Genomic DNA, 55,693 nt, shown 5'->3' with positions numbered 1-55,693 from the left:
CGCTTCGGCAACGACCTCGCCAGCGGCATGTACCGCGTCGCGGGCGACTGGATGCGCGGCACCGGCGTGCCCGCTCCCGCCCGGGAGGCCCGCGAGGGCGTCGAGGAGGTGGGCGAGCGCCGCTTCCGCCTCCTGCGCCTCGCGGGCCACACGGCCGAGGATCTCTGCCTGTTCGAGGAACGGTCCGGGCTGCTGTTTGCCGGCGACCTCGTCTTCCTCGACCGCGCGCCGACGACGCCCGACGCCGACCTGCCGCGCTGGCGAGCCGCGCTCGACACGCTCGCCGGGGTCGGCCACGGCCGCCTCGTCCCGGGTCACGGGCCCACCGAGGCCGGGCGGCGCGGCATCGACCAGACGCTCGCCTGGCTCGACATGATCGACGGGCGGATCGCGTCGGGCTTCGAGCGGGGCCTCGACGTGACCGAGACGATGGCCCTGCCGCTGCCGGGCTGGACGGAGGGCGTCGCGGTCGCGCGATACGAGTACGCCCGCTCGGTGATGCACCTGCTGCCGCGGATCGAGGGCGCGCGCCTGCCGCTGCTCGACGCCTGACGGATCCGCGGTCCGGCCTCAGCCCCTGCCCACGCTCGTGCCGAAGCTCAGCAGAAGCTCCTGCAGATCGGTCTCGTTGACGAGGCCGGCCGCCTCGGCCGGCGCGTACCAGCGCCGCCGCCGCTGCTTCTTCTCCGGCCAGCGCCTCCGCTCGTCGGACACCTGCAACGGGTAGACCGTGACCGCGCAAGCCACCGTGCTGCCGTCGCCGAGCCTCTTGTCGTAGCGGTACTGGCCGACCGCCTTCTTGGCAATCTGCCCCTTCAGGCCCGCCTCCTCGTACGCCTCGCGCTCCGCCGCCCGATGGTCCTTGCGGCCCGCCATCGGCCAGCCCTTCGGGATCACCCAGCGCTTCGTCTCCCGCGACGTGACCAGGAGAATCTCGGGCTTACCCTTCGCCCCGAGCCGGAACGGCAGGGCGGCAACCTGGGAGCGCGGGGAGCGGCGCTTCTTCTTCAGTTCGGCCTCCTCGGCGGTGCGCATCGTGTTTCGGCATCCCTCGACTGCAACCAATGGCGATGCATTCACCTTGGTTAGGAGGCCGAAGGCTCCCCGTCTCGGCACGAGGTGTGGACAACGCGCGGCGCGCCCTGGAGTGCCCGCGTCGTCCGGTGCGTAACGAAGACCGTCCCGCAACAGCGTCTGGCTCCCGGATGGCCCTTGAGATCGAGCGCAGGTTCCTCGCCACCCCGGCCGTGCTGGAGCATTGCCGGTTCGGGCTGAACATCCTTCAGGGATATCTCCACACGGATTCCGAGAACACCGTCCGCGTGCGCCGGGCGGGGGGCCGGACGTTCTTCACGTGGAAGGGCCGGCGGCGCGGTGCCAGCCGCGAGGAGGTGGAGCAGGAGGTCCCGACCGAGACCGGCGAGGCGATGTTCCTGGGGCTCAGACCCGATGCCTGCCTGAGCAAGGTCCGCTACCGCATCGAGCATGCCGGTCTGGGGTGGGACGTCGACGTGTTCGAGGGCTCCCTGTCGGGCCTGATCCTGGCCGAGGTCGAACTGACCTACGAAGCCCAGCCCGTGATCCTGCCGCCCTGGGTCGCCCGCGAGGTCACGCTCGACGAGCGCTACCGGAATTCGCGCCTCGCACGGGCCCGTCTGCCGATCGAGCGCGCGGCCTGAACCCGCAGCGACCGGACACCCGCGAGCCTGCCATCCTCGGCCGCGATCACGGGGTCCGGGCGATCAGGTCCTTGATGCGGGAGGCGAGCGCCTCCATCACGAAGGGCTTGGTCAGCACCGCCATGCCGGGCTCGAGATGGCCGTTGCCCACGACGGCGTTCTCCGCGTAGCCCGTGATGAACAGGACCTTCAGATCGGGCCGGCTGACGCGGCCGGCATCGGCCATCTGCCGCCCGTTCATGCCGCCGGGCAGGCCGACATCGGTGACCAGCAGATCGATGCGCACGTCCGATTGCAGGACCCTCAGGCCGGCGACGGCGTCGGCCGCCTCGATGGCCGTGTAGCCGAGATCCTCCAGCACCTCCGTGACCAGCATCCTCACGGTCGGCTCGTCGTCGACGATCAGCACCGTCTCGCCCTGCTCGGCGCGGGGCGCGCCGGCAAGGTCCGGCACGGCGTCCGCCCCTTCCGCCTCGCCGTAATGGCGCGGCAGGTAGAGGCACATGGTCGTGCCCTCGCCGACCTCCGAGTAGATGCGCACCTGCCCGCCGGACTGGCGGGCGAACCCGTAGATCATGCTCAGCCCGAGCCCCGTGCCGGCGCCGATCGGCTTCGTGGTGAAGAACGGGTCGAAGGCGCGGGCGATCACGTCGGGCGTCATGCCGGTGCCGGTGTCGGTCACGCAGAGCGACAGATACTGCCCGGGGGCGAGGTCGCGCTCGCGCGCGGCCCGTTCGTCGAGCCACTTGTTGGCGGTCTCGATGGTGATGCGTCCGCCCTCCGGCATGGCGTCGCGGGCGTTGATGCAGAGGTTGAGGAGGGCGTTCTCCAGTTGGTTCGGGTCGACCAGGGCCGCCCAGAGCCCGGCGGCCCCCACCACCTCGATGGCGACGGCCGGCCCGACGGTGCGCCGGATCAGCTCCTCCATGCCCCCGACGAGGGCGTTCACGTCGGTGGGTTTCGGGTCGAGGGTCTGGCGGCGGGAGAAGGCGAGCAGCCGATGGGTCAGCGCGGCGGCCCGCCGCGACGCGCCCTGGGCGGCGTTGATGTAGCGGTCGATGTCCGTCAGCCTTCCCTGGCTGATCCGGGTCTGCATCAGCTCCAGCGAGCCGGAGATGCCGGCCAGCAGATTGTTGAAGTCGTGCGCCAGCCCGCCGGTGAGCTGGCCCACCGCCTCCATCTTCTGGGCTTGGCGCAGGGCCGCCTCGGTTCGGGCGAGCTGCTCCTCGTTGCGGAGGCGCTCGGTCACGTCCTGGGCGTACTGGAAGGCGCCGATCTGCCGCCCCTCGGTGTCCCGCAGGGTCGTGAACCGCAATTCGTAGCAGGTCCGGCGCCGATCCTGATTGCCGAAGGCCTCGACGAGGGTGAATTCCTCTCCCGACAGTGCGCGGCTCCAGGTTCGCCGAGCGGCGGCCTGATGCTCCGGCCAGGGAGCCAGCAAGGCGAGCAGGTCGTCGCCGATATGCGGCCGCACGCCGTAGATGCTCTCGAACTCGACGGCGTAGGCGCGGTTCACGGCGAGCACCCGGAACTCGTGGTCGAGCGCTCCGACGAGGGCGTCGGTGGTCTCGAACACATCGGCCCAGAGCTTGCGCTGGCGCAGGGCCTCGTCGACCCGCCGCTCGAGCGTCTCGGTCAGCGCGCGCAGGGCCCGCTGGGTCTGGAATCGCTCGGTCTCGTCGCGGGCGATCTTGATGAAGCCGCGCTGCCGCCCCTGGGCATCCGGAGGCAGGGGATGGGTCGAGCCGTTCATGAAGACGCGCTGACCCGCCTTCGTCAGGTGCCAGCGCTCGTCGTTGGCGTATCCCTTGGCCGCGGCGGTCGCGAGCTCGCGCCGGTCGGCCCCGTCGGCCCGGTCCTCGGGCGTGAAGATGATGGATCCCGCCCGGCCCACGGCCTCGTCCGCCCGCCAGCCGAGGATCGCCTCCGCTCCCGCCGACCAGCTCGTGATGGTGCCGCCCGGATCCGTGGTGAAGATCGCGTGGTCCTTGGCGCTCTCGATCACGAGGCGCAGCTGCTCCTCGCTCTCGCGCCGCGCCTTGTCGCCGAGCACGCGCGCCGTGGTCTCGTTCGTGACGATGAACAGGCCCGCCACCGCGCCCTGCGCGTCGAGCACGCGCGAGTAGGAGAAGCTCCACCACGTGTCGGCCGCGCCGCGATCCGTGCCGAGCTTCCACGGCAGATCCTCGAAGCGCCGGCTCCGCCCGGCGAACGCATCGAGGATGATCGGCTCGGCCTGGTCCCAGGCCTCGGCCCAGACCACGTCGAACCGTTCTCCCGTAGCCCAGGCGGCACGCGGGCCGAGAAGCGGAATGTAGGTGTCGTTGAAGAAGAAGTGCAGCTCCGGCCCCCAGGCGAGGATCATGCTCTCGGGCGAGTTGAGCACGAGGCTTAGCGCCACCTTCAGCTCGCCGGACCAGCACTCCGGGCTGCCGAGCGGATGATCCGACCAGTCGCGTGCGCGGATCAGGCGCGCGGCCTCGCCGCCCCCGTCCAGGAAGGAGGGCGGGGTGCTGCCATCGGCGGAGTTGGTCACCATGAGGGGCCGGCTACTCGGTGGTCGGCTGTGCTCCGCGCTCAGCCTCGGTGGTGCCGGACACAGGCCCCTTGCCCGCGACGTGAGCGACGAAGGCCTCCACCCACGCGTCGAAGCAGGCCATGGCCCCGGCTTCCTGTACCATATCGTCTGCCTGGTCGTCCGCATACGGGCGGCCCAGCCCGATCGATGCGTGGCGCCACAGCCGATCGGGCACCTCGATGCCGCTGTAGCGGCACTGCCAGACGAGGCCCTGGTAGGCGTTCCGCTCGTCGCCCCGATAGGGCTCCTGATCCGGGTCGAACCAGGCCTTGTGCCGCAGGACGCGCGGGCGGCGGTCGTCGTCGAGCTCGTTTCCGCCTTCGTTGCCGTAGCAGAAGAACGCAGCGGTGCGGCCTTCGAGGTGGTTCTTCGTCAACTCCTTCCAGAGCGGCGAGGTCTCCAGCGCCTGCGCCTTCAGGGTGCTCTTCTTGTCGATGAGATCGGGGCGGGGGTTGCCCCCGCTCATGCAGACGAGGCGGTCGAACATCGCCTTCAGGTTGGTGCTCGGCCCGTACCACCAGACGGGGCCGATGATCGCCCACGCATCGGCCCGCGCGAGGCGCTGGTAGAGCTTCTCGTTCCACATCAGGTCGGGCTGGTGGTCGCTGTCCGGTCCGTAGCAGTTGCAGGGCCAGACGCAGAGCGCCATCGAGGTGCCGACGCAGCCGTTGCAACCCTGGATTTTCGGCTTGCCGTGCTCGTTGCCGATGTCGACATGGTCGATCTGCCAGCCGGCGGGAAGGCGGCCGAGCATCCGGTGCATGAGCGCGCGCGCCTTCCCGTCGAGCCCCGGGCAGCCATCGAGCCTCCGGGCCGATCCGGCGATCAGCAGCACCTGCAGCGGCCGCTCCTCCAGCGGAAGAACCTCGGCCTCAGCGTTCAGGGCATTCAACGGAACAGTATTCCCGTCTCGAGCGACAGTGGAGAGCGAACGCTCGGGGTGAAGTTCAACAGGACTTCATCTGGAATGTTCCTCGCGCCGATCGAGGCAGCACGCTGCCGGAGGCGAGGAGGACGATCGAAGCGCGCGCCGGAGCGATGGTGGGCCGAGCCACAGGCTCGGCTGCGGCCTCCTGCGGCCGCGCTCATGCCGGGCGTTCCGCCCCTCGCTCCGACGCGGGGCGTCTCGACCAAGACGATCACCGGTGCGGGAGGGCAGGGAGGGCACTACGCAGTTTCCGCGCATCCCGGGGCAGAGGCGCGCGCCCTATTCATAAAACCTCCGATTGAATCAGCCGGACCGGTACGCGCGGTCTCGGAGCGGGCGGTCCGTGTGAACGACAACGACTCGATCGAGGCGCTGATAGCGCGCAACCGGCGGCTGGAGCAGGTCATCGCGCTGCTGACGGAGCACGTCGCCCCGCGTTCGGCGCGGCCTCCAGTCCTGACGATGCGCGTGCTTCGAGCGCTGGAGGCGGCTGCGCTCAGCGAGGGGGATCCGGCCTCCACCCGCGCGACGCTTCGGCGCGCCGCCGCGGCGCTGGCGGGCGAGGGGCGCACGGGCCGGTCCGGCGCCTCGCCGTCCCGACCCGCCTGACGGATCAGCCGCCCATCACGAGCGCCCAGTAGCGGCGATACCGGGTCGTCGGCGCGTCGGCGCGGGCGACGCCGATGCGCTTGATCTGCGGGATCAGCATGTTGCGATTGTGCTCGGGCGAAGCCTTCCAGCGCGCGAAGACCTCGTCGAACGTCTCGGAACCGGCGGACAGGTTCTCCGCGGCGTGGGCGCGTCCGAGGCCGGCCTGGGACATGCGCGAGGTGAAGGTACCGCCGAGATCGTGGCTGAGGCGGCCGGCCCGCGCATTCGCGGAGGCCTGATAGGAGGCCGCCGTCACGAGGCCCGCATCGACGGTGACCGGGCCGAGCCCGTGCTGGGCCCGGTAGCGGGAGATCGCGGCAGCCGCCGCCTGCTCGTCGAGGATCACGAGGCTCGTCGGCGCGTCCGCTCCGGGCAGGATCGCGGGTGAGCCGCAGCCGGCGAGCGACAGGAGGACGGCGGCGACGATCGCCGTGCGGGAGCGGACGAGAGAGGGGAGGGGCATCGGCTCGGCGGAGGCTCGTGTGAAGCTGCGCCCCGCCTTTCGGGCCCGATGCGGCGAAAGCTGGGCGTGTGGGCCGCCCGCGGCCCTCCGCCTGCCACCTGTTGCCGGGGAAGCACGGCGGCCGGCCTGCCCGGGAGCGCCGGCCGTCGCTTCGGGCGCTCAGCCTCGGGAAGCCTCTCGCGCAGGTAAAAGGGCCGCGCGCCGTCCCCGGGCGGAGCCGCTCCACATTTTCTGTCCCCGTGAGGCTTGCGTGAAAGATCGCGCGCAATCTAAAACCGTTCTACGATTCGGCTGCGCCGTGCGTCCGGCTCGAAGCGGGCCGGTTTCGAGGCCAATTCGGGGTTTCTTCCATGCTGCGGTCCCTCCTTCTCGGCGCGACGATCCTCGTCGGGTGCTCCCTGGCCGGGGAGGCTCCGGCGGAGGAGGCGGATCCCGGTGCGATCGTGAACGCCCTGGTGGCGGCTGGCGGCAACCAGCCCAAGGTGCGGGCGAGCGGGGCCAAGGGTGTCTGCGTCAAGGGCAGCTTCACGCCGGCCGCCGAGGCACAAACCCTCTCGAAGGCGCCGCACTTCGCCAGGACGGTCCCGGTGACGGCGCGGTTCTCGATGGGCGGCAGCAACCCCAAGGTGTCCGACAAGGCCAAGCCGGTCACCCGCGGATTCGCGATGCGCCTCGCCGATCCATCCGGCGATCTCGTGTTCGTGATCATCTCGGCGCCCGTCTTCTCGACGAGAACGCCGCAGCAACTCCTCGACTTCGCGACGGTGCGCGCGCCCGGACCCGATGGGAAGCCGGACGCCGAGAAGATCAAGGCCTTCGGGGCCGCCAATCCGGAGACGACGCGGCAGGCGGCCTGGCTCAACGCCCGGCCCGTTCCCGCGAGCTTCGCGGGCGTCGATTACTGGGGCGTGCATGCCTACACGCTGACCAACGCGAAGGGCGACGCGACGGTCGCGAAGCTGAAATGGGTCGCGGCGGCCGGCCAGCTCGGCCTGAGCGAGGACGAGCTCAAGGCGAAGCCCGACAGCTTCTACGCCGACGAGTTGAAGGAGCGCCTGTCGAAGGGGCCGGCGAGCTTCGACCTCGTCGCGGTGCTGGCGGAGTCGAACGACCCGACCAATGACCCGACCGCGATGTGGCCCGAGGAGAGCCGGAAGTCGGTGAAGCTCGGGACCGTGGCGATCACCGCGCTGGAGCCGGATGCGACCTGCGATGCGGCGACCTTCGATCCGGTCGCGGATCTGCCCGACGGCATCGCCGGGCCGGCGAACGATCCGATGTTCGCGATCCGCTCTCCGGCCTACGCGATCTCCCTGTCCCGCCGGACGAATTGAGGGCGGCGGGCGATCGATCGGGCGCGACGGAGACGGACCGTCCGCCACGGGACGGAGACCCCGCGCGGGTGCTCACTGCTCCGCATCGGCCCTGATCCGGCCGATTCGGGCACGGCCCTGAATCCGGACGTCGTTCGGCACCGCCCGTGCGGGCGGCGTGTCCGGCAGCGCACGCGAATTTGCCCGCCCTGAGGCAGGAAGCGTGCTGGCGATGAAGGGATTTGAGAAACGTGGCGCGGGCGACGGGGCTCGAACCCGCGACCTCCGGCGTGACAGGCCGGCACTCTAACCAACTGAGCTACGCCCGCGTGGCGTGGCCGCCTCAAGCGGCGACGGCCGGGGTTTAGGTGCGCGGCCGGGGGCTGTCAAGCAGCCGTCATCAGAATCGCGGGACGGCCGCGGGAGGCGGAGGATCCGGCGGCCGAAACCCGTCGCCCGCGCTGCTCGGCCCCTGCGCCGATCTGCCGTCTCGCGCCGCGTTTCCTGGTATACCATCTCTCGGAAGCAGGGCGTTGTGCGACGCGCAACGCTCTTGTTTCACCCGGACCGCTCGTCTAAGCCTCGCGCCGTGCGCTCTCTGGCATTGGAGGAATTCCACATGCCGGCATGAGGGGCGCCCCGCGGTCCCACACGAGCACGAGAGGCCTCGCATGACCGGCCTGTTGGCGGATTATCTTCCGCTCATCGTTTTCATCGGCGTGTCGCTGTTCATCGCGGTGGCGCTGCTCGTGGCGCCATTCCTCGTGGCCTACAACAGCCCGGACCCGGAAAAGCTCTCGGCCTACGAGTGCGGCTTCAACGCCTTCGACGACGCGCGCATGAAGTTCGACGTGCGCTTCTACCTCGTGGCCATCCTGTTCATCATCTTCGACCTCGAGGTGGCCTTCCTGTTCCCGTGGGCCATCACCTTCGGGGAACTCGGCTGGTACGGGTTCTGGTCGATGATGGTCTTCCTCGGTGTGCTGACGGTCGGCTTCGTCTACGAGTGGCGCAAGGGCGCCCTCGAGTGGGACTGAGACCGACCGCAGACCGCACCCGAGCCGCATCCCTTCCGAGGCATTCATGGCCCTCACCACCGACTTCTCCCGCGCTCCCACGATCGCGCCGCAGCCGAAGGGCATCATCGACCCCGCCACGGGCCGGCCGATCGGCGCGAACGATCCGACCTTCCTGTCGATCAACAGCGAGCTCGCCGACCGCGGCTTCCTCGTCACCTCGGCGGACGAGCTGATCAACTGGGCCCGCACCGGCTCGCTGATGTGGATGACCTTCGGGCTCGCCTGCTGCGCCGTCGAGATGATGCAGATGTCGATGCCGCGCTACGATTGCGAGCGCTTCGGCTTCGCGCCCCGCGGCTCGCCGCGCCAGTCCGACGTGATGATCGTGGCCGGCACCCTGACCAACAAGATGGCGCCCGCGCTCCGCAAGGTCTACGACCAGATGCCGGAGCCCCGCTACGTCATCTCGATGGGCTCCTGCGCCAATGGTGGCGGCTACTATCACTATTCCTACTCGGTGGTCCGCGGCTGCGACCGCGTCGTGCCGGTCGACATCTACGTGCCCGGCTGTCCGCCGACCGCGGAGGCGCTCCTCTACGGCGTCCTGCTGCTGCAGCGGAAGATCCGCCGCACCGGCACGATCGAGCGCTGAGGCACGGGCGCGATGACGAACGGAATCTCGATCCTTCCCCACACCCAGCCGGAGAGCGGTGACGCCGCGCTCCAGGCGCTGAGCGACCGCGTCGCGGCCGCACTCGGCCCCGCGATCGTCGAGCGTCGCATCGCCTTCGGCGAACTGACCCTGATCGTGCAGGCGAGCGACATCGTCTACGCGCTGACCTATCTGCGCGACGACCCGGCCTGCGCCTTCCGCTGCTTCATCGACATCTGCGGCGCCGATTACCCGGCCCGCGAGAAGCGCTTCGACGTCGTCTATCACCTGCTCTCGCTCCGGCATAACAGCCGCATCCGCGTGAAGGTCCAGACCGACGAGACGACGCCGGTCCCCTCCGTCATCGAGGTCTTCCCGGCCGCCAACTGGTACGAGCGCGAAACCTACGACCTCTACGGCATCCTGTTCTCGGGCCACCCGGACCTGCGCCGCCTGCTGACCGATTACGGCTTCGAAGGGCACCCCTTGCGCAAGGACTTCCCGCTGACCGGCTTCGTCGAGGTCCGCTACGATCAGGACGAGGCGCGCGTCGTCTACGAGCCCGTCAAGCTCACGCAGGAATTCCGCAACTTCGACTTCCTGTCGCCGTGGGAGGGCACGGATTACGTGCTTCCGGGCGACGAGAAGAAGTCGGTCTGAGGAGATCCGGATGACCGAGCACAACATCCGCAACTTCGCGATCAACTTCGGGCCGCAGCACCCGGCCGCGCACGGGGTGCTGCGCCTCGTGCTGGAACTCGACGGCGAGATCGTCGAGCGCGTCGACCCGCATATCGGGCTCCTCCACCGGGGCACCGAGAAGCTGATCGAGTACAAGACCTACCTGCAGGCGACACCCTATTTCGACCGGCTCGACTACGTCGCGCCGATGAACCAGGAGCACGCCTTCTGCCTCGCCATCGAGAAGCTCCTCGGTCTCGAGGTGCCGCGGCGGGCGAAGCTCATCCGGACGCTGTTCTGCGAGATCGGGCGGCTTCTCTCCCACCTCCTCAACGTCACGACGCAGGCGATGGATGTCGGCGCGCTGACGCCCCCGCTCTGGGGCTTCGAGGAGCGCGAGAAGCTGATGATCTTCTACGAGCGGGCCTCCGGCGCCCGGCTCCACGCCAATTACTTCCGGCCGGGCGGCGTGCACCAGGATCTGCCGCCGAAGCTCATCGACGACATCGAGGCCTTCTGCGAGACCTTCCCGCAGGTCGTGGACGACCTCGACAACCTCGTCATGGCGAACCGCATCTTCAAGCAGCGCAACGTCGACATCGGCATCGTGTCGGTCGACGAGGCGATGGAATGGGGCTTCTCCGGCGTGATGGTGCGCGGCTCCGGCATCCCGTGGGACCTGCGCAAGTCGCAGCCCTACGAGGCCTACGAGGAGATGGAGTTCGACATCCCCGTGGGGAAGAACGGCGACACCTACGATCGCCAGGTGATCCGCATGGAGGAGATGCGCGAATCCGTGCGCATCATGAAGCAGTGCATCGCCAAGCTGCGCGAGCCGGCGGGCCAGGGCCCGATCGCGGCGCTCGACGGCAAGGTGGCGCCGCCGCCGCGGCGCGAGATGAAGCGCTCGATGGAGGCGCTCATCCACCACTTCAAGCTCTACACGGAAGGCTTCCACGTGCCCGAGGGCGAGGTCTACGCGGCCGTCGAGGCGCCGAAGGGCGAGTTCGGCGTCTACCTGGTCTCGGACGGCACCAACAAGCCCTACCGCTGCAAGATCCGCGCGCCGGGCTTCGCCCACTTGCAGGCGATGGACTGGATGTGCCGCGGCCACATGCTGGCCGACGTCTCCTGCGTGCTCGGCACGCTCGACATCGTGTTCGGCGAAGTGGACCGCTGAAGGCTTCTTGAGACATGGCAAACCGCAGACTCGCCCCCGCCGCCGAGCAGCCCGAGAGCTTCGCGTTCACCCCTGACAATGCCGAGTGGGCGCAGGGGCAGATCGCGAAGTACCCGGAGGGCCGGCAGGCCTCCGCCGTGATCCCGCTCCTCTGGAAGGCGCAGGAGCAGAACGGCGGCTGGCTGCCCCGAGCCGCGATCGAGGCGGTCGCGGACCAGCTCGGCATGCCGCATATCCGCGTGCTCGAGGTCGCGACCTTCTACACGATGTTCGCGCTGGAGCCGGTGGGCCGCTACTGGATCCAGGTCTGCGGCACGGTGCCCTGCGATTCCTGCGGCTCGCGCGAGTTGAAGGCGATGCTGCACGAGCGCCTCGGCCCCCCCGGCCACGTGAGCCCGGACGGCACCTTCTCCTGGCTCGAGGTCGAGTGCCTCGGCGCCTGCTGCAACGCGCCGATGGCGCAGATCAACCACGATTACTTCGAGGACCTGACGCCGGAATCCCTCGGCAGGCTGATGGACGACCTCGCGGCCGGACGCCCCGTGAAGGTCGGCTCGCAGACCGGCCGCACCTCGTCCGAGCCGCAGGGCGCGGTGAACACGCTGCAGGACCCGAGCCTCTTCGACGGATCCCGCATCGGCGCGTGGCGCAAGCGCTTCGAGAACGGCGGCGAGGGTGAGGCGGCCAACGACGAGGCCGCGTCGAGCGAGCAGCGCGCCGCCAGCGACCCGAAGCCGGCCCGGCCAGATGCCGGCCGCGCCGTCGAGCGCCCCGTCACCGACGCGCCGGCCCAGCGTGTCGCCGAGGGCGAGACGCCCGTGAAGCCCGAGGACCGGGCCGATGCGGCCGACGGCGGCCGATCGACGGCCCAGCACGGCGAGGCGCGCCCGACGGTCCGCGACGAGCCCTCCGAGCGCGTCGCGGCGGATGAGCCGGCGGCGGCCGAGGCCGGCGCGCAATCAGCCCTGAAGCGGGACGAGCCCCCGCCCCAGCCCGCCGCTTCCGGCGCGAGCGAGGGCGAGATCGCGGCCGAGGCGGAGGAGAGCCGCATCGAGGCCAAGCTCGCCGAACTGCCGAAGGACGCGAGCCCCGAGCAGAAGGCGGACGCCGTCGGCACGCGGCCCACGGGCCTCGACGCTGCGCGGGCCGGCCAGCCCGACGCGTTGACGCGCATCAAGGGGATCGGCCCGGGCAACGAGCGCCGCCTCCACGCGCTCGGCATCTACCATTTCGACCAGATCGCCGCCTGGACCCGGGACGAAATCGCCTGGGTCGGCACCTACCTCGCCTTCCCCGGTCGGATCGACCGCGAGGATTGGGTGGGGCAGGCCAGGGCGCTGACCAAGTCGCTGAGCCGCTAGGGCAGGGGAACGTCGACATGCTCTCCGATCAGGATCGCATCTTCACCAACCTCTACGGCCTGCACTCGCCGGGCCTGGAGGCTGCCAAGCAGCGCGGCGCTTGGGACGGCACCAAGTTCCTGCTGGAGATGGGCCGCGACTGGATCATCGAGGAGATGAAGACCTCGGGGCTGCGCGGCCGCGGCGGCGCCGGCTTCCCGACGGGCCTCAAATGGTCCTTCATGCCCAAGAAGTCCGACGGGCGCCCGCACTACCTCGTCGTCAACGCCGACGAGTCGGAGCCGGGCACCTGCAAGGACCGGGAGATCATGCGGCACGACCCGCATCTCCTGATCGAGGGCTGCATGCTCGCCTCCTTCGCGATGAACGCGCATGCCTGCTACGTCTACATCCGCGGCGAGTACGTCGCGGAGAAGCACGCCCTGCAGCGTGCCGTCGACGAGGCCTACGAGGCCCGGCTCGTCGGCCAGGACAACGTGCACGGCTTCCCCTTCGACATCTACGTCCACCACGGCGCGGGCGCCTACATCTGCGGCGAGGAGACGGCCCTCATCGAGAGCCTCGAGGGCAAGAAGGGCATGCCGCGCCTGAAGCCCCCGTTCCCGGCCAATATGGGCCTCTACGGCTGCCCGACGACGGTCAACAACGTCGAGTCGATCGCGGTGGCCGGCACCATCCTGCGCCGCGGCGGCGCGTGGTTCGCGGGGCTCGGCGGCAAGAACAACACCGGCACCAAGCTGTTCTGCGTCTCCGGCCACGTGAACAAGCCCTGCAACGTCGAGGAGGAGCTCGGGATCACCTTCCGCGAGCTGATCGACAAGCATTGTGGCGGCATGCGCGGCGGCTGGGACAACCTGCTCTGCTCGATCCCCGGCGGCTCCTCGGTGCCGCTGGTGCCGGCCGAGCAGATCATCGACGCCAAGATGGACTTCGACACCTTGCGCAACCTCGGCTCGGGCCTCGGCACCGCGGCGGTGATCGTCCTCGACAAATCCACCGACATCGTCCAGGCGATCGCGCGCATCGCCTACTTCTACAAGCACGAGAGCTGCGGCCAGTGCACGCCCTGCCGCGAGGGCACGGGCTGGATGTGGCGCGTGATGCTGCGCATGGCCGAAGGCCGCGCGCAGAAGCGCGAGATCGACATGCTGTTCGACGTCACGAAGCAGATCGAGGGGCACACGATCTGCGCGCTGGGTGACGCGGCGGCCTGGCCGATCCAGGGCCTGATCCGCCACTACCGCCCCGAGATCGAGAAGCGGATCGACCGCTACAGCGCCAACCCGCATTCCGACCCCGTGCCCATGGCGGCGGAGTGAGCCCGCCCGCCGCGATGCAGTTCGAGACCGAGAAGCACGTATGACCAAGATCGTCGTCGACGGCACCGAGGTCGATGTCCCGGCCGAGTACACCCTGCTCCAGGCCTGCGAGGTCGCGGGTGCGGAGATCCCGCGCTTCTGCTTCCACGAGCGCCTGTCGATCGCCGGCAATTGCCGCATGTGCCTCGTGGAGCTGAAGGGCGCGCCGAAGCCCGTCGCCTCCTGCGCCTACGCGGTCAAGGATTGCCGGCCCGGCCCCAACGGCGAGCCGCCGGAGGTGCTGACGCGCTCCGGGCAGACCAAGAAGGCCCGCGAGGGGGTGATGGAGTTCCTCCTCATCAACCACCCGCTCGATTGCCCGATCTGCGACCAGGGCGGCCATTGCGACCTGCAGGACCAGGCGATGGCCTACGGCGTCGACTCGACCCGCTACGGCGAGAACAAGCGCGCCGTCGAGGAGAAGTACATCGGCCCGCTGGTGCGGACCGCCATGAACCGCTGCATCCACTGCACCCGCTGCGTGCGCTTCCTCGCGGAGGTGGCCGGCGTGCCGGATCTCGGCGCGATCGGCCGCGGCGAGGACATGGAGATCACGAGCTACCTCGAGCAGGCGATGCATTCGGAGCTGCAGGGGAACGTCGCCGACCTCTGCCCGGTGGGCGCGCTCGTGCACAAGCCGCAGAGCTACAACGTCCGCCCCTGGGAGCTGACGAAGACCGACTCGGTCGACGTGATGGACGCGGTGGGCTCGGCGATCCGCGTCGATTCCCGCGGCCGCGAGGTCATGCAGATCGAGCCGCGCGTCAACGAGGCGATCAACGAGGAGTGGATCTCGGACAAGACCCGCCACTCCGTCGACGGCCTGCGCCTGCAGCGCCTCGACCGTCCGTACCTGCGCGAGAACGGCCGGCTCCGCCCGGCCACCTGGAACGAGGCCTTCGGCGCCATCGCGGCCCGGATGAAGGGCGCGGACCCGAAGCGCGTCGGCGCGCTCGTCGGCGATCTCGCGGCCGTCGAGGAGACCTATGCGCTGAAGGGCCTGATGACGTCCCTCGGCGTCGCGAACCTCGATTGCCGGCAGGCCGGCGAGGCCCTCGATCCGGCCTGGGGCCGGGCCGCCTACACGTTCGGGCCGACGATCCCCGGTATCGAGGAGGCGGACGCGATCCTGCTCGTCGGCGCCAACCCGCGCCTCGAGGCGTCCCTGCTCAACGTCCGCATCCGCAAGCGCTGGCGCATGGGTCCCCTGCCGGTCGGCATGATCGGCGAGCCGGCGGACCTCACCTATCCCCACATCCATCTCGGCGCCGGGCCCGAGACGCTGGCCGATCTCGCCGCGGGCCGCCACAGCTTCGCAGAGACGCTGAAGGCGGCCGCCAAGCCCATCGTCCTCGTCGGCATGGGCGCGCTCGCGCGCCCGGACGGCGGCGCGATCCTCGCCGCCGCCGCTGCTCTCGCCAGGGATGTCGGCGCGGTGAGCCCGGGCTGGAACGGCTTCGGCGTGCTGCACACGGCGGCCGCCCGCGTCGGCGCGCTCGATCTCGGCTTCGTGCCGGGGGAGGGGGGCCTCGATCTCGCCGGTATGATCGCGCCGGGCGCCCTCGACGTGGTCTTCAATCTCGGCGCCGACGAGGTCGAGATCGGGCCGGGCGCCTTCGTGATCTACCAGGGCACCCATGGCGACCGCGGCGCCTCCCGCGCCGACGTGATCCTTCCGGGCGGGGCCTATACCGAGAAGAACGCGACCTACGTGAACCTCGAAGGCCGCGTGCAATGGGCGAACCGCTCGTCCTTCCCGCCGGGCGATGCCCGCGAGGATTGGGCGATCCTGCGCGCGCTCTCCGACGTGCTGGGCAAGCGCCTGCCGTACGATTCGCTCACCGCGCTCCGCCGCGCGCTCTACGCCGACCACCCGCATCTCGCGGCGGTCGACGCGGTCGAGCCCGCCGACGCGGCCGCGGCGCTCGAGACCCTGGCCGGCCTCGGCGGCACGCCCGCGCGCGAGCCGTTCCGCTCGCCGATCCTCGACTTCTACCTCACCAACCCGATCGCCCGCGCCTCGCGGGTGCTCGCCGAGTGCTCGAGCCTCGCCCGCGGGCGCGCGCTCGAGGCCGCGGAATAAGGCCGCCTGCGATGACCTTCTGGGAAGTGCTCGGCACCGTCCTCCTGATCGCGCTGAAGAGCTTCGTGCTGCTCGCGGCCCTGCTCGTCTTCATCGCCTACGCGCTGCTCGCCGACCGGAAGATCTGGGCGGCGGTGCAGCTGCGCCGCGGCCCGAACGTGGTCGGGCCCTGGGGCCTGCTGCAATCCTTCGCCGACCTGCTGAAGTTCGTTCTCAAGGAGCCCGTCATCCCGGCGGGCGCCAACAAGGCCATCTTCCTCCTGGCGCCCCTCGTCTTCGCGACTCTGGCGCTCGCCTCCTGGGCGGTGATCCCGCTGGCCGACGGCTGGGCCATCGCCGACATCAACGTCGGGATCACCTACATCTTCGCGATCTCGTCGCTGGGCGTCTACGGCGTCATCATGGGCGGCTGGGCCTCGAACTCGAAATACGCCTTCCTCGGCGCGCTCCGCTCGGCCGCGCAGATGATCTCCTACGAGGTCTCCCTCGGCTTCGTGATCATCTGCGTGCTGCTCTGTGCCGGCTCGCTCAACCTCTCGCGGATCGTGCTGGCGCAGGACACCGCGCTCGGGCTCTTCGGCTGGTACTGGCTCTGGCTGTTCCCGATGTTCGTGGTGTTCTTCATCTCGGCCCTCGCCGAGACGAACCGCCCCCCCTTCGACCTGCCTGAGGCCGAATCCGAGCTCGTGGCCGGCTACATGGTGGAGTATTCCTCCACGCCCTACCTGCTCTTCATGCTCGGCGAGTACGTGGCCATCATGACCATGTGCGCGCTCGGCACCGTGCTGTTCCTCGGCGGCTGGCTCTCGCCGATCCCGTTTGCGCCCTTCACCTGGGTGCCGGGCGTGATCTGGTTCGCGATCAAGGCGAGCTTCCTGTTCTTCATGATCGCCATGGTGAAGGCCATGGTGCCCCGCTACCGCTACGACCAGCTCATGCGGCTCGGCTGGAAGGTCTTCCTGCCCCTCTCGCTGATCTCGGTCGTCGTCGTCGCCTTCGTCCTCAAGCTCACCGGCCTCGCGCCGGGGGCCTGAGCCACACCCAATCGGAGATCGCGCCATGAAGCTCGATCAAGTCGCCAAGGGCCTCCTCCTGAAGGAGTTCGTGTCGGGGTTCGCCCTCGCCATGAAATACTTCTTCAAGCCCAAGGCCACGATCAACTACCCCTTCGAGATGGGCCATCGCGGCCCCCGCTTCCGGGGCGAGCACGCGCTGCGCCGCTACCCCAACGGCGAGGAGCGCTGCATCGCCTGCAAGCTCTGCGAGGCGATCTGCCCGGCCCAGGCCATCACCATCGAGGCGGGCCCTCGCCGGAACGACGGCACGCGCCGGACGACCCGCTACGACATCGACATGGTGAAGTGCATCTATTGCGGCATGTGCCAGGAGGCCTGCCCGGTGGATGCCATCGTCGAGGGGCCGAATTTCGAGTTCTCGGTCGAGACCCGCGAGGAGCTTCTCTACGACAAGGAGAAGCTCCTCCTGAACGGCGACCGCTGGGAGCGCGAGATCGCGCGCAACATCGCCCTCGACGCGCCCTACCGCTGAGGCAAACCGGAACCCGCGCTGTTGTGCCATACGGCAGCGGGGCCTATAGACGGGCCGCCCGCGCGACCTGATCGTTCACGAGGCAGAAGGGGCCGCGCCACGCGGCTGACTCCGACACTCCGATGACTGCAGCCGCCGCCTTCTTCTACCTGTTCGCGAGCGTCGCCATCGCCTCGGGCTTCATGGTGATCGCCTCCCGCAATCCCGTCGCCTCGGTGCTGTTCCTGATCCTGGCCTTCGTCAACGCGGCGGGCCTGTTCGTGCTGATGGGCGCCGAGTTCCTCGCGATGATCCTGGTCGTCGTCTATGTCGGCGCGGTCGCGGTGCTGTTCCTGTTCGTCGTGATGATGCTCGACGTCGATTTCGCCGAGCTGCGCCAGGGCTTCCAGCAATACCTGCCCGTGGGCGCGCTGATCGGCGCGATCTTCCTGATCGAGCTCGTCCTCGTGGTCGGCTCGTGGACGATCGACCCCGGCCTCGTGCAGGCGCCGCTCGGCAACGCCGCGATGGGCGAGAGCTTCACCAACACCGCCGCGCTCGGCCGCGTGCTCTACACGGAATACGCCTACTTCTTCCAGATCGCGGGCCTCGTGCTCCTCGTCGCGATGATCGGCGCGATCGTGCTGACGCTGCGCGACCGGCCGGGCGTCAAGCGCCAGAACATCGCGGTCCAGAACGCCCGCACGCAGGGCATGGCGGTCGAGACCCGCAAGGTGCCTTCGCGACAGGGCGTCGAGGTTTGAGTTTTCCCCCTCCCCTTGCGGGGAGGAACCAAGGGTGGGCGCTGCCGGACGAGGCTCGGTGGCGCCTCCCGCACGACCCCCAACCTCAATCTCTTCCCGCAACGGGGAGGAGAGCAGGTCGGAGCTTGAGGAAACGATGATCGAACTGAGCCACTACCTCACGGTCGCCGCGATCCTGTTCACGCTCGGCGTGCTCGGCATCTTCATCAACCGCAAGAACGTCATCGTGATCCTGATGTCGGTGGAGCTGATCCTGCTCGCCGTGAACATCAACCTCGTGGCGTTCTCCACCCACCTCAACGACATCACGGGCCAGGTCTTCGCGCTGTTCGTCCTCACGGTCGCCGCCGCGGAGGCCGCCATCGGCCTCGCCATCCTCGTCGTGTTCTTCCGCAATCGCGGCTCCATCGCGGTCGAGGACGTGAGCATGATGAAGGGCTGACGGGAAGCCGCCGCCTGGACCCCCTTGGACTCGACGCGCGGCCGACGACGCCGCGCGAGGCCGGACGCTAGAGAACGATGTATCACGCGATCGTCTTCTTCCCCCTCATCGGCGCGCTCGTCGCCGGCCTGTTCGGCCGTTTCCTCGGCGCGAGGGCCTGCGAGTACCTGACGACGAGCTGCCTCGCCTTCTCGGCGCTGCTCTCCTGGGGCGTCTTCTTCGAGGGGGCGGACCACGCGACGCGGGTGCAGGTGGCGACGTGGTTCACGGCCGGCGACCTCGTCGTCGACTGGGCCTTCCGCATCGACACGCTCACGAGGGTCATGCTCGTCGTGGTCACGACGGTCTCGACCCTCGTGCACCTCTACTCCATCGGCTACATGGAGGAGGATCCGCACCGGCCGCGCTTCTTCGCCTACCTGTCGCTGTTCACCTTCGCCATGCTGATGCTGGTGACGGCCGACAACCTCGTGCAGATGTTCTTCGGCTGGGAGGGCGTCGGCCTCGCCTCCTACCTGCTGATCGGATTCTGGTACGAGAAGCCCTCGGCGAATGCCGCCGCGATGAAGGCCTTCATCGTCAACCGCGTCGGCGATTTCGGGTTCTCCCTCGGCATCTTCCTCGTCTTCGTGCTGTTCGGCTCGGTCGCCTTCGACGGCATCTTTCCGCGCGTGAACGAACTCAAGGACGCGCATTTCCACTTCCTCGGCTACGACTGGCACGCCCTGACCCTCGCCTGCCTGCTGCTGTTCATGGGCGCGATGGGCAAGTCGGCGCAGTTCCTGCTCCACACCTGGCTGCCCGATGCCATGGAGGGCCCGACGCCGGTCTCGGCGCTGATCCACGCCGCCACCATGGTCACGGCCGGCGTCTTCATGGTCGCGCGCCTCTCGCCGCTCTTCGAGCTGGCGCCGAACGCGCTCATCGTCGTCACGGTCATCGGCGGCATCACCGCCTTCTTCGCGGCGACCGTCGGCCTCGTGCAGAACGACATCAAGCGGGTCATCGCCTACTCGACCTGCTCGCAGCTCGGCTACATGTTCGTGGCGCTGGGCGTCGGGGCGTACTCCGTCGGTATCTTCCACCTGTTCACGCACGCCTTCTTCAAGGCGCTGCTGTTCCTCGGGGCCGGCTCGGTCATCCACGCGATGCACCACGAGCAGGACATGCGGAACATGGGCGCGCTGCGCCCCTACATCCCCTTCACCACCGCCATGATGGCGATCGGCACGCTCGCGCTGATCGGCTTCCCGTTCACGGCCGGCTATTACTCGAAGGACGCGATCATCGAGGCGGCCTATGCCTCGACCCGGCCGGGCCACACGCTGGCCTTCATGGCCACCGTGATCGCCGCCTTCTTCACCTCGTTCTACTCCTGGCGCCTGTTCTTCATGACCTTCGAGGGCCCGGCCCGCTGGGTCGATCACGGCGCGCACGGTCACGCCGACCACCACGCGGCCGTCGCCCATGCGGGCGCTCACGGCCATGCCGACCCGCATCAGGCGGACGGGCTGCCCGGCCACCACGAGGGCGTCGCGCACGACGATCACGGCCACGACGTCGAGCCCGCCTCGCACAGCGCCATCGAGCACCACGACCACCACCCGCACACGCCGCACGAGAGCCCGTTCACCATGACGTTCCCGCTGGCGATCCTCGCCTTCGGGGCGCTGTTCGCCGGCCTGATCTTCAAGGACCGCTTCATCGGCGAGGGCATGGAGGCGTTCTGGGGCCACGCGCTCGCGCACGGGCCGGACAACCACATCATGCACGAGATGCATCACGTGCCGGGCTGGGTCGTCGCCTCGCCCTTCATCATGCTGGTGCTCGGCTTCCTTCTCGCCTTCTGGATGTACATTCGCCGGCCGGAACTGCCCGGCCGCCTCGCCGCGCAGCAGCCAATCCTGTACCGGTTCCTGCTCAACAAGTGGTACTTCGACGAGATCTACGACCGCATCTTCGTGCGGCCCGCCAAGGATTTCGGCCTGTTCCTCTGGAAGGAGGGCGACGGCCGGGTAATCGACGGTCTGGGACCGAACGGCATCGCGGCCCGCGTGGTCGACGTGACCCGCGGCGTGGTCCGCCTCCAGACCGGCTACGTCTACCACTACGCTTTCGTGATGCTCGTCGGCGTCGCCGGCCTGATCAGCTGGTACCTGATGTCCGGCCTGCCGAAGGGCGGGCACTGATGGCCGTCAACGAGAAGAACGGGAATCTCCGCTGATGTTCGGCCTCGGCATCCTCTCCGGCCTGCTCATCGTGCCGCTTGCGGGCGCGGCCTTCATCCTCACGCTGAACGGCGACGAGGAGAGCGTGAAGCGCAACGCCCGCTGGGCGGCGCTGGCCACGACGATCGTCACCTTCCTGCTCTCGCTCGTCGCCTGGGGCCGCTACGACGCGACCTCTTCGAGCTTCCAACTCGTCGAGAGCCATGCTTGGCTCACCGACACGATCCGCTTCAAGCTCGGCGTCGACGGCTTCTCGATGCCGCTGATCCTGCTCACGACCTTCCTGATGCCGTTCTGCATCGGCGCCTCGTGGCACGCGATCGAGACCCGGGTGAAGGAATACTTCGTCGCCTTCCTGGTCCTCGAGACGACGATGATCGGCGTGTTCCAGGCCCTCGACCTGGTGCTGTTCTACCTGTTCTTCGAGGCCGGCCTGATCCCGATGTTCCTGATCATCGGCATCTGGGGCGGCAAGCGGCGCATCTACGCGAGCTTCAAGTTCTTCCTCTACACGCTGCTCGGCTCAGTGCTGATGCTGCTCGCCATCATGGCGATGTACTGGCACGCGGGCACCACCGACATCCCGACGCTCCTGCAGACGCGCTTCCCCACGCACATGCAGACCTGGCTGTGGCTCGCCTTCTTCGCCTCCTTCGCGGTGAAGATGCCGATGTGGCCGGTCCATACCTGGCTTCCCGACGCTCACGTCGAGGCGCCGACGGCGGGTTCGGTGATCCTGGCGGGCATCCTCCTGAAGATGGGCGGCTACGGCTTCATCCGGGTCTCGCTGCCGATGTTCCCGGACGCCTCGCAGAGCTTCGCGCCGCTCGTCTTCGCCCTCTCCGTGATCGCGATCATCTTCACCTCGCTGATCGCGATGATGCAGACCGACATCAAGAAGCTGATCGCCTACTCGTCCGTCGCCCATATGGGCTTCGTGACGCTCGGCCTCTTCACGATGAACGAGCAGGGCATCCAGGGCGCGCTGTTCCTGATGATCTCGCACGGCATCGTGTCCGGCGCGCTCTTCCTCTGCGTCGGCGTGATCTACGACCGGATGCACACCCGCGAGATCGCGGCCTATGGCGGCCTCGTGAACCGGATGCCGCTCTACGCGGTCGCCATGATGGTCTTCACCATGGCCAATGTGGGCCTGCCCGGGACATCCGGCTTCGTCGGCGAGTTCCTGGCGATGACCGGCGCCTTCAAGGCGAACCCGACGGTGGCCTTCTTCTCGGTCTTCGGCATCATCCTGTCGGCGGCCTACGCCCTCTGGCTCTACGCCCGCGTGATCTACGGCAAGCTTGAGAAGCCCTCGCTGAAGGGCATCCTCGACCTCGACCTCCGCGAGAAGCTGATCCTCGCGCCGCTCGTCGCGCTGACGATCTATTACGGCGTGCACCCGGCCCCGATCCTCGACACGTTCGCGCCCTCCACCGAGGCGCTGATGGCGAGCATCAAGACCGCCCTCTCGAACACGCAGACCGCGGCCGCCGCGCTGCCCGTCGCGCGCTGAAGGCAAACGGAACCATGACCGCCGCCCAGACCGTCCTTCCGACCCTCGCGCCGCTCCTGCCCGAGCTGATCCTCGCCGTCGGCGTCATGGTGCTGATCCTCTACGGCGCCTTCCGCGGCGAGCGCTCGGTGGAGGGCGTCAATGTCGGCGCCCTGCTCCTTCTGCTGCTGGCCTTCTTCGTGGTCGTCTCGCAGCCCGCGGGCATGAAGGTGACGACGCTGTCGGGCGCCTTCATCTCGGACGCCTTCTCCCGGGTGATGAAGGGGCTGATCCTGCTCGGCTCGTCCGCCACGATCCTGCTCTCGCGCGACTATTTCCAGCGCGAGCGGATCGACCGGTTCGAGTACCCGATCCTGATCGTGCTCTGCACGATCGGCATGATGGTGATGGCCTCGGCCAACGACCTCATCGCCCTCTATCTCGGGCTGGAGCTGCAATCGCTCGCGGCCTACGTCATCGCCGCCTTCCACCGGGACAATCTGAAGTCGACGGAAGCGGGCCTGAAATACTTCGTCCTCGGCGCTCTCTCCTCGGGCATGCTGCTCTACGGCGCCTCGCTGGTCTACGGATTCACGGGCACCGTCTCCTTCCCCGGAATCGTCTCGGCCCTGCACGGCGAGGCGGGCTTCGGCATCGTTCTCGGCATCGTGTTCGTGGCGGCGGGCGTCGCCTTCAAGATGTCGGCGGTGCCGTTCCACATGTGGACGCCCGACGTCTACGAGGGCTCGCCGACGCCGGTGACCGCCTTCTTCGCCTCGGCCCCGAAGATGGCCGCGGTCGCGATGACCGTGCGCGTCTTCATCGGCGCCTTCCCGGATGTGACCGCGATCTGGCAGCAGATCATCGTCTTCGTCTCGATCGCCTCGATGGCGCTCGGCTCCTTCGCGGCGATCGGCCAGCGCAACATCAAGCGCCTGATGGCCTATTCGTCGATCGGCAACATCGGCTACGCGCTGATCGGCCTCGCCGCCGGCTCGCAGGAGGGCGTGCAGGGCGTGGTGATCTACATGATCATCTACCTCGCCATGACGCTCGGCGCCTTCGCGATCATCCTCTCGCTGCGGCGGCGCGACGAGATGTTCGAGACGATCGACGATCTCTCCGGCCTCTCGCGCACCCATCCGGTGCTCGCCTTCTGCCTCGCGATGATGATGTTCTCGCTCGCCGGCATCCCGCCGCTGGCCGGCTTCTTCGCGAAGTTCTACGTCTTCGCCGCCGCCATCAAGGCGGGCCTCGTGACGCTCGCCGTGATCGGCGTCGTGACGAGCGTGGTTGGCGCCTATTACTACCTGCGCATCGTCAAGGTGATGTATTTCGACGAGGCGAAGGCTCCCTACGAGGCGATGGCGCCGGGCCTCCGAATCGTTCTGGCCATCTCCAGCGTCGTCGTGATCCTGTTCTTCCTGCTCCCCGGTCCGCTCCGGGGCGCCGCGGACGCCGCGGCGAGGTCGCTGTTCTGAGATCCCGTTGAGCTACCGGCTCAGCGAGGCGGCGCGGGCGGCGGGGCATCGGCTCCACGTCCACGAAAGCCTCGGCTCGACGAACACCGAGGCCATGGAGCGCGCGCGTGCGGGCGAGACGGGCCCGCTCTGGGTCGTCGCCCGCCGCCAGGAGGCGGGGCGCGGCCGCCGTGGCAACACCTGGACGTCGCTGCCCGGCAACCTCGCCGCGAGCCTGCTCTGGCCGGTGGCGGGCGTCGAGGCGGACCGGGTCGCGACCCTCGGCTTCGTGGCGGGCGTCTCGCTGGCCGCCGCGGTCGCAGACGCCTGCGGCACCGTGCCGGGCTGCGATCCGGGCCGCGGCTCCCGATCTATCGCTCTGAAATGGCCCAACGACGTGCTGGCGGACGGCGCCAAGCTCGCCGGCATCCTGTTGGAGGCGGAGGTACTGCCCGGTGGGCGGCGGGCGGTGGTGATCGGCTTCGGCGTCAATGTCGCGGCCTCCCCCGAAGGCTTGGCCTACCCGGCAACGTCGCTCTCCGCACTGGGAAGCGGGGCCGGAGCGGAGAAAGTTCTTGAATTCCTCTCCGGCCATGTCACCGAGGCGGCGCGCCTCTGGGATGGCGGACGGAATTTCGCAGGCATTCGCGCGCGCTGGCTGGCGCGGGCCGCCGGGCTCGGGTCGCGGATCGCGGTCCGCACCGGCGGCGAGACGCTGGAAGGCCTGTTTGACACGATCGACGAGGGGGGGCGGCTCGTGATCCTCGCCCCGGACGGCACGCGCAGGACCGTGACGGCGGGCGAGGTGCATTTCGGGACGGCCGCGACGGCGGCGTGAGTTTGGGTTGAACTTGATGACGACAGGGCAAGACGACCTCGTCTTCCTGCCGCTCGGCGGCGTGGGCGAGATCGGGATGAATGCAGGCCTCTACGGGTTCGGCCCGGAGAAGCGCCGGAAATGGATCCTGGTCGATTGCGGCATGGGCTTCGCGGGCGAGGAGGCGATGCCGGGCATCGACCTCATGTTCCCGGATCTCTCCTTCATCGAGGAGCGCAAGGCCGATCTCCTCGGGATCTTCATCACGCACGCGCATGAGGATCACATCGGGGCGATCAGCGAGCTCTGGCCGCGGCTGCGCGCGCCCGTCTACGCGACGCGCTTTGCCAAGAACCTCCTGGAGGCCCGCCGCCTGGGCGAGCCCGGCGCGCCCAAGGTCGAGCTGAAGGAGGTCGTGCCGGGCCGGCGTGTCACGGTCGGCCCCTTCGACATCGAGTTCGTGCCGGTCTCGCACTCGATCCCCGAGTCGAACGCGGTGGCGATCCGCACCGCGCACGGCCTCGTCGTCCATACGGGCGACTGGAAGCTCGATCCGACGCCGATCCTCGGCGACGTCACGGAGGAGGCGTCCTTCCGTAAGCTCGGCGACGAGGGGATCATCGCGCTCGTCTGCGATTCGACGAACGTGGTGCGCGAGGGCCGCTCCCCGAGCGAGGCGGAGGTCGCCGCGACGCTCAAGCGTCTCATCACCGAGTCGGAGCACCGGGTCGCCGTGACGACCTTCGCCTCGAACGTCGCCCGCATCCGCGCGGTGGCTGAGGCCGCCCAGGCCTGCGGGCGCCAGGTGGTCGCGGTGGGGCGGGCCATGGACCGGGTCATCGAGGTGGCCCGGGAATGCGGCTACCTCGACGGCCTGCCCGAGTTCCTGAGCCCGGATTCCTACGGCAACCTGCCGCGCTCCAAGGTGGTGGCGTTGCTGACGGGCTCGCAGGGCGAGGCGCGGGCGGCGCTGGCGCGGGTCTCGCGGCGCGATCACCCAGCCATCACGCTCGCCGGCGGCGACCGGGTGATCTTCTCCTCGCGCGCCATCCCCGGCAACGAGCGGGATGTCGGCTCCATCATCAACGACCTGATCAACCAGGGCGTCGAGGTGGTGACGGACCGGACCGAACTCGTCCACGTCTCCGGCCATCCCCGCCGGGAGGAGATGGCCGAGATGTATGCCTGGACCCGGCCTCGCACCGCGATCCCGGTCCACGGCGAGGCGCTCCACCTCGACGAGCACGCCCGCTTCGCCCGGGCGCAGGGTGTCCCGAACGTGGTCAAGGCCCGCAACGGCAGCCTGATCCGCCTCGCGCCCGGCACGCCGGAGGTGATCGACCACACGAAGGCCGGGCGCCTGTTCAAGGACGGCAACGTCCTCGTCGACGACAAGGATCGGGCGATCCCCGAGCGGCGCAAGCTCGCGATGTCGGGCATGGTCTCGGTCGCCATCGCCATCGACGAGGACGGCGACGTGGCCGGCGAGCCGGCCGTCGACATCATGGGCCTGCCGAACCGCGGCCGCGACGGCGAGCCCCTGATCGACACGGTGGTCGAGATCGTCTCGCGCACCCTGTCCGGCCTCTCGAAGGGCAAGCGCCGCGACGCCGACGCCGTCGAGAAGGCGGTCGACCGCGCCATCCGCTCCGGCGTCAACGAGGTCTGGGGCAAGAAGCCCGCCTGCCACGTGCAGGTGGTCGAGGTGTGATAGGACTGGCACTGACGAGATGCCCCTCCCCGCGAAAGGGGAGGGAAGAACCTGCGACCGGGAGGAAACGATATGATCGGGCGGCTCAACCACGTGGCCATCGCGGTGCGCGATCTTGAGGCGGCCTCGGCCGTCTACCGGGACACGCTCGGCGCCAAGCTCTCCGAGCCGCTGCCCCAGCCCGAGCACGGCGTCACCGTCGTGTTCGTGGAACTGCCCAACAGCAAGATCGAGCTGATGGAGCCGCTGGGCGAGGGCTCGCCGATCGAGGGCTTCGTCGAGCGCAATCCGGGCGGCGGCATCCACCACGTCTGCTACGAGGTGGACGACATCATCGCCGCCCGCGACCGCCTCAAGGGCCAGGGGGCCCGCGTGCTCGGCACCGGGGAGCCCCGCATCGGCGCCCACGGCAAGCCGGTGCTGTTCCTCCACCCGAAGGACTTCCTCGGCACGCTCGTCGAGCTGGAGCAGGTCTGAGGGATTGCGCGGGATGCACGCCCTCAGCCGCTCCACTCCGCTGACCGTCGGGGCCGTGGTGGTGCTGGCCGCTGCCTTCGTGGCGCTGGCGGTCAGCCTCTTCAAGCTCACGATCGGCGGGGCGGCCGCGCTCTACTTCGTGCTGTGGTGGACGCTCCTCTTCGCGATCCTGCCCATCCGCAATCAGCCCGAGACCCGGCCCGAGCACATCGTGCCGGGCCAGGACCCCGGCGCGCCCGCCCTGCCGCGGCTGCGCGAGAAGGCGATCTGGACGAGCCTGTTCGCCGGGGCGGCCTTCCTGGGGGCGCTCGCCGTCTTCCCGCTCGCGGGTTTGTAAACCGCCCTTCGATTGACAGGCCGCCAGCCCCTCCCGACAACCCGTGACAAGACGTGCGGGTGCACCCGATACGTCACGAGCATCGGGAGGAGCTTATGCTGCCGCAGGCGGGCACGGCGCAGAGCAGCGCCGCGGACGAGGCGGGCGCCGGCCGCAGGCGCTGGCTCCTGCCCTTCATGCTGGCCCTGTTCTTCACCTGGGGGCTGGCCACCGTCCTCGTCGACATCATCACCCCGAAGCTGAAGAGCCTGTTCGCCCTGAGCTATGCCGAGGCGACGCTCACCCAATTCTGCTTCTTCCTCGCCTACGCCATCGTCTCCCTGCCGGCGGGGCTCCTCGTCGCCCGCATCGGATTCATGCGCGGCCTCGTCCTCGGTCTCGTCGTGATGGCCGCGGGCGGGGTGATGTTCGCGCCGGCCGCCCGGGTCGGGCTCTACCCGCTCTTCCTCCTCGCCCTGTTCGTGATGGCCTCCGGCATCGCGATCCTGCAGGTGGCGGCCAACCCCCTCGTGACGAAGCTCGGGCCCGCCGCCCAGGCGCCGAGCCGGCTGACGCTGGCCCAGACCTTCAACTCGCTCGGGACCACGGTCGGCCCGGTCATCGGTGCCTGGGCGATCCTGTCCCACGAGCCGGCGACGCCCGCCGACCCCGCCGCTCTGGCGCCCGGGGCGCTCGCCGCCGCGCGTCAGGCGGAGGCCGCCGTGCTGCAGGTGCCGTTCCTCGTCATCGCGGGCGGGCTGATCGGCCTCGCGATCCTGTTCTGGTCCGTGCGCTCCTGGGTGCGGGAGGATGAACACGCCGCCGAGGTGCAGGGGCTCGGCCTCGACCTCCTGCGCCGGCCGCGCCTCGCCCTCGGGGCGGCGGCGATCTTCCTCTACGTCGGTGCCGAGGTCGCGATCGGCACGCTCATGGTGAGCTACCTCGAGCAGCCCCGGGTGCTCGGCGCCGATCCGGCGACGGCCGGCCATCTCCTCAGCTTCTACTGGGGCGGGGCTCTCGTCGGGCGCATAATCGGCAGCGTCGCGCTCCGCCACGTCCGGGCGGGCGCCGCGCTCGCGGCCTGCGCCGTCGCGGCCGCCTTGCTCGCCACCGTATCGGGCCTGTCCGAGGGACCGCTCGCCGCCTGGACGCTGCTCGCCGTGGGGCTTGCCAACGCCATCATGTTCCCGACGATCTTCGCCCTGGCGATCGAGGGGCTCGGCGAGCGCACGGCGCAAGGGGCGGGCATCGTCTGCGTCGCCATCGTCGGCGGAGCGATCATCCCCGTGGCGACGGGCTACCTTGCCGACCATGTCGGCCTGAGCTTCGCCCTCGGCGCGCCCGTCCTCTGCTACCTCTGCATCGCGGCCTATGCCCTCGCCAATCTGCGCGAGACGGCGCAGGAGGGCGGCGCGTCGCCGACCAGAGCGATCGCCTGACGGAAGCGGCCCGCTCCAGTCCCTCGCCCCGCGCGCAGGATCCGGGTGAGACTGTCCGTCGATCGCTCGCGGATCTGCGGGCTCGCCCGCTGAAATCGCGGTGGCCACTCGGATGCAAGCATAAAGGATGGGCCGGTCAGACCGGCAGGCTCGATGGCGGGTCCCGGAAAAACAAAAAAGCAAGGCGTTACGCCTTGCTTGAAGAGCTGTTGCTCGTCTCAGCCTTGAATTGTCCTACGCATTGCCTGCGTGGCGGCTGAATGTTCCTCCCAAGACTCGGACCGTGCGCTGCCTCTGGACGGCTGCGCGACCATCGCGGCACGCTTATAGGAATAAGATTTCGCCCTGTCACGGGGTCTGGAGCAGAAATCTGCGTTTTTTTGCCGACGATGCGGCAAACCGTCCCGACGCGACGTTCAAGATCGCGAAGAGGGACCGATGCCGGACCGGGGCCGCCCGTGCCGTCGTGGCGGGCAGCCGGTGCAGGCGTCTGCGGCGCTTGTGTTTTCCCGATGCAATGTGTTGTGTGCCCCGGCGCGCCGCGGACACCCCCGGCCAGCCAGCATCCGACCACGACTTTAGGCTCCCCATGCGCCTTTCCCGCTATTTCCTGCCCACCCTGCGCGAGACGCCGAAGGAAGCCGAGATCGTCTCGCACCGGCTGATGCTCCGCGCCGGGCTCGTCCGTCAGGAATCGGCCGGCATCTACGCGTGGCTGCCGCTGGGCCTGCGCGTCCTGAACAAGGTCTGCGCGGTGATCCGGGAGGAGCAGGACCGGGCCGGTGCCGTCGAGCTCCTGATGCCGACCGTGCAATCGGCCGAGCTCTGGCGGGAATCGGGCCGCTACGAGGCTTACGGCAAGGAGATGCTCCGCATCACCGACCGCCACGAGCGCGAGATGCTCTACGGCCCCACCGCCGAGGAGGTGGTCACGGAGATCTTCCGGGCGAGCGTGCGCTCCTACAAGGATCTGCCGAAGAACCTCTACCAGATCTCCTGGAAGTTCCGCGACGAGGTGCGCCCGCGCTTCGGCACCATGCGCTCGCGCGAGTTCCTGATGAAGGACGCCTACTCGTTCGACCTCGACCAGGCCGGCGCGCGCCACGCTTACAACCGCATGTTCGTGGCGTATCTGCGCACCTTCGCCGGGCTCGGCCTCAAGGCGATCCCGATGCGGGCCGATACGGGGCCGATCGGCGGCGACCTCAGCCACGAGTTCATCATCCTGGCGAGCACCGGCGAGAGCGAGGTCTTCTGCGACCGCGCCTATCTCGATTTCGAGATCCCGCCGGCCACGACCGACTTCGAGGACGTCCCCGGCCTGCAGGGGATCGTGGATGCCTGGACCTCGCACTACGCGGCGACCGACGAGATGCACGAGCCCGACGCCTTCGCCGAGGTGCCGGAGGCGAGCCGCCTCTCGGCCCGCGGCATCGAGGTCGGGCACATCTTCTACTTCGGCACCAAGTATTCCGAGCCGATGGGCGCCAAGGTGACGGGCCCCGACGGCATCGAGCGGCCGGTGCACATGGGCTCCTACGGGATCGGGCCGAGCCGCCTCGTCGCCGCGATCATCGAGGCGAGCCACGACGAGGCGGGCATCGTCTGGCCGGACGCGGTCGCGCCCTTCGACGTGGCCCTCATCAACCTGAAGGTGGGTGATGCCGCCACCGACGGCGCCTGCGCCGAGATCCAGGCCCAGCTCGAGGCCGCCGGGATGAGCGTGCTCTGCGACGACCGCGACGAGCGGCCGGGCGCCAAGTTCGCCACCGCCGACCTGATCGGCCTGCCCTGGCAGGTCATCGTCGGGCCGAAGGGGCTCGCCGAGGGCAGGGTCGAGCTGAAGCGCCGCGCGACGGGCGAGCGCGAGACGCTGGCGCCGGTCGATCTCCTCGCCCGGCTGAAGCGGATCTGAGGCCGCGATGTCGGGGCTCGCGGGGAGATTGGGAGAGCGGGTGCGGGGCGTCGGCGCGAGCTTGCGCGCCGGCTCGACGGCGCCCTTCGCGCCCTTCGAGTGGATCATCGCCGGCCGCTACCTGCGCGCGCGCCGGCGGGGCGGTGGCGTCTCGGTGGTCGCCTTCTTCTCGGTGCTCGGCATCGCGCTCGGCGTCGCGACGCTGATCATCGTGCTCTCGGTGATGAACGGCTTCCGGGCGGAACTCCTCTCGAAGATCGTGGGCATCAACGGCCACGTCTTCGTCACGCCCATCGACAAGCTGTTCACCGACTACACGGATCTCTCGGACCGCCTCTCGAAGGTCGCGGGCGTGCGCGCGGCCATTCCCCTCGTCGAGGGGCAGGCTTTCGCCTCTTCGCCCTACGGGGGCAGCGGCGTGCTGGTGCGCGGCGTGCGCGAGCAGGACCTCGACGGCATCGCCGCGATCTCCAAGAACCTGCGCAGCGGCACCCTCAACGGGTTCGACGACGGGGCGGGGGTCGCGATCGGCCGGCGCCTCGCCGAATCCCTCGGTCTCCAGGCGGGCGACCAGATCACCCTCTCGACCCCCAAGGGCGCGACCACGCCCTTCGGCACGGCGCCGCGCACCAAGGCCTACACCGTCAAGGCGGTGTTCGAGATCGGCATGACCGAGTTCGACGCGACCTTCGTCTTCATGCCGCTCACCGAGTCGCAGGCCTTCTTCAACCGGGAGGGCGACGTCAGCCTGATCGAGATCTACCTCGACAACGCCGACGCGGTGGCCGAGATGCGCGAGCCCCTGGAGATGGCGGCCGAGCGCCCCGTGCTCCTGACCGACTGGCGCCAGCGCAACCGCACCTTCTTCGGCGCGCTGGAGGTCGAGCGGAACGTGATGTTCCTGATCCTCAGCCTGATCGTGGTGGTGGCGACCCTCAACATCATCTCCGGCCTGATCCTGCTCGTGCGCGACAAGTCGAGCGACATCGCGATCCTCCGGACCATGGGGGCGACGCCCGGCACCGTGATGCGCGTGTTCCTGATCAACGGCGCGCTGATCGGCCTCGTGGGCACGCTGTCGGGTCTCGGGCTCGGCATCCTGATCACGCTCAACATCAAGCCGATCCAGCGCTTCCTCTTCCCATCCGCCTGGGACCCGACCGTGCGCTTCCTCGCCGAGATTCCGGCCCAGATGAACGCCACGGAGATCACGGTGGTCGTCGTCACCGCGTTCCTGCTGTCGCTCGTCGCGACGCTCTATCCCTCCTGGCGCGCCGCCCGGCTCGATCCGGTCCAGGCGTTGCGGTACGGCTGAGGCGCAAGAGGGGTCACGCTCATGAGTACGACGCCCGAGCCCGCCGGCGCGCAGCCGGTGCCGGCCCTGTTCTTCGCCCGCGTCGAGCGGCGCTACCCTCAAGCCGAGGGTGCACTCGAGATCCTGCGGGGCGCCGACCTCGCGATCTGGCCGGGCGAACTCGTCGCCCTGGTGGCGCCCTCGGGGGCGGGCAAGTCGACGCTGCTGCACGTCGCCGGGCTCCTCGAGAAGCCCGATGGCGGCGAGGTCTATGTCGGCGGCCAGCCCACCGCCGCGATGGGCGACGCCGAGCGCACGCGCCTGCGCCGCGAGGAGATGGGCTTCGTCTACCAGTTCCACCACCTGCTGCCCGAGTTCTCGGCGCAGGAGAACGTGGTGATGCCCCAGCTCATCCGCGGCCTGTCGCGGGCCGAGGCCAAGACGCGAGCGGCCGAGCTTCTGAGCTTTCTCGGCCTCAAGGACCGCCTGCAGCACCGCCCGGCCGAGCTCTCGGGCGGCGAGCAGCAGCGCGTCGCCATCGCGCGCGCGGTCGCCAATGGCCCGCGGCTGCTGCTGGCCGACGAGCCGACCGGCAACCTCGATCCCCATACGGCCGACCACGTCTTCTCGATCCTGACCGCGCTGGTGCGGGCCTCCGGCCTCGCCGCGCTGATCGCCACCCACAACCTCGACCTCGCTGCCCGCATGGACCGGCGGGTCACGATCCGCGACGGGCTGATCGAGCAACTGGCCTGACGCGACGGGCCCCGCGGCCACTGGGCCGAGCGTCGGTCGTTTACCCCCCGCTAACCAGCGCGCGGGTCTTCCCGCTATCCCCGCTTTACATAGAACAAAACAGGAACAAAACTGTGCCTATCAGAAGGAGGCGCAGATGCGAGCGATGAGCACGAAGCGGAACGTCCTGACGGGGTTCATCGAGTTCACGGCCTTCGGTCTCCTGTCGAGCGCGGTGGCGCTCTGGGCCGTAGCCTTGGCCCCGCTCCATTAAGGGTGCCTTCCCGTTCCCGGAAAGTTCCCGCCCGGCGGGTGCCGCCCACAGGAAAGCGCGGCAAGGGTGCGGTTTCGGGCGGCAGGCCGCCCCCGGTGATGCCGGCAGGGCACATGGCGGTGGACATCTGCGGCGAGCATCGCCTTTGCGGATGACACCTTAAGCCCGAGCCGGAATCCTGGCCGACCACGAACAAGGTCGGTCATGGCGCGCCAGCTCAAGGAGGTCGGATTCGTCCACCTCCACGTTCACTCGTCCTATTCCCTGCTCGAGGGCGCCTTCAAGGTCGGCGACCTCGTGAAGGCGGCTGTCGGCGACAGGCAGCCCGCGCTCGCGCTGACCGACACGAACAACCTGTTCGGTGCGCTGGAGTTTTCCGAGAAGGCGGCGGGCTCCGGCATCCAGCCGATCGCCGGGATGCAGCTCTCCGTCGTCTTCGAGGCGCCGGACCCGATGGCCCGGCTGAGCGTGCCCGCCTGCAACATCGTCATCCTCGCCCAGGATGAGGCGGGCTACGGCAATCTGCTGCGGCTCGCGAGCCGCGCCTATTTCGACGGCCCGCTCGGCGAGGCGCCGCGGGTCGCCGCGAGCGCGCTCGACGACGGCGTCGAAGGACTGATCGCGCTCACCGGCGGAGCGACCGGCCCGCTCGACGCGGCGCTGCGCGCGGGGAGGCCGGAACTCGCCGCCTCCCGCCTCGGGCAGCTTCTCTCCGCCTTCGGTGAGGACCACCTCTACCTCGAATTGCAGCGGCATGGAGCCGACGACGAGCGCCGGGTCGAGCGCGAGTTGCTGCGCCTCGCCGACCGGCACGGGCTGCCGGTCGCCGCCACCAACGAGCCCTTCTTCGGCAAGGCGGGCGACTACGAGGCGCACGACGCGCTGCTCGCCATCGCGGAAGGGCGCCTCGTCTCCGACGAGCGCCGCCGCCGGCTGACCCCGCGCCACGCCTTCAAGACCCGCGCCGAGATGGCGGAGCTGTTCCGGGACCTGCCGGAGGCGCTCTCGGCCACCGTCGAGATCGCCATGCGCTGCGCCTACCGGGTGCGCACCCGCAAGCCGATCCTGCCGAATTTCGGCAGCGTCGCCGCTGCCGACCAGGCGGCCGCGCTCGTCGACAGGGAGGCCGCGCCCACCGGCACGGTCGAGGCCAGCGCCGAGGCCGCGAGCGCGGTCGCGGAGACCCTTACCCTCGACGAGCCGGCCGAACTCCGGCGGCAAGCCGAGGCGGGGCTCGAACTGCGCCTCAAGCAGCACGGCACCGCGCCGGGCATGTCCGAGGAGATCTACCGGGAGCGCCTCGCCTTCGAGCTCGACGTCATCGTCAAGATGAAGTTCCCGGGCTACTTCCTGATCGTCTCGGACTTCATCAAGTGGGCCAAGGACCACGACATCCCGGTGGGGCCCGGCCGCGGCTCGGGCGCGGGCTCGCTCGTCGCGTGGTCGCTCCTCATCACCGACCTCGACCCGCTCCGCTTCGGCCTGCTGTTCGAGCGCTTCCTCAACCCCGAGCGCGTCTCGATGCCGGATTTCGACATCGACTTCTGCGTCGAGGGCCGCGAGCGCGTGATCCAGTACGTGCAGGAGCGCTACGGGCACCGGCAGGTCGCCCAGATCATCACCTTCGGCACGCTGCTCGCCCGCGGCGTGCTGCGCGACGTCGGCCGCGTGCTGGAGATGCCCTACGGGCAGGTCGACAAGCTGACGAAGCTCGTGCCGCAGAACCCGGCGAACCCCGTGACGCTCGCCCAGGCGATCGAGGGGGAGCCGAAGCTGCAATCGGCGATCGAGGAGGAGCCGATCGTCGCCCGCCTCATGGAGATCTCCAAGAAGCTGGAGGGCCTGCACCGGCACGCCTCGACCCACGCCGCCGGCGTCGTCATCGGCGACCGGCCGCTGGAGCAGCTCGTCCCGCTCTACCGCGACCCGAAGACGGGCATGCGGGTGACCCAGTTCAACATGAAGTGGGTCGAGCAGGCGGGGCTCGTGAAGTTCGACTTCCTCGGCCTCAAGACGCTGACGATGCTGCGCTGCTGCACGGACCTCCTCAAGCTGCGCGGCATCCACGTCGATCTCGCGAGCCTGCCGCTCGACGACGAGAAGACCTACGAGCCGATGAAGCGCGGCGAGACGGTCGGCGTGTTCCAGGTGGAATCGGCCGGCATGCGCAAGGCGCTCTGCGAGATGCAGGCCGACCGGTTCGAGGACATCATCGCGCTGGTCGCCCTCTACCGGCCGGGCCCGATGGCCAACATCCCCGTCTATTGCGAGCGCAAGCTCGGGCGGGACGCCGGCAACGAGGCGAGCTGGTACCCGCACCCGAAGCTGGAGCCGATCCTGAAGGAGACTTTCGGGATCATCGTCTACCAGGAACAGGTGATGGAGGTGGCCAAGGTGCTCGCCGGCTACTCGCTCGGTGACGCCGACCTCCTGCGCCGCGCCATGGGCAAGAAGATCAAGGCGGAGATGGACGCCCAGCGCGACCGCTTCGTGAAGGGCTGCGTCGAGCGCGGACTGGCTCAGGCGAAGGCGAACGAGATCTTCGATCTGCTCGCCAAGTTCGCCGATTACGGCTTCAACAAGAGCCACGCGGCGGCCTACGCCCTGCTGACCTACCAGACGGCCTATCTGAAGGCGAACTATCCGGTCGAGTTCCTCGCCGCCGCGATGACGCTCGACCTCGACAACACCGACAAGCTCGCCGAATTCCGCCAGGACGCGCAGCGGATGAAGATCGTGGTCGAGCCGCCCTCGATCAACACGTCCGGCGTCGTGTTCGAGGTGCACGAGGGCCGCATCCGCTACGCGCTCGCCGCCATCAAGGGCGTCGGGCGGGCGGCGGTGGAGGCGATCGTCGAGGCGCGCGGCGACCGCCCGTTCCGGGACCTCGCCTGCCTCGCGCGCCGCCTCAACCCGCGCCACATCAACAAGCGGACGCTGGAGAACCTGATCGCGGCCGGCGCCCTCGACGGCATCGAGCCGGACCGGGCCCGCGCCTTCGCGGCCGTCGAGCCGATGATGAAGCTCGCTCAGGGCGCGGCCGAGGCCGAGACGACGGGCATCGCCGACATGTTCGGCGGCGTCGCCTCGGCTGACGTCTCCCTGCGCATCCCGGCCTACGATCCCTGGCCGATGGCCGAGAAACTGAAGAAGGAATACGACGCGATCGGCTTCTTCCTCTCCGGCCACCCGCTCGACGAGTACGGGCACCTCCTGGAGAAGCTGCGCGTCCAGACCTGGGCCGAGTTCTGCCGGGCCGTCCGCGCCGGCACGACGAGCGTCGGGCGCGTCGCCGCCTCCGTGCTCGACCGCGCGGAGCGGCGCACCAAGACCGGCAACAAGCTCGGCATCGTCACCCTCTCGGACCAGACCGGCCATTTCGAGGCGATCATCTTCTCGGAAGGGCTCGGCCATTACCGGGACATCCTGGAGCCCGGCCGCCCGCTGGTGCTGCAGCTCCAGGCCAATCTCGAGGGCGAGGACGTGCGCGCCCGCATCCAGACCGCCGAACCCCTCGACCAGGCGGTCGCCCGCTATCAGAAGGGCATGCGGATCTACCTGCGCGACGAGCGCCCGCTCGGCTCCGTGCAGCAGCGCCTGTCCCTGCGCGGGGAGGGCGAGGTCTCGCTGATCCTGATCCTCGATGGGGGCGAGCGCGAGGTCGAGGTGAAGCTGTCGGGCAAGTACCAGGCGAGCCCGCAGGTGGCGGGCGCGCTCCGCGCCGTGCCGGGCGTGGTGCAGGTCGAGGTGAACTGAGCGGAATCCTGTTCGACGTCGCTGCCGCGGTCAGATGCGGACGCGTCCGCCCGCCTCTCCGGTTGGGAAGAGGTCGAGTCCCCCGGATGCGGACGGTGCGAGGGGTGCGATCTCTCCGGATGCCCCTCCATCCCTCGCCCTGTCCCGCTCCCCGTCGGGGGAGGGGACCCGCGCCCATCCACCGGCGTCGGGGCTGCCGTTCGCGGCGGCTGCGAGATCCGTTGGATCAGACATCACACGTGCGCAGCCGCTCCGCCACCAGCGCCTGCAGCCGCGTCAGGTGGCGGTCGCGGATTCCGAGCTCGGCGCAGGCCTGGACGGTGCGCAGCAGGTATTCCGCGCTGGGGCCGAGATGCCCGCAGGCCGCCGCGATCTTGTCGGCGATCTCGGGCTCGCTCAGCCGGCCCGCGTAGCGGTCGCCGAGGCGGTTAACGATGAAGGTCAGCGCGTGGACGGTGCCGGCTTCCGTCTCGACGGGCAGCCAGCGGGCTTCGTAGCCGTTGCCCTTCATCTCCCGGCGCCAGACCGGCATGAGCGTTGTCATCGGGTCCGCGCCCGAGAGGCGGAAGGCGACGCCCTTGCAGGTGCCGCCCCGGTCGAGCGCCAGCACGAAGCCCGGCCGCTCGACCGTGCCGCGGAAGCGCCGCTGCAGCAGGCAGAAGCGGCGATGGAAGCCGCGCACCAGCCCGAGGCGGCGCTCCGCCACCGTGAATTCCGGCTGCCACATCAGCGAGCCGTAGGCGAAGACCCAGATCTCGTCGGCGGAGCCGGGCTTGCCCGACAGGGCTGTCGCGAGGCCGGGCCGCAACTCGTCGTCGGTGAGGAGGTGGAGCGCGGTCGCGTCGTCCGCGACGGGTTCCGGATGGGCTCGGGCGATCAGGTCGAGGGTGAGGGCGAGGTTGGCGGCGGGCATGGGCCGAGGGGACCATCGCCGCGGCGCCGGATCAAGCCCGGGCTCAGCTCCGCCGGGCGGCGTAGGCTTCGAGTTCGGGGAAAGGCACCGAGCGGTGACCCTCGCAGACTTCCGGCTCGTCGCGCACGACGCTGAGCGCCTCGGTGCCGATTTCCTCCCGGATCACGACCTTCGCGCGCTCGGTGCCGAACAGGCTGCGCCCCCGCATCCGGCTCGACACGCAATAGAGTGTGCGCCCGCCATCCTCGAAGGGGCCAGCGATGCGGCTCTTCTCGAAGGAGACGGGCCGGACCGAGACGGCGCCGAACTGCACTTGGCGGAGCGCCAGCGCGGCGATGCGCTCCTTGAAGCCCAGTGGCACGGCCTCGGTCGCGGCGATCGGCGGTGTCGACGCGCTCGTGCAGCCAGCACCCCAGAAGATCGCCAGGGCGGCCCCGAAGCGGGCGGCGGGTCGGCTGAGAATCACGGGCGTTCGCCTCCGGGCGGGATGCGACGATACCGTTGCAGGGGCAACCATCAAGCCGGGTCCGGCGCTCACATTTCCGCGCCCGGATGCTTATCTATCGTCCATGCAGTGGAGCGACGACGCCTTCGTGATCGGCCTGCGCCGGCACGGCGAAACGGGGGTGATCCTGGAGGCGATGACGGCCGGGCACGGGCGCCATCTCGGGCTCGTCCACGGCGGCCGCTCGCGCCGGATGCAGCCCGTTCTCCAGCCCGGCAACCGCATCCGCGTGAGCTGGCGCGCCCGCATCGACGAGGGCCTCGGCTCCTACGCGGTCGAGCCGCTCGACCTCGTCGCCTCCCGCCTGATCGGTTCGGGCCTCGCCCTCTACGGCGTCAACCATATGGCGGGCCTGCTGCGGCTTCTGCCGGAGCGCGACCCGCACCCGGCGCTCTACGAGGCGTCGCAGGTGCTGATCGACCACCTCGACGACAAGGCGATCGCCTCCGCGCTCATGGTGCGCTTCGAGCTCGCGGTGCTCGCCGAACTGGGCTTCGGTCTCGATCTCGACGCCTGCGCGGCGACCGGCGGCAACGACGCCCTGATCTACGTCTCGCCGAAGACGGGGCGCGCGGTGAGCGCCTCGGCTGGCGAGCCCTACCGCGACCGCCTGCTGCCCCTGCCGGCCTTCCTCGGCGAGCGCTCCGGTGCCAACCGGGTGCCCGGGCCGGAGGACGTTCGCCAGGGATTTACCTTGACGGGGTATTTTCTGGCCCGCCACCTCTGGGAGCCACGCGGACTCGCGGTTCCCGAGGAGCGGACGCGATTCGTCGCACTCGGTCTCGCGTCCGCGTGAGCCTGTTCGTGTTATGTTCTTTTTTTGAGCGATTCCCTTCGGAGCTTTCATGGGACAGCCCTTCGAGCCGCCGACCGGCGATGTCGAGAGCGTCGAGCTGAAGACCGCGCTGGAAGAGCGCTACCTCGCCTACGCCCTCTCGACCATCATGCACCGGGCCCTGCCCGATGCCCGCGACGGCCTGAAGCCGGTGCACCGGCGCATCCTCTACGGCATGCGCCTGCTCCGCCTCGACCCGAACACGGTGCACAAGAAATGCGCCAAGATCGTCGGCGACGTGATGGGCGATTTCCACCCGCACGGCGACCAGGCGATCTACGACGCGCTGGTTCGCCTCTCGCAGGATTTCGCGCAGCGCTACCCGCTCGTCGACGGCCAGGGCAATTTCGGCAACATCGACGGCGACGGGCCGGCCGCCTACCGCTACACCGAGGCGCGGCTGACCGAGGTGGCGCGCCTGCTCCTCGACGGGATCGACGAGGACACGGTCGATTTCCGGCCCTCCTACAACGGTGAGAAGGAGGAGCCCTCGGTCCTGCCCGCGGCCTTCCCGAACCTTCTCGCCAACGGCAGCCAGGGCATTGCGGTCGGCATGGCGACCTCGATCCCGCCCCACAATGCCGCCGAGCTCTGCGATGCGGCGCTCTACCTGATCAGCCACCCGGCGGCGACCTCGGAGCAGCTCAACAGCTTCGTGAAGGGTCCCGATTTCCCAACGGGCGGCATCCTGATCGATTCGGCGCAGGCCATCACCGAGGCCTATCGCACCGGCCGCGGCGCCTTCCGCGTTCGCGCCCGCTGGGCGAAGGAGGATCTCGGCCGCGGCACCTGGAACATCGTCGTCACCGAGATTCCCTACGGCGTGCCGAAGGCGCGGCTGATCGAGAAGCTCGCGGAGCTGCTGCAGGAGCGCAAGCTCCCGCTGCTCGCCGACGTGCGCGACGAATCGGCCGAGGACGTCCGCGTCGTGCTGGAGCCGCGCTCCCGCAGCGTCGATCCGGTCGTGCTGATGGAATCGCTGTTCCGCCTCTCGGAACTCGAGGCACGCATCCCGCTCAACATGAACGTCCTCGTCGGCGGGCAGGTGCCGCGGGTGATCGGCCTTGCCGAGGCCCTGCGCGAGTGGCTCGGCCATCGCCGGGTCGTGCTCCAGCGCCGCTCGCGCTTCCGCCTCGGCCAGATCGAGCGGCGGCTCGAGATCCTGGGCGGGTTGCTCATCGTCTATCTCGACCTCGACGAGGTGATCCGCATCATCCGCGAGGAGGACGAGCCGAAGCAGGCCCTGATCGCCCGCTTCACGCTGACCGAGATCCAGGCGAACGCCATCCTCGACACGCGCCTGCGCTCCCTGCGCAAGCTCGAGGAGATGGAGCTGAAGCGCGAGCTCGAATCGCTCACGACCGAGAAGGAGGGGCTCGATGCGCTCCTCGCCTCCGAGCCGCTCCAGTGGAAGACGATCACCCAGCAGATCCGGGCGGTGAAGAAGACCTTCGGACCGGAAACCAAGCTCGGCGCCCGCCGCACCACCCTGGAGAACCCGCCGGATACCGCCGGCATCGACTTCACGGCCGCGATGGTCGAGCGCGAGCCGGTCACCGTGATCGTCTCGCAGAAGGGCTGGGTGCGCGCGCTCAAGGGCCACGTCGCCGACCTCTCCGGCATCGCCTTCAAGGGCGACGACAGCCTCAAGATCGGCTTCCCCACCGAGACGACGGCCAAGATCTTGGTGCTCGCCTCCAACGGCAAGGTCTTCACCCTCGAAGCCTCGAAGCTGCCGGGCGGGCGCGGCTTCGGCGACCCGATCCGCCTCATGGTCGATCTCGATGACGGCACCGAAATCGTGGCCGCGCTGCCCTATCAGGCCGGCAGCCGGCTCCTGATCGCGGGCTCGGACGGGCGCGGCTTCCTGGCGCCGGCGGACGCGCTCGTCGCCAACACCCGCAAGGGGAAGGGCATCCTCGGCCTCGACGGCGCGGCGGTGGCCGCCGTGCTGGTGCCGGCGGGCGAGGGCGACCACGTCGCGGTCTGCTCCTCGGACAAGCTGCTCCTCGTGTTCCCCGTCTCGGAATTGCCGGAACTCGCCCGCGGCAAGGGCGTGCGCCTTCAGCGCTGCCGGGCGGCAAGCCTCACGGATGCCTGCATCTTCACGCTCGCGGAGGGCCTGCCCTGGCGGGACGGATCGGGTCAGGCGCGGCTCGCCAACGCGCAGGTTCTGGAGAAGTGGATGGGCCACCGGGCCGAGGCCGGCACGCTGATGACCCGCAGCTTCCCGAAATTCGAGCGTTTCGGGCGCTGAACGCGAGCGCCGGACGCGACAACGCCGGCCTCGCGCGAGCGGGCCGGCGCCTAAAGGGGGCTGGGTCCGGGAGGCGCGTCAGCGGCGCCGGAACTGGCCGCCGCGGACGGGCGGGCGGGGGCCGGAGCGCTCGTCCTTGTGACGGAAGACGAGGCGGCCCTTCTCCAGGTCGTAGGGCGACATCTCGACCGTGACGCGATCGCCGGCGAGGGTCTTGATGCGGTTCTTCTTCATCTTGCCGGCCGTGTAGGCCACGATCTCGTGGCCCTGGTCGAGCTGCACGCGGTAGCGGGCATCCGGAAGGATCTCGAGAACGAGACCGTCGAACTGCATCAATTCTTCTTTCGCCATCCATCCTCTCCAGCCGGAGCGCCCGGCGAGCGCGGGGATCCGGGATCACGTTCACCAGCCAATCAGCAAAACGCCGGGGCGGCGGGTCCGATCCCGTCGGATGCGCGAAGCCGTCAAGCGTAGCACGCATGTAGTGTCGGCGCGGTGGCGAAGCAAGCGCGTGCGCCCGCACCCACCCCCGCCATCGACAGGAAAGCCGCCCTCAAGGGCCTCCCTCGGCGATCAGGTAGTCGATGCGGCCGTCCGGCGCCCGTCGCCACGTCCGCAGGACGAGGTCGGGGTAGCGCGCGTCGCCCTGCGCGTCGAAGGCGAGGTCGCCGACGAGGGTCCGGATCGGCGCGTCCTCCCGCAGGGCGGCGGCGACCTTGCGGGCCTGCGCCGATCTCGCCCGCGCCGCGCCGAGCGCGAGAAGCTCGACCGCCGCATAGGCCCGGGCCGCCACGGCCTCCGCCTCGGGCGTGCGCGCCGGCGCCTTGCCGCCCCGCGGCTCGGGCAGCCTGCGCGGCTCGGGCTCCATCGTCATCACCGTGCCCTCGGCACCGGGGCCGGCCGCCTGCGCGAAATCCTTGTCCAGCAGGCCATCGCTGCCGACGAGCGGTGCGTCGAGGCCGGCCTCGCGCATCGCCCGGATGAGCAGCGCCGCCTCCGGCGCGAGGCCGCCGAAATAGACGACCTCGACCGCCGCCCGTTTCAGCTTCGCCGCGAGATCCGCGGCGTCCTTCGCGCCGCGGGGCAGGCTCTCGAACAGCACCTCCCGGCGCCCCCGAGCCTTGAGCGTGCGACCGACCTCGTCGGCAAGTCCGCGGCCGAAGGTGGTGCGGTCGTGCACGAGGCCGATGCGTCGGCTGCCGTAGCGGTCCGCGAGGTAGGCCCCGGCGAAGGCCGCCTGCTGCGCGTCGCTCGGGACGAGCCGGAACAGGTTCCAGGCACCTCGCCCGCTCAGGGGCGTCCAGGTCGCGCCGGGCGTCACCATCACGATGCCCGCCTCCTCGTAGGCCGGCTGCGCGAGGGCCGCGACTGAGGAGGCGAACGGCCCCACGACGAGGCTGATCCCTTCGGCGGCAAACTTCCGGGCGAGGGCTGCGCCCTGCTTCGGATCGCCGGCATCGTCGGCGACGACGAGGGTGAGCTTGCGGCCTCCGCCCCGGTTGAGGTCGGCGACCGCCTGCTCGGCGCCGAGGCGCAGGCCCTGCCCGAAAGCGGCATCCGGCCCCGTCAGCGGCGCCGCCAGCCCGATCTTCAGGGGGGTTGAGGCCGGTGCCTGAGCCCGTGCCGGGGCGGCGACCGCGATGAGAGCGAGAAGAACGGCCGGAGTAAGCTTCATTGAGGTTCGCCGGGCGCGGTGGCGGAGCAATCTCCGTCCGGTTTGATACTCCCGGCGGCGCGGTGCGGAAAGGCACGCGCTGCCCGGCCGCGGAGCGCGCCCGGCTTGCGCCCCGCGCGGGACCGCCTAACTGCCTCCCTCTCCACACGTTCGGGCGCGGCCGGGGCCCCGGCTTGCCGCCCGTTGCGGGATCCCGCGCCATGCTCGCCACCGACACAGACATCCTTGCCGCCGCCGAGACCTGGCGGCGGGACGGGCGCGACGTCGCCGTCGCGACCGTGATCGAGACCTGGGGCTCGGCGCCGCGCCCGGTCGGCAGCCACCTCGTCATCGACGGCGCCGGCAATTTCCTCGGCTCCGTCTCGGGCGGGTGCGTCGAGGGCGAGGTCATCACCGAAGGGCTCGACGTGATCGCGGACGGTCGCCCGCGCATCCTCGAATTCGGCGTGGCCGACGAGACGGCGTGGCGGGCGGGCCTGTCCTGCGGGGGGCGGATCCGCGTCTTCCTCGAACGGGTCGCCTGATGCGCATCGAGACCCTCGCGGCCCTCAACGCCGAGCGCGCCGCGCGCCGCGCCGCCATCCTCGTCACCGACGTCGCGAGCGGCGAGCAGCGGCTGGTGCGCGAGGCGGAGATCGATGCCGACCCGCTCGCCGAGACGTTGCGCACGCATCTCGCGAGCGGCCGTAGCGGGCTCGTGGAGGCCGGCGGGCGAGACCTCTTTCTCACCGTCCAGGTCCCCCCGGTGCGGCTCGTGGTGATTGGTGCGGTCCATATCAGCCAGGCGCTCGCGCCGATGGCCGCGGGTCTCGACCTCGCCGTCACGGTGATCGACCCGCGCACGGCCTTCGCGACACCCGAGCGCTTTCCCGGCATCGAACTCGTGTCGCTCTGGCCGGACGAGGCGTTCGCCGGCCCCGTGCCGCCGCTCGACCGCTACTGCGCCGTGGCCGCCCTGACCCACGATCCCAAGATCGACGATCCGGCGCTTCGGTCCGCCCTGAGGGCAGGCTGCTTCTACGTCGGCGCGCTCGGCTCGCGGAAGACCCATGCCCGGCGCCTCGAGCGCCTGACGGAAGCCGGCTTCGGGCAGGCCGAGACCGGCCGCATCCGCGCGCCGATCGGCCTCGATATCGGTGCTGCCACCCCCCCCGAGATCGCGGTCGCGATCCTCGCCGAGATCGTCGCCGCCCGGCGCCGGACGGGAGCGGGCGCGTGAAATTCGGGCCGGTTCCGCTGCACGAGGCCGCGGGCCTCATCGCCGCGCATTCCGTCCGGGCGGACGACGCCACCCTGCGCAAGGGAAGCCCGATCTCGGCGGAGATCGTCGCCCGGCTCGAGAGAGCGGGCCTCCGGGAGATCGTCGCGGCGCGGCTCGAGCCGGGCGACCTCGGCGAGGACGAGGCGGCCTCGCGCCTCGCGCGGCACATGGCTGGGGAGGGCGTCTCCGCCGCCGAGCCCTTCACCGGCCGCTGCAATCTCCACGCGGTGCGGGCGGGCGTTCTGCGCGTCGCCCGCGAGGGGATCGACGCGGCGAACGCCGTCGACGAGGCGATCACGGTGGCGACGCTGCCGCCGTTCAAGCCGGTGGCGGCCGGGGAGATGGTGGCGACCGTCAAGATCATCCCCTACGCGGTGCCGGGGGTGCTGATCGAGCGCGCCCGCGCGGCGGCCCTCAGCCCTCCGATCGCGGTCGAGCCCTATCGCCTGACCCGAATCGGCGTGGTCTCGACCCTGCTGCCGAGCCTCAAGCCGGCGACCGTCGAGAAGACCCTGCGCACCCTGGCGCAGCGCTTCGCGCCGACGGGGGCGGGGATCGTCGCGGAACGCCGTGTTCCCCACGAGGGTGCCGCCGTCGCCACGGCTCTGGCCGACCTGATCGACCGCGACGGCGCCGAACTCGTCGTGATCTTCGGCGCCTCGGCCATCGCGGACCGGCGGGACGTGATCCCGGCCGGCATCGAGGCGGCGGGCGGCCGGGTCGATCATCTCGGCATGCCGGTCGATCCGGGCAACCTCCTCCTCGTCGGCGCCCGCGGTGCCGTGCCGGTGATCGGCGCGCCGGGCTGTGCGCGCTCGCCGAAGGAGAACGGGTTCGACTGGATCCTGCACCGGTTGCTCGCCGGGCTCGCCGTGACCCGCGCCGACATCGTGGCGCTCGGCGTCGGCGGCCTCCTCACCGAGATCGTCTCGCGACCGCAGCCGCGCGGCGGCGGCGCGAGCGCGGAGGAGGAGGATGGCTGAGGCGGTCGCCGCCCTGATCCTCGCGGCCGGGCGCGGCACCCGCTTCGGGCCCGAACCCAAGCTTCTCGCCGAACTCGAGGGCCGCCCCCTCGTGCGCCACGCGGCGGAGGCCGCGCTCGCCTCGCGGCTGCGCCCGGTCGTGGCGGTTCTCGGTGCCCACGCGGAGGGCGTGCGCGCGGCGCTCCGAGGCCTAGACCTGACCTGCCTGCGCAATCCCGACTATGCGGAGGGTCTCTCGACATCCCTCAGGGCCGGGCTCGCCTCCCTGCCCGCGGGGATCGGGGCGGCCGTCATCCTCCTCGGCGACATGCCGCGCGTCACGGGTGGAGACCTCGACCGCTTGGCCGACGCTTTCGCGGGCGCCGAGCCGCGCCCGGCCGCCGTGATCCCGGTCCATGCGGGGCGGCGCGGCAACCCGGTGCTCCTCAACTTGCGCCGCCTCGGTCCGGCCCTGGCCGCGCTGAGGGGCGACCGGGGCGCCGGTCCGCTGCTGGCCGGGCGCGACGACGTGCTGGAGATCGCCGGCACGGCCGGGATGGGCTTCGATGTGGACACGCCGGAGGCGCTGCGGCGAACGCTCGGGGTGACGCCTTCCGGGTCCGGACGTCGTTCCTGAGGGCGGCCTCACCCCGTCCGCTCCCGCTTCGCCTCCGCCCGGCAGCGGTCGGAGCAGTAGCGCACCTCCTCCCAGACCCGCTCCCATTTCTTGCGCCACGCGAAGGGCCTGCCGCACTGGGCACAGGGCTTCGTCGGGAGATCGCCCTTGCGGCGCATCCGCGCCATCGTCAGCGGCCGATCTGCCCGGCCTCGTTGATCGGCACGAGGCTCCAGCGGGTGACGAGCACGTAGCCGTCCCGGGCCGCCACCACGATCTGGCGGCGGTAGCGGTGGACGATGGTGCCGGGCGTGTGGGTGTGGGCTTCCCGCCAGCCCTCGGCGGCAGCGACGAAGACACGGCTGTCGCCGAGCCGGGCGATCGTCTCGATCGACCCGAAGGCCCGCACGCGGCGCAGGATCGCCTCGACCTCCTGGCGGAAGTCGAGGGTCCGGTCGGCGTCGCTCACCCGTGCCCAGTAGGAGCCGTCGCCCTGCGGTTCGGGCCTGCGCCAGCGCGTGGGCAAGTCACGCGCGATCGGCCCGGAGGCGAGCCGCCGCGCCGCCATCTGGCACTTGGCGAGGAGGGATTCGTGCGTCTCTCCGGGTGAGACGGGGAAGATGTCCTGGGCCAGGATATCGCCCGTGTCGAAGCCCTGCTCGGCGAGGACGTGCGCGGTGACGCCCCAGCTCTCATAGCCCTCGCGGATCGCCTGGAAGAGCGGGTAGGGGCCGCGCCCGGTCGGCAACGGGGAGGGATGGAAATTCAGCCCGTAGGCCGCGCGCCCGTGCCAGCCGGTGATGAGCCAGGGATAGCCCGCCACGACGAGGGCCCAGTCGCGGCCATGGGCGGCGTTGAGCGCGTCGAGATCGCCGATGCGCAGCCGCGAGAGCTGCATGGGCAGCCGGTGCTGGCGCGCCAGCGCCACGACCGCCTCGTTGTGGTCGTAGATCCCGTCGCAGGGCCGCGTGAACAGCTTGATCGGCGTCCAGCCGGCCTGGATCAGCGCGTCGAACACGCCGCCGAGGAAATCGATGCCCGCAAAGGCGAATTTCATGCAGGCTCCTGACGCCGGGGCCGGGGCTCCGGCTGCGACATTGACGATGGGGCCGGGCCGCGCGCCGCGACTCCCCGGGGCATCCCCGCGCCATACCTAAGCATCATTCCGCGGGAATGGTCGCGGCCCGCGCGAAAAATCCGCGCCGGATGCACCGAGGGACGGGACGCCGATGGAACGGGTGGTGATCTACGGGGGCACGGGCGGCATCGGGCGCGCCACGGCGCGGGCCTTGCGGGCACGCGGCTACGCTCTCCATCTCGCCGCCCGCGATGCCGCCCGGCTCGAGGAGGCCGCGGATCACCTCGGCGACACCACGATCACGGCCGGTGACGTGACGGACCCCGCTTTCTTCGACCAAGTGACCCGCGAGGCCGGCGGGCGCCTCGGTGGCCTCGTCTACGCGGTGGGCACGATCAATCTGCGCCACCTCGCGCGGCTGACCGCCGAGGATGTCGAAGCCGATTTCCGCATCAACGCCCTCGGCGCCTTCCTGGCGCTCCAATCGGCGGCGCCCGCCCTGAAGGCCGGCGCGGGCGAGGCGGGGGCAGGCGTCGTCCTGTTCTCCACGGTGGCGGTGGCGCAGGGGTTCCCCTCCCATGCCTCGGTGGCGATGGCGAAGGGCGCGGTCGAGGGGCTCGCCCTGTCGCTCGCGGCCGAACTCGCGCCGCAGGTGCGCGTCAACGTGGTGGCGCCCTCGCTCACCCGGACGCCGCTTGCCGCGGCGATCACCGGCAATGAGACCCTGGCCCAGGGCATCGCCCAGATGCACGCCCTGCAGCGCCTCGGGCGCCCCGAGGACGTCGCCGCGCTCGCGAGCTTCCTCGTCTCCGCGGAGGCGGCCTGGATCACCGGTCAGATCATCGGCGCCGATGGCGGGCGGGCGATGCTGCGGACCAAGGGCTGAGGCGGTGGCGGGGAGGCGCGCGGCCCGCGCGGCGGGGACCCTGCGCTTCGTCCTCGGCGACCAGCTCCACCGGCGGGTCAGCTCGCTGACCGACCTCGACCCGGATCGCGACGTGGTTTTGCTCGTCGAGGTCGAGGCCGAGGCGACCTATGTCCGCCACCACAAGCAGAAGATCGCCTTCCTGTTCTCGGCGATGCGGCACTTCGCGGACGAGCTCCGGGCCGAGGGGGTCGCGGTCGATTACGTCCGCCTCGACGATGCGGGCAACAGCGGCAGCTTCACGGGCGAGCTCGAGCGGGCGGTCGCCCGCCACCGGCCGGACCGGGTGGTGGTGACCGAGCCCGGCGAGTGGCGCGTCCACGAGATGATGCAGGGATGGCGGGACGATCTCGCCATCCCGGTCGAGATCCGCGACGACAACCGCTTTCTCTGCCCGCGCGCCGAGTTCGCGGCCTGGGCCGGGGACAGGCGCAGCCTGCGCATGGAGACGTTCTATCGGGGCATGCGCCGCCGCACCGGCCTCCTGATGGAGGGGGCCGAGCCCGTCGGCGGCCAGTGGAACTTCGACGCCGAGAACCGCAGGCGCCTGCCGAAGGGCCACGTCCCGCCGCGCCGGCCGGGCTTCGCGCCGGACGCGATCACCCAGGCGGTGATCGACCTCGTGGCCGCACGCTTCCCCGACCATTTCGGCTCCCTCGACGGCTTCGCCTGGCCTGTGACGCGGTCGGACGCGCTCGAGGCGCTCCGGCACTTCGTCGCCGAGTGCCTGCCGACCTTCGGCGACTATCAGGATGCGATGCAGGCCGGCGCGCCCTTCCTCTACCACGCGCTGCTGGCGCCGGCCCTGAACGCCGGCCTCCTCACGCCGGAGGAGGTCTGCCGCGCGGCCGAGCGCGCCTACCGCGAGGGCTCCGTGCCGCTGAACTGCGCCGAAGGGTTCATCCGCCAGATCCTCGGCTGGCGGGAATACGTGCGCGGCCTCTACTGGGCGCGGATGCCGGATTACGCCCGCACCAACGCGCTTCGCGCCACGCGCGACCTGCCCTGGTTCTACTGGTCGGGCGCGACGCCGATGAACTGCCTCGCGCACGTGATCCGGGACACGCGGGCGCATGCCTACGCCCACCATATCCAGCGCCTGATGGTGACGGGCAATTTCGCCCTCATCGCCGGAATCGAGCCGGCGCAGGTCGAGGAATGGTATCTCGTCGTGTTCGCCGACGCCTTCGAATGGGTGGAATTGCCCAATGTCCACGGCATGGTGCTGTGGGCGGACGGTGGCGTGATGGGCTCGAAGCCCTACGCGGCGTCGGGCGCCTACATCGACCGCATGTCGGATTATTGCGGGTCCTGCGCCTACGACGTGAAACGGAAGGCGGGCCCGCGGGCCTGCCCGTTCAATTACCTCTACTGGAATTTCCTGATCGAGAACGAGGATCGCCTGTCCGGCAACCCACGCCTCGCCATGCCCTACCGGACCCTGGCGAAGATGGATGCAAGGCGCCGGGGCGAGATCGCGGCGGACGCGGCCCGCTTCCTCGACGGCCTCTCAACGCAGGCACGGGCGCCGGAGGGTCAGCTCGCCCTCGGGCTCGAGCCGTAGAGGCGGCCCGGTGCCGGCGGTTACCGCAGATCCGTCCAGACGGTGAGCGAGACGTACGGGCTCGGATCCCGCCGTCCGCTCTCGAACTGCACGCCCGCCGAGACACGCAGATGGTAGCGCCACAGCGCGATGTCGGTGGCGTGGAGGCCGAAGCTCCACTTGCCGTAGCCCGTCGCATCCGCGGACAGGCTCGCCTCGGGTCCGAGATACGCGTCCCAGATCCGATGACCGAGGGCGACACGGCTCCAGAGGTCGCCCCGGGCGGATCCGAGGATCAGGGTGCCGTTCACGAGGGTGTCCGGGCTCGGATGGGCCCAGATCTCGCCCTGCAGGCGCAGCCCGAAACGCGCCGGCAGCAGGCCGAACCCGCTGCCGTCCGTCAGCGCCTCGAGCACGGATTCAGCTCCGGCATAGAGGGCGGCGACGCCCCAATCCCCGGCCCATTGGTAGCCCGCGAGGGCCGAGGCCGAGACGGTGTAGCGGGCGAGCCGCGCGATGGTGACGCGTGGGCCGCAGAAACAGAGGGCCGTCTCGAAGCGCCGCCCCATGCCGGCACTCGCCAGGATCACGGGGCCGGAGCCGCCTCGATGCCCGAGATCGAGCTTCAGGCCGCTCGCCGCGAAGGAGGCAGGCGCCGCGTCGAGGCTTCCGAACACGACCGTACCGAGCGGGTAGCTCTCCGCGCGCAGGGGAGCGGCGGCGAGCGGGAGCGCGGCGGCAGCGGAGACGGCCGATAGGAGAATGCGTGTCACCGGGGACTCGCCCAGGCTGAATTCGCATCAGTGTAGGTTCTCGTGCCTCGATTCCGCCAGAGATCGGGCGCATCTGCACGGGAGAAACAAGGAATTATTTCTGGTCGTTTCAGGTCAACGGCGGATCATCCGGTCGGCATGATTGAAGAAAACCTCAGGTCGGAATTCTCCGACGCCGAAAACTTCAGCGATGCGTCCTTCGACGATGACGCGTCCCGCGCCGCGCACCCCGCGAGCAGTCCCGCACGCTCCGCGAGAAGCTTCGAAGTCCCGCCGGCAGGTGCGCTGGCGCGCTTGGCGCCCGCACCGAACTCGGCTAGAGCCGCGCCCGGGACAGCAGCCAGCGGCCGAACCTTCTTGTATTCCGGTGCACGAACTTCCGACGTCCTCACCGTGCTCGCGAGCCAGGAGGGCGAGAGGCTGACCGTCGGCGACATCGTCGCCGTGCTGCGGGACCGCGCCTTCGCGCTGCTCGTCGTCATCCTCGGCCTGCCGAACTGCCTGCCGATGCCGCCGCCGATCCCGCTGATCTGCGGGCTGCTGCTGCTGCTCGTGGCGGTGCAGATCGCGGCCGGCATGTCGGCGCCCTGGCTGCCGCGGGCGCTGCTCGGGCGCTCCGTCGCGCGCAGCGACGTGGAGCGGGCGGTGAACCGGGCCGTTCCGCTGCTGCGGCGGCTGGAGCGCTGGTCGCGGCCGCGCATGGCGGTGTTCGAGACCGCGATCGGCATGCGCGGGATGGGGCTGATCCTCTTGACGCTGGCGATGGCGCTGATCGTCGCGGCGCCCGTGGTCGGGCAGATCCCGCTCGGGCTCGCGGTCTGCCTCGTGGGGCTCGGCCTCGTCGAGCGGGACGGCATCATCGTCCTCGTCGGGCTCGGGATCGGCACCGTCGGCGTCGCGCTGAATGCCGGCTTCGTCTACGCGATCGTCGCCGGCATCATGAGCCTGTTCGGCCTCTGAGAGGGCCTCACGCTTCGAGGTGGCGAGGGCGGACGAGGCGGTAGACGAGGCCGCCGCGCGGCCCCACCAGCATCGAGACGAGGTAGAGGCCCCCCGCCGCCAGCACGATGGCGGGGCCGGTGGGCAGGTCCGCGTGGTAGGACAGGCTGAGGCCGATCACGCTGGCGAGCGCCGCGGCGAGCATCGAGACCGGGATCAGGCCGCTGAGGTCGGAGGCCCAGAACCGCGCCGTGATCGCCGGCAGCAGCATCAGGCCGACCGCCAGCAGCGTCCCCAGCGCCTGGAAGCCGCCGACGAGGTTCATCACCACGAGGCCGAGGAAGGCGAGGTGGACCGGGCCGCCGACGCGGCTCACCGTGCGCAGGAAGAGCGGGTCGACGCACTCCATCACGAGCGGGCGGTAGAGCACGGCGAGCGCCAGGAGCGTCACGCTCGCGATGCCGCCGAGCAGCAGCAGCGCCGGGTCGTCGAGGGCGAGCACCGTGCCGAACAGGATGTGCAGGAGGTCGATCTGCGACCCCCTGAGGGAGACGAGGAGCACGCCGGCCGCGAGCGAGATCAGGTAGAAGGCGGCGAGGCTCGCATCCTCCTTCAGCACGGTCGAGCGGGTGACGAGGCCGGCGAGCAAAGCCACCGCGAGGCCGGCCGCGAGGCCGCCCAGCGTCATCGCGGGCAGGGACAGGCCGGCGACGAGAAAGCCCGCCGCGGCGCCGGGGAGGATGGCGTGGCTCATCGCCTCGCTCATCAGGCTCATCCGGCGCAGCATCAGGAAGACGCCGATCGGCGGGGCCGAGACGGACAGGGCGAGGCAGCCCGCCAGCGCCCGGCGCATGAATCCGAACTCGAGGAAGGGGCCGAGGACGAGGTCGATCACGAGGCGCTCCGGTGGAGTGGGCGCGCGGGATCGGGGTCCGGCACGGCCTTGTGCGCGATCTCCCCCCGAACGTCGCCGCGTTGATCGCGATCATGCCCGTGCGCGCCCGCGTGGTGGTGGTCGTGGGGCTCGTGCGCGTGCGCGGGCTCGTGAAGAGACTCGTGGGCATGCTCGTGGGCATGCTCGTGGATATGGCCGCGGGCGCAGATCGCGGCGTTCTCGTCCCAGGCCTCCGAGAGCCGGGTCGCGCGGGCGAGATGGGCGGGCGTCAGCACGGCGGCGGTCGGTCCCCAGGCCACGGGCTCGCGGGCCAGCAGCAGGGTCGTGGGGAAATGGGCGCGCACCTGCGCGAGGTCGTGCAGCGCCGCGACGATCGTGCGCCCCTGCCCGTGCCAGAGGCGGATCAGGCCGACGAGGTCGTCGGTGGTGCGGGCGTCGATCCCGGTGAAGGGCTCGTCGAGCAGGATGATCGCGGCGTCCTGCAGGATCAGCCGCGCGAACAGGGCCCGCTGGAACTGGCCGCCGGACAGGGTGCCGATCGCCCGCGCCTCGAACCCGTCGAGGCCGACCGCGGCGAGGGCGGCGAGCGCCTCGCCCCGGTGCCGCCGCAGGCTCGCCCAGGGGCCGAGCCGCCGCCACAGGCCCATATAGGCGAGGTCGAGGACGCTGAGGGGAAAGCTGCGGTCGATCTCGTCGGCCTGCGGCAGGTAGGCAATGGCGCCGCGGTCGCGCTCGATCCGGCCGTCGAGGCTGCCGATCTCCCCCGCGATCCCCTTCAGGAGCGTGGACTTGCCGGCTCCGTTCGGGCCGACGAGGGCGAGCAGGTCGCCCCGCGGGATCGCGCCGTCGAGATGATGCACGGCCGGGTGCCGGTCATAGCCGAGGGTCAGCCCGTCGAAGGCGATGGCGCCGCGCGGAGGCACCGTCACCGGAGCGCCCACAGGATCACGAGCCAGAGCCCGCCGGCGCAAGCGGCGGCGAGGGCGAGGCGGGCGCCGATCCCGGCGCGGAACAGGGAGGCGCGCGACGTCGGCCGGCGCGACGGGGGGGCGGAGGGGGCTCGGGACGAGGCTCGGGGCCGGTCGGATCGGGTCACGTCGGGGTCGGTTCCGGTGGCGCGGCGACGGGCGTCCGGGCCGGTCGCGGCGGGTGGCGCCTCCCGCCCGCCGGCCCGCATCCTCGCGCGCCGGACGATTTGCCGGGATCGGGCCTGCGCCCTATAGTCGGGGCTGATACACTGTAACACCCTCGGAGTTCAATCGGGACCCGCCGTGACGGAGCACAGGCACCCTCATGAGGCCGGCCACGAGGCGGGCCCCTGCTGCGGCGGAGACGCCGTCATCGAGCGGGCCGAGCGCCTCTGCCGGGAGCGCGACCTGCAATTCACGCGGCTGCGCCGGGACGTCCTGAAGGCCGTTGCCGAGGCGGGCCGCCCGCTCGGCGCCTACGACATCGCCGAGCGCCTGAGCGAGCCGGGGCGCCGGGTGGCGGCGGTCTCGGTCTACCGCGCCCTCGACTTCCTGACCGAGCACGACCTCGTCCACCGCATCGCGAGCCGCAACGCCTTCGTCCCCTGCGCCCACAGCCACGGGGAGGGGGCGGGCCTCGTCTTCATGATCTGCCGCAGCTGCGGCGGCATCGACGAGACCACCTCGCCCGAGATCGAGGACCAGCTCGGCCGCACCCTGGCGCGCGCCGGGTTCCGCCCCGCGAGCCGCATCCTCGAAGTCGAGGGCGAGTGCGAGGCCTGCCTGCAGCGCGAGGGTGCAGCCTAGGGGCCGAAATCCGACGTTTGTTCCCTGCTCGCGAGGTCCGCTGAGGGGAGTGTCGCCGGCATTCAGCCAAGCGGCCGCAACGGGTCGCATCGCCCTCGGTAGCGGACCTTCGCGGGTTGGGCATCATGGAATACGGGAATCGCAGAGGGAGGAGTATGGGCTTGGGGATCACCGGCCGCGGCATCCGTGAGGGGAAGCCGGGCCCGTGGCTGCCGAGCGCTCCCTACAACGGACCTGCGTAGTACTCGCCGAGCTGTTCCCACTCGTCCCGAGACAGAAGCGTGTCGTCACGGGAGAACTCGGGCGAATTGCGCAGCTGCTCCTCTGTGATGCTCGTATGGTAGCCGTGCAGTTTCGTGTCGTAATGCAGCTGTTCCCAAGGAACCGTATGGATCTCGGAATCCAGGTTCAGGAAGCCGCGGAACGTCGTGACGGCATAAACCACCTGGCCGCTGATCTTTTCGATCACGAGACGCTTGATGGTTCCGATCCGCACTCCGTTCGCATCGTAAACAGCGGTGCCCTCGACGCGATCACTCTCGATCAGCGGATGGCTCGGAACTGATAACGTGCCCGTCTCAGCCATAGCTCGCTTCCTCCAGTCCTTGGTTGAACGAGAGCCACGAAAGGCGCTCGCCCATTTTGGGTGACCGTCGCAGGAGGTAGCAAGCTCAAATGATGCAATCGTCGTGCACGCGCGAGGCTACTGAATTCGCATCATGCGCGCGCGTCCTGTCGCGTAAGCGGCATTACAGGGAGCTGCCGGCCAGCCCTTGCGCGGCACGCCATCAGTGCTGGTAGATCTCCAGCGTGTCGGCGGTGAACAGCGCCTCGGCGCCCAAGGAGGCGCTGCTGGAGGAGCCGTCGATCATCGAGATCGCGTCCGGGTAGATGGTGCCGCGGCGGCCGTAGGCGCGCTTGGCCTCCTCACACCAGCCGTCGGCGGGCTCCGGCATGGTCAGGCGCTGGCGGTTGATCTCGCTGCGCACGAGCGCCTTGAGCCGTGCCTCATCCTGCTCCCAGCGCTCCTCCGCGGAGCCGTAGGCCGCCCGGAGGGCGAGCCAGGGTGCCTGGGCGTTGCGGCCGGGCTTGACCGCCTTGCACTTCTCCAGGGTGATCGCGTAGCCGACGAGCTGCGAGACGAGTGCCGGCGCGCGGTGCGGGAGCGGCGCCTCGACCATCTCGGCGGCGCGGGCGCCGGTCGCGGCGAGGACGAGGGCCATCGGGATCACGTAGCGAAGCATGCTCCGGCTCCATCGTGTTGCTAGGTCTTGGGAACGGTCCAGTGCGCCTCGACATGGCCGGCGAGCCCGAGGGCATGGTCGCGGACAAGGATGGCGGCGCGCTCGGCGGCGCGGGCCTGCAGGGCCGCGATGATCGCGGCGTGCTCGCGCATCGAGCGGTCGGGGCGCCCGTCCTGGCGGATCGACGTCGATCGGATCGCGCGGACATGGACGAACAGGTTCGCGGACATCTCGACCATGAGCTGGCAGTTGCCGAGGCGGATGATGGCCTGGTGGAAGGCGATGTTGGCGTCCGTGTAGTCATCGAGCCGGTTCGTGAGGCCCGAGAGAGTGAAGGTGGCGAACATCTCGGCGAGCTCGGCGAGCTCGGCGTCGCTCGCTCGGCTTGCCGCGAGGTAGGCGGCCGTGCCCTCCAGCGCCGCCCAGACCGTGATCATCTCGATCAGCTCGCGCTTGGTCTTGCGGACGACGAACAGGCCACGGCGGGGAATGGATCGGACGAGGCCCTCCTGCTCCAAGAGGGACATCGCCTCCCGCACGGGCGTCCGGCTGATGCCGAGCTCACGGGCTATGTGGTTCTCGTCCAGGCGGATCTCGGTCGCGCTGTTGTAGATGTCCATCGCCAGGATCGAGCGCTTGATCATCTCGTAGGCCTGGTGCCGGAGCGTCGCGCCACGCCCGACGAAAGCTAGATTTGGCATCGGCGTGTGAGCTTGAAGCAACGTGACGCTCCAGACGCTTCGAGAACCTGAGAAGGGCCGTTCCGGGACAGGCTGCGCACCCCGGCGAACCGGGGCGCGCGTTTTGGCTCAGGCGTGGGCGAGGGCGCCGGCCGGGAGGGCGGCCTCGTTCGCCGCGTGGTGCTTCTTGAGCATGGGCCGGAGCACCGCCACCGCGAGGG

The 55,693-nt window shown here is 70.1% G+C and carries 53 protein-coding genes and 1 tRNA gene (1 of these 54 cut by a window edge); 37 read left to right on the top strand and 17 right to left on the bottom strand.

Annotated elements, in window-relative coordinates; all coding sequences use genetic code 11:
- On the top strand, window positions 1-552 hold the 3' portion of the coding sequence (locus J2X36_RS16130) for a quinoprotein relay system zinc metallohydrolase 1 (RefSeq protein WP_310351494.1). 426 nt of this gene lie to the left of the window's left edge; the window shows 552 of its 978 coding nt (coding positions 427-978); the start codon falls outside the window, past its left edge; it ends in the stop codon at window positions 550-552.
- Between the two features lie 18 nt (window positions 553-570).
- Here the strand turns inward: J2X36_RS16130 and J2X36_RS16125 are convergent, their stop codons facing one another.
- Window positions 571-1,035 (bottom strand): NUDIX hydrolase, encoded by a 465-nt coding sequence (locus J2X36_RS16125; protein WP_310351492.1) that lies wholly within the window; start codon window positions 1,033-1,035, stop codon window positions 571-573.
- 170 nt (window positions 1,036-1,205) lie between these two features.
- Here J2X36_RS16125 and J2X36_RS16120 point away from each other — a divergent pair, with 170 nt between their 5' ends.
- On the top strand, window positions 1,206-1,679 hold the full coding sequence (locus J2X36_RS16120; RefSeq protein ID WP_310351489.1) for a CYTH domain-containing protein: 474 nt from the start codon (window positions 1,206-1,208) through the stop codon (window positions 1,677-1,679).
- Between the two features lie 46 nt (window positions 1,680-1,725).
- On the opposite strand, the gene J2X36_RS16115 is transcribed toward J2X36_RS16120, so the two are convergent.
- Together J2X36_RS16115 and J2X36_RS16110 are read right to left on the bottom strand one after the other, a co-directional pair.
- Window positions 1,726-4,218 carry a PAS domain-containing protein gene (locus J2X36_RS16115; RefSeq protein WP_310351486.1) on the bottom strand — a complete coding sequence of 831 codons (2,493 nt, stop codon included), beginning with the start codon at window positions 4,216-4,218 and terminating at the stop codon, window positions 1,726-1,728.
- A gap of 10 nt (window positions 4,219-4,228) precedes the next feature.
- Entirely contained in the window at window positions 4,229-5,149 is a 921-nt protein-coding gene (locus J2X36_RS16110; protein ID WP_310351484.1) for an NAD(P)H-dependent oxidoreductase, read from the bottom strand.
- A gap of 381 nt (window positions 5,150-5,530) precedes the next feature.
- Between J2X36_RS16110 and J2X36_RS16105 the strand changes: the two genes are divergently transcribed.
- Complete coding sequence (locus J2X36_RS16105; RefSeq protein WP_310351480.1) at window positions 5,531-5,794, top strand: hypothetical protein; 264 nt, start codon at window positions 5,531-5,533, stop codon at window positions 5,792-5,794.
- A gap of 4 nt (window positions 5,795-5,798) precedes the next feature.
- Here the strand turns inward: J2X36_RS16105 and J2X36_RS16100 are convergent, their stop codons facing one another.
- Entirely contained in the window at window positions 5,799-6,299 is a 501-nt protein-coding gene (locus tag J2X36_RS16100; RefSeq protein ID WP_310351479.1) for a CAP domain-containing protein, read from the bottom strand.
- Between the two features lie 350 nt (window positions 6,300-6,649).
- On the opposite strand from J2X36_RS16100, the gene J2X36_RS16095 reads away from it, so the two are divergent.
- Window positions 6,650-7,633, top strand: a complete 984-nt coding sequence (locus J2X36_RS16095; RefSeq protein ID WP_310351476.1) for a catalase family peroxidase — start codon at window positions 6,650-6,652, stop codon at window positions 7,631-7,633.
- Window positions 7,634-7,864: 231 nt separating this feature from the next.
- Here J2X36_RS16095 and J2X36_RS16090 read toward each other — a convergent pair.
- Window positions 7,865-7,941 (bottom strand) — tRNA-Asp (locus J2X36_RS16090).
- Window positions 7,942-8,283: 342 nt separating this feature from the next.
- Here J2X36_RS16090 and J2X36_RS16085 point away from each other — a divergent pair.
- From J2X36_RS16085 to dnaE, 23 genes are all read left to right on the top strand, one after another.
- Window positions 8,284-8,649: an NADH-quinone oxidoreductase subunit A gene (locus tag J2X36_RS16085; RefSeq protein WP_109890497.1), complete on the top strand. Its 366-nt coding sequence runs from the start codon at window positions 8,284-8,286 to the stop codon at window positions 8,647-8,649.
- Between the two features lie 46 nt (window positions 8,650-8,695).
- Window positions 8,696-9,283 (top strand): NADH-quinone oxidoreductase subunit B family protein, encoded by a 588-nt coding sequence (locus J2X36_RS16080; RefSeq protein ID WP_132250438.1) that lies wholly within the window; start codon window positions 8,696-8,698, stop codon window positions 9,281-9,283.
- A 12-nt stretch (window positions 9,284-9,295) separates the two neighbouring features.
- On the top strand, window positions 9,296-9,943 hold the full coding sequence (locus J2X36_RS16075) for an NADH-quinone oxidoreductase subunit C (RefSeq protein ID WP_310351468.1): 648 nt from the start codon (window positions 9,296-9,298) through the stop codon (window positions 9,941-9,943).
- A gap of 10 nt (window positions 9,944-9,953) precedes the next feature.
- Window positions 9,954-11,144 (top strand): NADH-quinone oxidoreductase subunit D, encoded by a 1,191-nt coding sequence (locus J2X36_RS16070; RefSeq protein WP_132250434.1) that lies wholly within the window; start codon window positions 9,954-9,956, stop codon window positions 11,142-11,144.
- 14 nt (window positions 11,145-11,158) lie between these two features.
- Window positions 11,159-12,505 carry an NADH-quinone oxidoreductase subunit NuoE gene (gene nuoE / locus J2X36_RS16065; RefSeq protein WP_310351465.1) on the top strand — a complete coding sequence of 449 codons (1,347 nt, stop codon included), beginning with the start codon at window positions 11,159-11,161 and terminating at the stop codon, window positions 12,503-12,505.
- A 17-nt stretch (window positions 12,506-12,522) separates the two neighbouring features.
- Window positions 12,523-13,824: an NADH-quinone oxidoreductase subunit NuoF gene (gene nuoF, locus J2X36_RS16060; RefSeq protein WP_132250430.1), complete on the top strand. Its 1,302-nt coding sequence runs from the start codon at window positions 12,523-12,525 to the stop codon at window positions 13,822-13,824.
- A gap of 40 nt (window positions 13,825-13,864) precedes the next feature.
- Window positions 13,865-15,946 (top strand): NADH-quinone oxidoreductase subunit NuoG, encoded by a 2,082-nt coding sequence (gene nuoG / locus J2X36_RS16055; protein WP_310351461.1) that lies wholly within the window; start codon window positions 13,865-13,867, stop codon window positions 15,944-15,946.
- 11 nt (window positions 15,947-15,957) lie between these two features.
- On the top strand, window positions 15,958-16,980 hold the full coding sequence (gene nuoH / locus J2X36_RS16050) for an NADH-quinone oxidoreductase subunit NuoH (RefSeq protein WP_310351458.1): 1,023 nt from the start codon (window positions 15,958-15,960) through the stop codon (window positions 16,978-16,980).
- Window positions 16,981-17,005: 25 nt separating this feature from the next.
- Window positions 17,006-17,494 (top strand): NADH-quinone oxidoreductase subunit NuoI, encoded by a 489-nt coding sequence (gene nuoI, locus J2X36_RS16045; RefSeq protein ID WP_132253636.1) that lies wholly within the window; start codon window positions 17,006-17,008, stop codon window positions 17,492-17,494.
- Between the two features lie 122 nt (window positions 17,495-17,616).
- Window positions 17,617-18,237, top strand: coding sequence for an NADH-quinone oxidoreductase subunit J (locus tag J2X36_RS16040; protein ID WP_132253634.1), 621 nt, complete (start codon window positions 17,617-17,619; stop codon window positions 18,235-18,237).
- A gap of 136 nt (window positions 18,238-18,373) precedes the next feature.
- Window positions 18,374-18,679 (top strand): NADH-quinone oxidoreductase subunit NuoK, encoded by a 306-nt coding sequence (gene nuoK / locus J2X36_RS16035; protein WP_310351453.1) that lies wholly within the window; start codon window positions 18,374-18,376, stop codon window positions 18,677-18,679.
- A gap of 77 nt (window positions 18,680-18,756) precedes the next feature.
- On the top strand, window positions 18,757-20,868 hold the full coding sequence (gene nuoL, locus J2X36_RS16030) for an NADH-quinone oxidoreductase subunit L (protein ID WP_310351451.1): 2,112 nt from the start codon (window positions 18,757-18,759) through the stop codon (window positions 20,866-20,868).
- A gap of 34 nt (window positions 20,869-20,902) precedes the next feature.
- On the top strand, window positions 20,903-22,423 hold the full coding sequence (locus tag J2X36_RS16025) for an NADH-quinone oxidoreductase subunit M (protein WP_132253629.1): 1,521 nt from the start codon (window positions 20,903-20,905) through the stop codon (window positions 22,421-22,423).
- Window positions 22,424-22,437: 14 nt separating this feature from the next.
- Window positions 22,438-23,883, top strand: a complete 1,446-nt coding sequence (gene nuoN, locus J2X36_RS16020; RefSeq protein ID WP_132253627.1) for an NADH-quinone oxidoreductase subunit NuoN — start codon at window positions 22,438-22,440, stop codon at window positions 23,881-23,883.
- Window positions 23,884-23,890: 7 nt separating this feature from the next.
- Window positions 23,891-24,700, top strand: coding sequence for a biotin--[acetyl-CoA-carboxylase] ligase (locus J2X36_RS16015; RefSeq protein ID WP_310351447.1), 810 nt, complete (start codon window positions 23,891-23,893; stop codon window positions 24,698-24,700).
- 16 nt (window positions 24,701-24,716) lie between these two features.
- Window positions 24,717-26,390: a ribonuclease J gene (locus J2X36_RS16010; protein WP_132253623.1), complete on the top strand. Its 1,674-nt coding sequence runs from the start codon at window positions 24,717-24,719 to the stop codon at window positions 26,388-26,390.
- Between the two features lie 72 nt (window positions 26,391-26,462).
- On the top strand, window positions 26,463-26,867 hold the full coding sequence (gene mce, locus J2X36_RS16005; protein ID WP_132253620.1) for a methylmalonyl-CoA epimerase: 405 nt from the start codon (window positions 26,463-26,465) through the stop codon (window positions 26,865-26,867).
- 13 nt (window positions 26,868-26,880) lie between these two features.
- Entirely contained in the window at window positions 26,881-27,204 is a 324-nt protein-coding gene (locus J2X36_RS16000) for a DUF1467 family protein (RefSeq protein WP_310351444.1), read from the top strand.
- Between the two features lie 95 nt (window positions 27,205-27,299).
- Window positions 27,300-28,622: a sugar MFS transporter gene (locus J2X36_RS15995; protein WP_310351443.1), complete on the top strand. Its 1,323-nt coding sequence runs from the start codon at window positions 27,300-27,302 to the stop codon at window positions 28,620-28,622.
- Window positions 28,623-29,211: 589 nt separating this feature from the next.
- Window positions 29,212-30,537, top strand: coding sequence for a proline--tRNA ligase (proS, locus tag J2X36_RS15990; protein ID WP_310351441.1), 1,326 nt, complete (start codon window positions 29,212-29,214; stop codon window positions 30,535-30,537).
- Between the two features lie 7 nt (window positions 30,538-30,544).
- Complete coding sequence (locus tag J2X36_RS15985) at window positions 30,545-31,852, top strand: lipoprotein-releasing ABC transporter permease subunit (RefSeq protein WP_132253611.1); 1,308 nt, start codon at window positions 30,545-30,547, stop codon at window positions 31,850-31,852.
- A 21-nt stretch (window positions 31,853-31,873) separates the two neighbouring features.
- Window positions 31,874-32,587: an ABC transporter ATP-binding protein gene (locus J2X36_RS15980; protein WP_132253608.1), complete on the top strand. Its 714-nt coding sequence runs from the start codon at window positions 31,874-31,876 to the stop codon at window positions 32,585-32,587.
- A 457-nt stretch (window positions 32,588-33,044) separates the two neighbouring features.
- A complete protein-coding gene (gene dnaE / locus J2X36_RS15975; RefSeq protein ID WP_310351438.1) occupies window positions 33,045-36,596 on the top strand; it encodes a DNA polymerase III subunit alpha in 3,552 nt (1,183 codons plus the stop codon).
- Window positions 36,597-36,822: 226 nt separating this feature from the next.
- On the opposite strand, the gene J2X36_RS15970 is transcribed toward dnaE, so the two are convergent.
- Both J2X36_RS15970 and J2X36_RS15965 read right to left on the bottom strand, forming a co-directional pair.
- A complete protein-coding gene (locus tag J2X36_RS15970; RefSeq protein ID WP_310351435.1) occupies window positions 36,823-37,509 on the bottom strand; it encodes a gamma-glutamylcyclotransferase in 687 nt (228 codons plus the stop codon).
- A gap of 43 nt (window positions 37,510-37,552) precedes the next feature.
- Window positions 37,553-37,975 carry a hypothetical protein gene (locus J2X36_RS15965; protein WP_405029802.1) on the bottom strand — a complete coding sequence of 141 codons (423 nt, stop codon included), beginning with the start codon at window positions 37,973-37,975 and terminating at the stop codon, window positions 37,553-37,555.
- A gap of 103 nt (window positions 37,976-38,078) precedes the next feature.
- Between J2X36_RS15965 and recO the strand changes: the two genes are divergently transcribed.
- Both recO and parC read left to right on the top strand, forming a co-directional pair.
- Entirely contained in the window at window positions 38,079-38,810 is a 732-nt protein-coding gene (gene recO / locus J2X36_RS15960) for a DNA repair protein RecO (protein WP_132253602.1), read from the top strand.
- Window positions 38,811-38,859: 49 nt separating this feature from the next.
- On the top strand, window positions 38,860-41,106 hold the full coding sequence (gene parC / locus J2X36_RS15955; protein ID WP_132253600.1) for a DNA topoisomerase IV subunit A: 2,247 nt from the start codon (window positions 38,860-38,862) through the stop codon (window positions 41,104-41,106).
- Between the two features lie 78 nt (window positions 41,107-41,184).
- Here parC and infA read toward each other — a convergent pair whose 3' ends face one another.
- Window positions 41,185-41,457, bottom strand: a complete 273-nt coding sequence (gene infA / locus J2X36_RS15950) for a translation initiation factor IF-1 (RefSeq protein ID WP_109890537.1) — start codon at window positions 41,455-41,457, stop codon at window positions 41,185-41,187.
- A gap of 202 nt (window positions 41,458-41,659) precedes the next feature.
- Window positions 41,660-42,781 (bottom strand): branched-chain amino acid ABC transporter substrate-binding protein, encoded by a 1,122-nt coding sequence (locus tag J2X36_RS15945; protein ID WP_132253598.1) that lies wholly within the window; start codon window positions 42,779-42,781, stop codon window positions 41,660-41,662.
- 200 nt (window positions 42,782-42,981) lie between these two features.
- On the opposite strand from J2X36_RS15945, the gene J2X36_RS15940 reads away from it, so the two are divergent.
- From J2X36_RS15940 to J2X36_RS15925, 4 genes are read left to right on the top strand one after another with little or no spacing between them, the layout of a single operon-like run.
- Window positions 42,982-43,305, top strand: coding sequence for an XdhC family protein (locus J2X36_RS15940; RefSeq protein ID WP_310351425.1), 324 nt, complete (start codon window positions 42,982-42,984; stop codon window positions 43,303-43,305).
- Window positions 43,305-44,000, top strand: a complete 696-nt coding sequence (locus tag J2X36_RS15935) for an XdhC family protein (RefSeq protein ID WP_310351421.1) — start codon at window positions 43,305-43,307, stop codon at window positions 43,998-44,000. The genes J2X36_RS15940 and J2X36_RS15935 overlap by 1 nt, the downstream gene beginning before the upstream one ends.
- On the top strand, window positions 43,997-45,025 hold the full coding sequence (locus J2X36_RS15930; RefSeq protein ID WP_310351419.1) for a molybdopterin-binding protein: 1,029 nt from the start codon (window positions 43,997-43,999) through the stop codon (window positions 45,023-45,025). The genes J2X36_RS15935 and J2X36_RS15930 overlap by 4 nt, the downstream gene beginning before the upstream one ends.
- On the top strand, window positions 45,018-45,641 hold the full coding sequence (locus J2X36_RS15925; protein WP_310351416.1) for a nucleotidyltransferase family protein: 624 nt from the start codon (window positions 45,018-45,020) through the stop codon (window positions 45,639-45,641). Before J2X36_RS15930 ends, J2X36_RS15925 begins: the two co-directional genes overlap by 8 nt.
- An 8-nt stretch (window positions 45,642-45,649) precedes the next feature.
- Here the strand turns inward: J2X36_RS15925 and J2X36_RS15920 are convergent, their stop codons facing one another.
- On the bottom strand, window positions 45,650-45,808 hold the full coding sequence (locus tag J2X36_RS15920; protein WP_207919188.1) for a DUF2256 domain-containing protein: 159 nt from the start codon (window positions 45,806-45,808) through the stop codon (window positions 45,650-45,652).
- A gap of 2 nt (window positions 45,809-45,810) precedes the next feature.
- Window positions 45,811-46,677: a formyltransferase family protein gene (locus J2X36_RS15915; protein ID WP_310351412.1), complete on the bottom strand. Its 867-nt coding sequence runs from the start codon at window positions 46,675-46,677 to the stop codon at window positions 45,811-45,813.
- A 172-nt stretch (window positions 46,678-46,849) separates the two neighbouring features.
- Here J2X36_RS15915 and J2X36_RS15910 point away from each other — a divergent pair, with 172 nt between their 5' ends.
- Both J2X36_RS15910 and J2X36_RS15905 read left to right on the top strand, forming a co-directional pair.
- Complete coding sequence (locus tag J2X36_RS15910; RefSeq protein ID WP_310351410.1) at window positions 46,850-47,584, top strand: SDR family oxidoreductase; 735 nt, start codon at window positions 46,850-46,852, stop codon at window positions 47,582-47,584.
- A gap of 4 nt (window positions 47,585-47,588) precedes the next feature.
- Window positions 47,589-49,187: a cryptochrome/photolyase family protein gene (locus J2X36_RS15905; RefSeq protein WP_310351407.1), complete on the top strand. Its 1,599-nt coding sequence runs from the start codon at window positions 47,589-47,591 to the stop codon at window positions 49,185-49,187.
- Between the two features lie 20 nt (window positions 49,188-49,207).
- Here the strand turns inward: J2X36_RS15905 and bcsS are convergent, their stop codons facing one another.
- Window positions 49,208-49,939 carry a cellulose biosynthesis protein BcsS gene (gene bcsS / locus J2X36_RS15900; RefSeq protein ID WP_310351405.1) on the bottom strand — a complete coding sequence of 244 codons (732 nt, stop codon included), beginning with the start codon at window positions 49,937-49,939 and terminating at the stop codon, window positions 49,208-49,210.
- A gap of 357 nt (window positions 49,940-50,296) precedes the next feature.
- On the opposite strand from bcsS, the gene J2X36_RS15895 reads away from it, so the two are divergent.
- A complete protein-coding gene (locus J2X36_RS15895) occupies window positions 50,297-50,899 on the top strand; it encodes an exopolysaccharide biosynthesis protein (protein ID WP_281024559.1) in 603 nt (200 codons plus the stop codon).
- Window positions 50,900-50,906: 7 nt separating this feature from the next.
- Here the strand turns inward: J2X36_RS15895 and J2X36_RS15890 are convergent, their stop codons facing one another.
- Together J2X36_RS15890 and J2X36_RS15885 are read right to left on the bottom strand one after the other, a co-directional pair.
- Window positions 50,907-51,731, bottom strand: a complete 825-nt coding sequence (locus J2X36_RS15890; protein WP_132253643.1) for a metal ABC transporter permease — start codon at window positions 51,729-51,731, stop codon at window positions 50,907-50,909.
- Between the two features lie 38 nt (window positions 51,732-51,769).
- Window positions 51,770-52,702, bottom strand: a complete 933-nt coding sequence (locus J2X36_RS15885; protein ID WP_310351401.1) for an ABC transporter ATP-binding protein — start codon at window positions 52,700-52,702, stop codon at window positions 51,770-51,772.
- A gap of 342 nt (window positions 52,703-53,044) precedes the next feature.
- Here J2X36_RS15885 and J2X36_RS15880 point away from each other — a divergent pair, with 342 nt between their 5' ends.
- The gene (locus tag J2X36_RS15880) at window positions 53,045-53,548 is read left to right on the top strand and encodes a Fur family transcriptional regulator (protein ID WP_132253573.1); all 504 of its coding nucleotides are present in this window, start codon (window positions 53,045-53,047) and stop codon (window positions 53,546-53,548) included.
- Window positions 53,549-53,771: 223 nt separating this feature from the next.
- On the opposite strand, the gene J2X36_RS15875 is transcribed toward J2X36_RS15880, so the two are convergent.
- The 3 genes from J2X36_RS15875 to J2X36_RS15865 all read right to left on the bottom strand — a co-directional run bounded on the left by J2X36_RS15875 (window position 53,772) and on the right by J2X36_RS15865 (window position 55,493).
- Complete coding sequence (locus tag J2X36_RS15875) at window positions 53,772-54,134, bottom strand: PRC-barrel domain-containing protein (protein ID WP_132253571.1); 363 nt, start codon at window positions 54,132-54,134, stop codon at window positions 53,772-53,774.
- A 202-nt stretch (window positions 54,135-54,336) separates the two neighbouring features.
- Window positions 54,337-54,792, bottom strand: coding sequence for a hypothetical protein (locus tag J2X36_RS15870; RefSeq protein WP_310351393.1), 456 nt, complete (start codon window positions 54,790-54,792; stop codon window positions 54,337-54,339).
- A 20-nt stretch (window positions 54,793-54,812) separates the two neighbouring features.
- The gene (locus J2X36_RS15865) at window positions 54,813-55,493 is read right to left on the bottom strand and encodes a GntR family transcriptional regulator (protein ID WP_310351391.1); all 681 of its coding nucleotides are present in this window, start codon (window positions 55,491-55,493) and stop codon (window positions 54,813-54,815) included.
- Between the last annotated feature and the right edge of the window lie 200 nt (window positions 55,494-55,693).

The sequence above is a fragment of the Methylobacterium sp. BE186 genome (genome assembly GCF_031457035.1).
GTDB lineage: Bacteria > Pseudomonadota > Alphaproteobacteria > Rhizobiales > Beijerinckiaceae > Methylobacterium > Methylobacterium segetis.
The sequence above is the reverse complement of the archived record's forward strand: the minus strand, read 5'-3'. Positions and strand labels throughout refer to the sequence as shown.

Excerpts from the sequence above, each read along its gene's own strand:
- recO (WP_132253602.1), top strand. The coding sequence starts at position 38,079 with ATGCAGTGGAGCGACGACGCCTTCGTGATCGGCCTGCGCCGGCACGGC.
- J2X36_RS16040 (WP_132253634.1), top strand. The coding sequence starts at position 17,617 with ATGACTGCAGCCGCCGCCTTCTTCTACCTGTTCGCGAGCGTCGCCATC.
- nuoE (WP_310351465.1), top strand. The coding sequence starts at position 11,159 with ATGGCAAACCGCAGACTCGCCCCCGCCGCCGAGCAGCCCGAGAGCTTC.
- J2X36_RS16115 (WP_310351486.1), bottom strand. The coding sequence starts at position 4,218 with ATGGTGACCAACTCCGCCGATGGCAGCACCCCGCCCTCCTTCCTGGAC.
- proS (WP_310351441.1), top strand. The coding sequence starts at position 29,212 with ATGCGCCTTTCCCGCTATTTCCTGCCCACCCTGCGCGAGACGCCGAAG.
- J2X36_RS16000 (WP_310351444.1), top strand. The coding sequence starts at position 26,881 with ATGCACGCCCTCAGCCGCTCCACTCCGCTGACCGTCGGGGCCGTGGTG.
- J2X36_RS15910 (WP_310351410.1), top strand. The coding sequence starts at position 46,850 with ATGGAACGGGTGGTGATCTACGGGGGCACGGGCGGCATCGGGCGCGCC.
- nuoN (WP_132253627.1), top strand. The coding sequence starts at position 22,438 with ATGACCGCCGCCCAGACCGTCCTTCCGACCCTCGCGCCGCTCCTGCCC.
- J2X36_RS16125 (WP_310351492.1), bottom strand. The coding sequence starts at position 1,035 with ATGCGCACCGCCGAGGAGGCCGAACTGAAGAAGAAGCGCCGCTCCCCG.
- J2X36_RS16080 (WP_132250438.1), top strand. The coding sequence starts at position 8,696 with ATGGCCCTCACCACCGACTTCTCCCGCGCTCCCACGATCGCGCCGCAG.
- J2X36_RS15985 (WP_132253611.1), top strand. The coding sequence starts at position 30,545 with ATGTCGGGGCTCGCGGGGAGATTGGGAGAGCGGGTGCGGGGCGTCGGC.
- J2X36_RS15875 (WP_132253571.1), bottom strand. The coding sequence starts at position 54,134 with ATGGCTGAGACGGGCACGTTATCAGTTCCGAGCCATCCGCTGATCGAG.
- mce (WP_132253620.1), top strand. The coding sequence starts at position 26,463 with ATGATCGGGCGGCTCAACCACGTGGCCATCGCGGTGCGCGATCTTGAG.
- J2X36_RS16070 (WP_132250434.1), top strand. The coding sequence starts at position 9,954 with ATGACCGAGCACAACATCCGCAACTTCGCGATCAACTTCGGGCCGCAG.
- J2X36_RS15935 (WP_310351421.1), top strand. The coding sequence starts at position 43,305 with ATGCGCATCGAGACCCTCGCGGCCCTCAACGCCGAGCGCGCCGCGCGC.
- J2X36_RS15995 (WP_310351443.1), top strand. The coding sequence starts at position 27,300 with ATGCTGCCGCAGGCGGGCACGGCGCAGAGCAGCGCCGCGGACGAGGCG.
- J2X36_RS16025 (WP_132253629.1), top strand. The coding sequence starts at position 20,903 with ATGTTCGGCCTCGGCATCCTCTCCGGCCTGCTCATCGTGCCGCTTGCG.
- nuoF (WP_132250430.1), top strand. The coding sequence starts at position 12,523 with ATGCTCTCCGATCAGGATCGCATCTTCACCAACCTCTACGGCCTGCAC.
- parC (WP_132253600.1), top strand. The coding sequence starts at position 38,860 with ATGGGACAGCCCTTCGAGCCGCCGACCGGCGATGTCGAGAGCGTCGAG.
- J2X36_RS16010 (WP_132253623.1), top strand. The coding sequence starts at position 24,717 with ATGACGACAGGGCAAGACGACCTCGTCTTCCTGCCGCTCGGCGGCGTG.
- J2X36_RS15920 (WP_207919188.1), bottom strand. The coding sequence starts at position 45,808 with ATGGCGCGGATGCGCCGCAAGGGCGATCTCCCGACGAAGCCCTGTGCC.
- J2X36_RS16095 (WP_310351476.1), top strand. The coding sequence starts at position 6,650 with ATGCTGCGGTCCCTCCTTCTCGGCGCGACGATCCTCGTCGGGTGCTCC.
- J2X36_RS15945 (WP_132253598.1), bottom strand. The coding sequence starts at position 42,781 with ATGAAGCTTACTCCGGCCGTTCTTCTCGCTCTCATCGCGGTCGCCGCC.
- nuoL (WP_310351451.1), top strand. The coding sequence starts at position 18,757 with ATGTATCACGCGATCGTCTTCTTCCCCCTCATCGGCGCGCTCGTCGCC.
- nuoH (WP_310351458.1), top strand. The coding sequence starts at position 15,958 with ATGACCTTCTGGGAAGTGCTCGGCACCGTCCTCCTGATCGCGCTGAAG.
- J2X36_RS15925 (WP_310351416.1), top strand. The coding sequence starts at position 45,018 with ATGGCTGAGGCGGTCGCCGCCCTGATCCTCGCGGCCGGGCGCGGCACC.
- J2X36_RS15970 (WP_310351435.1), bottom strand. The coding sequence starts at position 37,509 with ATGCCCGCCGCCAACCTCGCCCTCACCCTCGACCTGATCGCCCGAGCC.
- J2X36_RS16085 (WP_109890497.1), top strand. The coding sequence starts at position 8,284 with ATGACCGGCCTGTTGGCGGATTATCTTCCGCTCATCGTTTTCATCGGC.
- J2X36_RS15940 (WP_310351425.1), top strand. The coding sequence starts at position 42,982 with ATGCTCGCCACCGACACAGACATCCTTGCCGCCGCCGAGACCTGGCGG.
- J2X36_RS15980 (WP_132253608.1), top strand. The coding sequence starts at position 31,874 with ATGAGTACGACGCCCGAGCCCGCCGGCGCGCAGCCGGTGCCGGCCCTG.
- nuoK (WP_310351453.1), top strand. The coding sequence starts at position 18,374 with ATGATCGAACTGAGCCACTACCTCACGGTCGCCGCGATCCTGTTCACG.
- J2X36_RS15915 (WP_310351412.1), bottom strand. The coding sequence starts at position 46,677 with ATGAAATTCGCCTTTGCGGGCATCGATTTCCTCGGCGGCGTGTTCGAC.
- J2X36_RS15890 (WP_132253643.1), bottom strand. The coding sequence starts at position 51,731 with ATGCGCCGGGCGCTGGCGGGCTGCCTCGCCCTGTCCGTCTCGGCCCCG.
- J2X36_RS16120 (WP_310351489.1), top strand. The coding sequence starts at position 1,206 with ATGGCCCTTGAGATCGAGCGCAGGTTCCTCGCCACCCCGGCCGTGCTG.
- infA (WP_109890537.1), bottom strand. The coding sequence starts at position 41,457 with ATGGCGAAAGAAGAATTGATGCAGTTCGACGGTCTCGTTCTCGAGATC.
- nuoG (WP_310351461.1), top strand. The coding sequence starts at position 13,865 with ATGACCAAGATCGTCGTCGACGGCACCGAGGTCGATGTCCCGGCCGAG.
- J2X36_RS15870 (WP_310351393.1), bottom strand. The coding sequence starts at position 54,792 with ATGCTTCGCTACGTGATCCCGATGGCCCTCGTCCTCGCCGCGACCGGC.
- J2X36_RS15865 (WP_310351391.1), bottom strand. The coding sequence starts at position 55,493 with ATGCCAAATCTAGCTTTCGTCGGGCGTGGCGCGACGCTCCGGCACCAG.
- nuoI (WP_132253636.1), top strand. The coding sequence starts at position 17,006 with ATGAAGCTCGATCAAGTCGCCAAGGGCCTCCTCCTGAAGGAGTTCGTG.
- J2X36_RS16075 (WP_310351468.1), top strand. The coding sequence starts at position 9,296 with ATGACGAACGGAATCTCGATCCTTCCCCACACCCAGCCGGAGAGCGGT.
- J2X36_RS16100 (WP_310351479.1), bottom strand. The coding sequence starts at position 6,299 with ATGCCCCTCCCCTCTCTCGTCCGCTCCCGCACGGCGATCGTCGCCGCC.
- dnaE (WP_310351438.1), top strand. The coding sequence starts at position 33,045 with ATGGCGCGCCAGCTCAAGGAGGTCGGATTCGTCCACCTCCACGTTCAC.